The sequence below is a fragment of the Streptomyces rimosus subsp. rimosus genome, from assembly GCF_000720725.1.
Classification (GTDB): Bacteria; Actinomycetota; Actinomycetes; order Streptomycetales; family Streptomycetaceae; genus Streptomyces; species Streptomyces rimosus_A.
On the sequence record NZ_JOCQ01000015.1, the window covers coordinates 1 to 57,290 of the forward strand.

General features: G+C 73.4%; 48 protein-coding genes and 2 pseudogenes (1 of these 50 running past the window's edge). 21 read left to right on the top strand and 29 right to left on the bottom strand.

All coding sequences use genetic code 11. The features are described 5' to 3' along the window. Both IH45_RS0110505 and IH45_RS0110510 read right to left on the bottom strand, forming a co-directional pair. Positions 1-282: thiolase family protein (locus tag IH45_RS0110505; RefSeq protein ID WP_463607447.1), on the bottom strand; the 282-nt coding region annotated here is incomplete at its 3' end. Between the two features lie 70 nt (positions 283-352). After that, positions 353-1,372, bottom strand: a complete 1,020-nt coding sequence (locus IH45_RS0110510; protein ID WP_030664991.1) for a DUF4349 domain-containing protein — start codon at positions 1,370-1,372, stop codon at positions 353-355. A gap of 146 nt (positions 1,373-1,518) precedes the next feature. On the opposite strand from IH45_RS0110510, the gene hemG reads away from it, so the two are divergent. Next, positions 1,519-2,988, top strand: coding sequence for a protoporphyrinogen oxidase (hemG, locus tag IH45_RS0110515; protein ID WP_030664993.1), 1,470 nt, complete (start codon positions 1,519-1,521; stop codon positions 2,986-2,988). A gap of 10 nt (positions 2,989-2,998) precedes the next feature. Then, a complete protein-coding gene (hemQ, locus tag IH45_RS0110520) occupies positions 2,999-3,727 on the top strand; it encodes a hydrogen peroxide-dependent heme synthase (RefSeq protein ID WP_030664995.1) in 729 nt (242 codons plus the stop codon). Between the two features lie 123 nt (positions 3,728-3,850). Here hemQ and IH45_RS0110525 read toward each other — a convergent pair whose 3' ends face one another. The 6 genes and pseudogenes from IH45_RS0110525 to IH45_RS0110550 all read right to left on the bottom strand — a co-directional run bounded on the left by IH45_RS0110525 (position 3,851) and on the right by IH45_RS0110550 (position 11,371). Continuing rightward, positions 3,851-5,503 carry an alpha/beta hydrolase gene (locus IH45_RS0110525; RefSeq protein WP_030665005.1) on the bottom strand — a complete coding sequence of 551 codons (1,653 nt, stop codon included), beginning with the start codon at positions 5,501-5,503 and terminating at the stop codon, positions 3,851-3,853. A gap of 192 nt (positions 5,504-5,695) precedes the next feature. Beyond that, positions 5,696-6,727 carry a DUF1996 domain-containing protein gene (locus IH45_RS0110530; protein WP_324607931.1) on the bottom strand — a complete coding sequence of 344 codons (1,032 nt, stop codon included), beginning with the start codon at positions 6,725-6,727 and terminating at the stop codon, positions 5,696-5,698. A gap of 359 nt (positions 6,728-7,086) precedes the next feature. Next, positions 7,087-7,812: pseudogene (locus IH45_RS0110535) on the bottom strand (DUF4142 domain-containing protein); the annotation flags it as partial. 153 nt (positions 7,813-7,965) lie between these two features. Further along, the gene (locus IH45_RS0110540; protein WP_234440493.1) at positions 7,966-9,015 is read right to left on the bottom strand and encodes a TIGR04222 domain-containing membrane protein; all 1,050 of its coding nucleotides are present in this window, start codon (positions 9,013-9,015) and stop codon (positions 7,966-7,968) included. A 2-nt stretch (positions 9,016-9,017) separates the two neighbouring features. Beyond that, positions 9,018-10,340, bottom strand: coding sequence for an MbnB/TglH/ChrH family RiPP precursor modification enzyme (locus IH45_RS0110545; protein ID WP_030665018.1), 1,323 nt, complete (start codon positions 10,338-10,340; stop codon positions 9,018-9,020). 374 nt (positions 10,341-10,714) lie between these two features. Then, positions 10,715-11,371, bottom strand: coding sequence for a LysE family translocator (locus IH45_RS0110550; protein ID WP_234440494.1), 657 nt, complete (start codon positions 11,369-11,371; stop codon positions 10,715-10,717). Positions 11,372-11,483: 112 nt separating this feature from the next. On the opposite strand from IH45_RS0110550, the gene IH45_RS0110555 reads away from it, so the two are divergent. After that, positions 11,484-12,395, top strand: coding sequence for a nuclease-related domain-containing protein (locus IH45_RS0110555; protein WP_050514712.1), 912 nt, complete (start codon positions 11,484-11,486; stop codon positions 12,393-12,395). A gap of 41 nt (positions 12,396-12,436) precedes the next feature. On the opposite strand, the gene IH45_RS0110560 is transcribed toward IH45_RS0110555, so the two are convergent. After that, on the bottom strand, positions 12,437-13,399 hold the full coding sequence (locus IH45_RS0110560) for a LysR family transcriptional regulator (RefSeq protein ID WP_030665026.1): 963 nt from the start codon (positions 13,397-13,399) through the stop codon (positions 12,437-12,439). A 184-nt stretch (positions 13,400-13,583) separates the two neighbouring features. Here IH45_RS0110560 and IH45_RS0110565 point away from each other — a divergent pair, with 184 nt between their 5' ends. After that, complete coding sequence (locus IH45_RS0110565) at positions 13,584-13,979, top strand: darcynin family protein (protein ID WP_030665027.1); 396 nt, start codon at positions 13,584-13,586, stop codon at positions 13,977-13,979. 94 nt (positions 13,980-14,073) lie between these two features. On the opposite strand, the gene IH45_RS0110570 is transcribed toward IH45_RS0110565, so the two are convergent. Continuing rightward, complete coding sequence (locus IH45_RS0110570; protein ID WP_030665030.1) at positions 14,074-14,841, bottom strand: peptidyl-tRNA hydrolase; 768 nt, start codon at positions 14,839-14,841, stop codon at positions 14,074-14,076. An 86-nt stretch (positions 14,842-14,927) separates the two neighbouring features. Between IH45_RS0110570 and IH45_RS0110575 the strand changes: the two genes are divergently transcribed. The 3 genes from IH45_RS0110575 to IH45_RS0110585 are packed head-to-tail and all read left to right on the top strand — an operon-like array spanning position 14,928 to position 17,216. Beyond that, entirely contained in the window at positions 14,928-15,605 is a 678-nt protein-coding gene (locus tag IH45_RS0110575; RefSeq protein WP_003984733.1) for an AIM24 family protein, read from the top strand. Positions 15,606-15,651: 46 nt separating this feature from the next. Beyond that, the gene (locus IH45_RS0110580) at positions 15,652-16,545 is read left to right on the top strand and encodes an ATP-binding cassette domain-containing protein (protein WP_030665033.1); all 894 of its coding nucleotides are present in this window, start codon (positions 15,652-15,654) and stop codon (positions 16,543-16,545) included. A 2-nt stretch (positions 16,546-16,547) separates the two neighbouring features. Next, entirely contained in the window at positions 16,548-17,216 is a 669-nt protein-coding gene (locus IH45_RS0110585) for a hypothetical protein (protein WP_030665036.1), read from the top strand. 31 nt (positions 17,217-17,247) lie between these two features. Here the strand turns inward: IH45_RS0110585 and IH45_RS0110590 are convergent, their stop codons facing one another. Together IH45_RS0110590 and zapE are read right to left on the bottom strand one after the other, a co-directional pair. Further along, entirely contained in the window at positions 17,248-18,615 is a 1,368-nt protein-coding gene (locus IH45_RS0110590) for an alkaline phosphatase PhoX (protein WP_030665039.1), read from the bottom strand. A 154-nt stretch (positions 18,616-18,769) separates the two neighbouring features. Then, a complete protein-coding gene (gene zapE / locus IH45_RS0110595) occupies positions 18,770-19,855 on the bottom strand; it encodes a cell division protein ZapE (protein WP_030665041.1) in 1,086 nt (361 codons plus the stop codon). 107 nt (positions 19,856-19,962) lie between these two features. Here zapE and IH45_RS1000000147800 point away from each other — a divergent pair, with 107 nt between their 5' ends. Next, complete coding sequence (locus IH45_RS1000000147800; protein ID WP_107058610.1) at positions 19,963-20,952, top strand: pyrimidine reductase family protein; 990 nt, start codon at positions 19,963-19,965, stop codon at positions 20,950-20,952. A 159-nt stretch (positions 20,953-21,111) separates the two neighbouring features. Continuing rightward, the gene (locus IH45_RS0110605; protein WP_032917153.1) at positions 21,112-21,639 is read left to right on the top strand and encodes a hypothetical protein; all 528 of its coding nucleotides are present in this window, start codon (positions 21,112-21,114) and stop codon (positions 21,637-21,639) included. On the opposite strand, the gene IH45_RS0110610 is transcribed toward IH45_RS0110605, so the two are convergent. Both IH45_RS0110610 and IH45_RS0110615 read right to left on the bottom strand, forming a co-directional pair. Continuing rightward, complete coding sequence (locus IH45_RS0110610; protein ID WP_050514713.1) at positions 21,605-22,336, bottom strand: ABC transporter ATP-binding protein; 732 nt, start codon at positions 22,334-22,336, stop codon at positions 21,605-21,607. The two genes, IH45_RS0110605 and IH45_RS0110610, sit on opposite strands and share 35 nt — an antisense overlap. A 322-nt stretch (positions 22,337-22,658) precedes the next feature. Next, on the bottom strand, positions 22,659-23,780 hold the full coding sequence (locus IH45_RS0110615; RefSeq protein ID WP_030665049.1) for an ABC transporter permease: 1,122 nt from the start codon (positions 23,778-23,780) through the stop codon (positions 22,659-22,661). A gap of 240 nt (positions 23,781-24,020) precedes the next feature. Here IH45_RS0110615 and IH45_RS0110620 point away from each other — a divergent pair, with 240 nt between their 5' ends. The 6 genes from IH45_RS0110620 to IH45_RS0110645 all read left to right on the top strand — a co-directional run bounded on the left by IH45_RS0110620 (position 24,021) and on the right by IH45_RS0110645 (position 29,883). Next, a complete protein-coding gene (locus IH45_RS0110620) occupies positions 24,021-25,262 on the top strand; it encodes a sensor histidine kinase (protein ID WP_078897444.1) in 1,242 nt (413 codons plus the stop codon). Continuing rightward, positions 25,259-25,921: a response regulator transcription factor gene (locus tag IH45_RS0110625; RefSeq protein WP_324607932.1), complete on the top strand. Its 663-nt coding sequence runs from the start codon at positions 25,259-25,261 to the stop codon at positions 25,919-25,921. The genes IH45_RS0110620 and IH45_RS0110625 overlap by 4 nt, the downstream gene beginning before the upstream one ends. Before the next feature lie 120 nt (positions 25,922-26,041). Beyond that, positions 26,042-27,445 carry a UDP-N-acetylmuramate--L-alanine ligase gene (gene murC, locus IH45_RS0110630; protein ID WP_030665055.1) on the top strand — a complete coding sequence of 468 codons (1,404 nt, stop codon included), beginning with the start codon at positions 26,042-26,044 and terminating at the stop codon, positions 27,443-27,445. Positions 27,446-27,464: 19 nt separating this feature from the next. Further along, a complete protein-coding gene (gene msrB, locus IH45_RS0110635) occupies positions 27,465-27,872 on the top strand; it encodes a peptide-methionine (R)-S-oxide reductase MsrB (RefSeq protein WP_030665057.1) in 408 nt (135 codons plus the stop codon). Between the two features lie 155 nt (positions 27,873-28,027). Next, positions 28,028-29,524 carry a hypothetical protein gene (locus tag IH45_RS0110640; protein ID WP_030665059.1) on the top strand — a complete coding sequence of 499 codons (1,497 nt, stop codon included), beginning with the start codon at positions 28,028-28,030 and terminating at the stop codon, positions 29,522-29,524. A gap of 29 nt (positions 29,525-29,553) precedes the next feature. Further along, positions 29,554-29,883 carry a hypothetical protein gene (locus tag IH45_RS0110645; RefSeq protein WP_030665060.1) on the top strand — a complete coding sequence of 110 codons (330 nt, stop codon included), beginning with the start codon at positions 29,554-29,556 and terminating at the stop codon, positions 29,881-29,883. 28 nt (positions 29,884-29,911) lie between these two features. Here IH45_RS0110645 and IH45_RS0110650 read toward each other — a convergent pair whose 3' ends face one another. The 9 genes from IH45_RS0110650 to IH45_RS0110695 form a co-directional block, all read right to left on the bottom strand. Continuing rightward, complete coding sequence (locus IH45_RS0110650; protein WP_030665064.1) at positions 29,912-31,243, bottom strand: protein kinase domain-containing protein; 1,332 nt, start codon at positions 31,241-31,243, stop codon at positions 29,912-29,914. A 10-nt stretch (positions 31,244-31,253) separates the two neighbouring features. Next, complete coding sequence (locus IH45_RS0110655; protein WP_030665067.1) at positions 31,254-32,120, bottom strand: protein phosphatase 2C domain-containing protein; 867 nt, start codon at positions 32,118-32,120, stop codon at positions 31,254-31,256. After that, on the bottom strand, positions 32,114-32,773 hold the full coding sequence (locus tag IH45_RS0110660) for a vWA domain-containing protein (protein ID WP_030665071.1): 660 nt from the start codon (positions 32,771-32,773) through the stop codon (positions 32,114-32,116). The genes IH45_RS0110655 and IH45_RS0110660 overlap by 7 nt, the downstream gene beginning before the upstream one ends. 266 nt (positions 32,774-33,039) lie before the next feature. Beyond that, the gene (locus IH45_RS0110670) at positions 33,040-34,665 is read right to left on the bottom strand and encodes a TRAFAC clade GTPase domain-containing protein (protein ID WP_030665074.1); all 1,626 of its coding nucleotides are present in this window, start codon (positions 34,663-34,665) and stop codon (positions 33,040-33,042) included. Continuing rightward, positions 34,662-37,124 carry a GTPase-associated protein 1-related protein gene (locus IH45_RS0110675; RefSeq protein WP_032917154.1) on the bottom strand — a complete coding sequence of 821 codons (2,463 nt, stop codon included), beginning with the start codon at positions 37,122-37,124 and terminating at the stop codon, positions 34,662-34,664. Before IH45_RS0110675 ends, IH45_RS0110670 begins: the two co-directional genes overlap by 4 nt. After that, complete coding sequence (locus IH45_RS0110680; RefSeq protein WP_030665081.1) at positions 37,121-38,362, bottom strand: TRAFAC clade GTPase domain-containing protein; 1,242 nt, start codon at positions 38,360-38,362, stop codon at positions 37,121-37,123. The genes IH45_RS0110675 and IH45_RS0110680 overlap by 4 nt, the downstream gene beginning before the upstream one ends. A gap of 1 nt (position 38,363) precedes the next feature. Continuing rightward, positions 38,364-40,556, bottom strand: a complete 2,193-nt coding sequence (locus IH45_RS0110685; RefSeq protein ID WP_030665084.1) for a fibronectin type III domain-containing protein — start codon at positions 40,554-40,556, stop codon at positions 38,364-38,366. 140 nt (positions 40,557-40,696) lie between these two features. Beyond that, the gene (locus IH45_RS0110690; protein ID WP_030665088.1) at positions 40,697-41,602 is read right to left on the bottom strand and encodes a metallophosphoesterase family protein; all 906 of its coding nucleotides are present in this window, start codon (positions 41,600-41,602) and stop codon (positions 40,697-40,699) included. 82 nt (positions 41,603-41,684) lie between these two features. Beyond that, positions 41,685-43,223, bottom strand: coding sequence for a PucR family transcriptional regulator (locus IH45_RS0110695; RefSeq protein ID WP_030665091.1), 1,539 nt, complete (start codon positions 43,221-43,223; stop codon positions 41,685-41,687). Positions 43,224-43,438: 215 nt separating this feature from the next. On the opposite strand from IH45_RS0110695, the gene IH45_RS0110700 reads away from it, so the two are divergent. Next, on the top strand, positions 43,439-43,972 hold the full coding sequence (locus IH45_RS0110700; RefSeq protein WP_030665094.1) for a type 1 glutamine amidotransferase domain-containing protein: 534 nt from the start codon (positions 43,439-43,441) through the stop codon (positions 43,970-43,972). 18 nt (positions 43,973-43,990) lie between these two features. Here the strand turns inward: IH45_RS0110700 and treZ are convergent, their stop codons facing one another. Both treZ and IH45_RS1000000149815 read right to left on the bottom strand, forming a co-directional pair. Beyond that, a complete protein-coding gene (treZ, locus tag IH45_RS0110705) occupies positions 43,991-45,913 on the bottom strand; it encodes a malto-oligosyltrehalose trehalohydrolase (RefSeq protein ID WP_030665097.1) in 1,923 nt (640 codons plus the stop codon). Positions 45,914-45,962: 49 nt separating this feature from the next. Further along, positions 45,963-46,346, bottom strand: a pseudogene (locus IH45_RS1000000149815) (GNAT family N-acetyltransferase); the annotation flags it as partial. Between the two features lie 171 nt (positions 46,347-46,517). Here IH45_RS1000000149815 and IH45_RS0110715 point away from each other — a divergent pair. From IH45_RS0110715 to IH45_RS1000000149820, 3 genes are all read left to right on the top strand, one after another. Continuing rightward, on the top strand, positions 46,518-47,063 hold the full coding sequence (locus IH45_RS0110715) for a DUF1707 and FHA domain-containing protein (protein WP_030665101.1): 546 nt from the start codon (positions 46,518-46,520) through the stop codon (positions 47,061-47,063). A 139-nt stretch (positions 47,064-47,202) separates the two neighbouring features. Then, a complete protein-coding gene (locus IH45_RS0110720; RefSeq protein WP_030665104.1) occupies positions 47,203-47,691 on the top strand; it encodes an AAA family ATPase in 489 nt (162 codons plus the stop codon). A gap of 286 nt (positions 47,692-47,977) precedes the next feature. Then, positions 47,978-48,163, top strand: a complete 186-nt coding sequence (locus tag IH45_RS1000000149820) for a hypothetical protein (protein WP_234440495.1) — start codon at positions 47,978-47,980, stop codon at positions 48,161-48,163. Positions 48,164-48,263: 100 nt separating this feature from the next. Here the strand turns inward: IH45_RS1000000149820 and lpdA are convergent, their stop codons facing one another. Then, the gene (lpdA, locus tag IH45_RS0110730) at positions 48,264-49,733 is read right to left on the bottom strand and encodes a dihydrolipoyl dehydrogenase (protein WP_078897433.1); all 1,470 of its coding nucleotides are present in this window, start codon (positions 49,731-49,733) and stop codon (positions 48,264-48,266) included. 90 nt (positions 49,734-49,823) lie between these two features. On the opposite strand from lpdA, the gene IH45_RS0110735 reads away from it, so the two are divergent. Beyond that, on the top strand, positions 49,824-50,708 hold the full coding sequence (locus tag IH45_RS0110735; RefSeq protein ID WP_030665113.1) for a LysR family transcriptional regulator: 885 nt from the start codon (positions 49,824-49,826) through the stop codon (positions 50,706-50,708). Between the two features lie 35 nt (positions 50,709-50,743). Here IH45_RS0110735 and IH45_RS0110740 read toward each other — a convergent pair whose 3' ends face one another. The 3 genes from IH45_RS0110740 to glgX all read right to left on the bottom strand — a co-directional run bounded on the left by IH45_RS0110740 (position 50,744) and on the right by glgX (position 56,671). Next, positions 50,744-51,574 (bottom strand): M55 family metallopeptidase, encoded by an 831-nt coding sequence (locus IH45_RS0110740; RefSeq protein WP_030665116.1) that lies wholly within the window; start codon positions 51,572-51,574, stop codon positions 50,744-50,746. 140 nt (positions 51,575-51,714) lie between these two features. Then, entirely contained in the window at positions 51,715-54,159 is a 2,445-nt protein-coding gene (gene treY / locus IH45_RS0110745; RefSeq protein ID WP_030665117.1) for a malto-oligosyltrehalose synthase, read from the bottom strand. 304 nt (positions 54,160-54,463) lie between these two features. After that, positions 54,464-56,671 (bottom strand): glycogen debranching protein GlgX, encoded by a 2,208-nt coding sequence (gene glgX / locus IH45_RS0110750; protein ID WP_030665120.1) that lies wholly within the window; start codon positions 56,669-56,671, stop codon positions 54,464-54,466. A 247-nt stretch (positions 56,672-56,918) separates the two neighbouring features. Here glgX and IH45_RS0110755 point away from each other — a divergent pair, with 247 nt between their 5' ends. Beyond that, on the top strand, positions 56,919-57,290 hold the 5' end (the start) of the coding sequence (locus IH45_RS0110755; RefSeq protein ID WP_394298667.1) for a Tat pathway signal sequence domain protein. Its footprint extends 420 nt past the window's final position; only the first 372 of its 792 coding nucleotides appear in the window; it begins with the start codon at positions 56,919-56,921; its stop codon lies beyond the right edge, outside the window.

Below are 57,290 nucleotides of genomic sequence, written 5' to 3' on the forward strand. Positions count from 1 at the left end.
CCCGGGCACCGTCACCGGCAGCCCGGCCAGCAGCACCGCCATCCGCGCCACATTACGGTTGTCCTCCCCCGCCCCGTTCGCATCCCCGAACACCACATCGTCAATACGGGCCGGGTCGAGGTCGGGGGTGCGCTCCACCAGGGCCCGGACCACATGCGCCGCCAGATCATCGGGACGGGTCCCCGCGAGCGCACCGCCGTACCTGCCGATCGGGGTCCGCACGGCATCCACGACATACACATCACGGGCGCCCCAAGCGCCTCGTGCACCCTGCTCGGTCATCAGCCCGCCCGCCCTGTCCGCTCGAAGATCGGCGCTGTCGCCCCGAGTCTTTGCCCGCCGTGCGTGGCTGTCAACGGTCCTCTCGGGCGTCAGCCTCCCGTGCGACCTCGCCGGGGACATCCCCCGAGGACGTCCTGGCTGCCGCCGCCTTGTTCCGTACGGGCAGCCGGCACCGCAGCGCCCGCCACAGCGCGTACACCAGCGCACCGGCCGCCAGGAACGGCAGTGCCGCGCCGACCGCCACCAGCAGCCACCGCACCCCCGCGGTGAACGCGTCCCAGCCGCCGCTGAGCGCGTCCCCGAAGGTGGTCTCCCCGTCGTCGTCCGCCGCGTCCGGCTCGCGCAGCACCAGCGTGACCGTGGCCATGCCGGTCTGCTCCTTCAGGGACTTCAGGCGCGCCTGAAGGGACTCCAGTTCCGCCTGGCGGCGGCTGAGTTCGGACTCCAGCGTGACGATGTCGCCGATCGACGTGGCCTTGTCCATCAGCGCCCGCACCCGCGCCACGCTGGCCTGCTGCGACTTGATGCGGCTGTCGGTGTCCACCACCTGATCGGTCACGTCCTTCGCCGAGACCTGGCGCTCCTTGAGCGTGCCCAGGCGGGAGAGCCGGTCCAGCAGCCCGTCGTACGCCTCGGGCGGCACCCGCAGGACGACCCGGGAGCGCTCCCGGCCCTCGCTGTCCCGGTCGGTGGACTCGTCCTCGACGTAGCCGCCGGTGCCCTTCGCCGCCGTACGGGCCTTGGCCAGCGCTCCCGGCACGTCCGCGGCCTCGACGGTGACCGACGCCGTCCGGATGATCTGCGCCGTCGAGGCCGGCGCGGGTTTTCCGGTCCCGCCGCCCGCCCCGCTTCCGGCCTTGCCGTCGGCGGATGCCGCGCCCGGTGCCTTGGGCCCGACCATGCCCTGCTCGCCCCGGGCGGAGCCCCTGTCGGAGCCTTTGTCGGCCTGCTTGTCGGCCTGGGGAGCGCTCGCCGACTTCGTGTGGTCCTGCTGTCCGGCCGCTCCGCACCCGGTGACCGCCAGGGACGCCGTGAGCAGCGCTCCCGCCGCCGCCCGCCGCGCCCCGTACGCCCGGCTCGCTGTGCCCATGATCCGTACCCCCCCGAAGTGGTGTGCTGCCGTTGCCACTTCGACGGGGCGGGGGAGCCGGGGGTTGCCGTTTGTGGGTCGCGATGCGGTCACGGTCCGGGCACCGTGCGGACTCCGGGAGAGGCGGACTCTGAGAGAGTGGGGCCATGAGCACAGCGCACACCAGTACGGGCCGCGCGCCCGGAAGCCACGTCGTCGTCATCGGTGGGGGCATCTCGGGGCTCGCGGCGGCCCACCGATTGCTCGGTGGCGGCGCGCGGGTGACCGTACTGGAAGCGTCCGGCCGGCTCGGCGGCAAGCTGCGCGCCGGGGGGATCGCGGGCGTACCGGTCGATCTCGGTGCCGAATCGATGCTGGCCAGGCGGCCGGAGGCGGTGGAGCTCGCGCGCGCCGTGGGCCTCGGGGACCGGCTGCAGCCGCCCACCACCGCGACCGCCGCCCTGTGGACGCGCGGCGCGCTGCGGCCGATGCCCAAGGGCCATGTGATGGGCGTGCCCGGCGATCTGGATCTGCTGGCCGCCTCCGGCGTGGTCTCTCCCGAGGGCATGGCGCGGATCTCGGAGGACGAGACGCTGGAGCGCACGGAGGTCGGCGCGGACGTGGCGGTCGGTGCGTACGTCGCCGCCCGGCTGGGCCGTGAGGTCGTGGACCGGCTGGTCGAACCGCTGCTCGGCGGCGTCTACGCGGGCGACGCGTACCGGATCTCGATGCGCGCCGCCGTACCGCAGCTCTTCGAGGCCGCGCGCGCCGAGCGCTCGCTGATCGAGGGCGTACGGGGCATCCAGGCGAGGACGGCGGCGCGGGCCGCCGCGGAGTCCGGCCAGGCGCCGGCGCCGGTCTTCATGGGCATCGACGGCGGCGTGGGCACCCTGCCGGGCGCCGTCGCCGACGCGGTACGGGCCGCCGGCGGCACCATCCGTACCGGAACCCCCGTACGGGAACTGCGCCGCACCGCCGACGGCTGGCGCGTCGTCCTGGACGGCGGCGACGGCCCGGCGGCGCTGGACGCGGACGCCGTGGTCCTGGCCACGCCGGCGCCCGCGGCCGCCCGGCTGCTGGCCGCCGAAGCGCCGGCCGCCGCCACCGAACTGTCCGCCGTCGAGTACGCCTCGATGGCCCTGGTGACCATGGCCTTCCGCCGCGCGGACGTGGCGGCGGCGCTGTCCGGCAGTGGCTTCCTGGTCCCGCCGGTCGACGGCCGCAAGATCAAGGCGTCCACCTTCGTGAGCAACAAGTGGGGCTGGATCGCCGACGCCGACCCGGACCTGTTCGTGCTGCGTACCTCGGTGGGGCGCTACGGCGACGAGGCCGACCTGGCGCGCGACGACGCCGACCTGGTGGAGCTGTCGCTGCGCGACCTCGGCGAGGCGGTGGGGCTGGCCGCCCGGCCCGTCGCGCAGCAGGTCACCCGCTGGGACGGCGGGCTGCCGCAGTACCCGGTCGGCCACCTCGACCGGGTGGCCCGCATCCGGGCCGAGGCCGGCAAGCTGCCCGGCCTGCGGGTCTGCGGCGCGCTCTACGACGGCGTGGGCATCCCGGCCTGCATCGCGTCGGCGCGTACGGCCGCGGACGACATCTTGGACACCCTGCCGCAAGCCGCCGCACCGGCCGAGTGAGAATGGACCCATGACTGACGCTTCCGCCCCCGCTCCCGAGAAGACCCCGAACGCCGGCAAGAAGGCGAAGGACCTCAACGAGGTCATCCGCTACACGCTCTGGTCGGTGTTCAAGCTGCGCGACGTGCTGCCCGAGGACCGCACCGGCTACGCCGACGAGGTCGAGACGCTGTTCGCGCAGCTCGCCGCCAAGGACGTCGTGGTGCGCGGCACCTACGACGTCTCCGGTCTGCGCGCCGACGCCGACGTGATGATCTGGTGGCACTCGGAGAGCTCCGACGCGCTCCAGGAGGCGTACAACCTCTTCCGCCGCACCCGGCTCGGCCGCGCGCTGGAGCCGGTGTGGTCGAACATGGCGCTGCACCGCCCGGCCGAGTTCAACAAGTCGCACATCCCGGCCTTCCTGGCCGACGAGGTCGCCCGCGACTACGTGAGCGTCTACCCCTTCGTGCGCTCCTACGACTGGTACCTGCTGCCCGACGAGGACCGCCGCCGGATGCTCGCCGACCACGGCAAGATGGCCCGCGGCTTCCCGGACGTGCGCGCCAACACGGTGCCGTCCTTCTCGCTGGGCGACTACGAGTGGATCCTCGCCTTCGAGGCCGACGAGCTGTACCGCATCGTGGACCTCATGCGCCACCTGCGCGGCTCCGAGGCGCGGATGCACGTCCGCGAGGAGGTGCCGTTCTACACCGGCCGCCGCAAGGCGGTCGCCGAGCTGGTCGCCGGGCTGGCCTGAGACGGCGGGTCCGGCCCGGGACGGCCGTCCCGGGCCCGGACAGTGTGACAGGCCGGGTGCGCCACCCGGCCTGTCACGGAGCGGTCCGCCGCGCCGTTCGATGACGCGCGGCCCGCTCGCGCGTTACTTGCTTCCGCGCTTCCTGGGGGACGGCATCACCGGCTTGGGCTCCGCCCGCGGCCCGCAGTACGTGTCCCGCGCCGGGGTCCGCCCGGTCAGCAGATACCGCTCCACATACTGGTTGGCGCAGGTGTTCGTGCCGAACGAGACGCCGTGCGTACCCGCGCCGCGCTCGGTCACCAGCGACGAGCCGGGCAGCCGGCGCCGCAGCTCGACCGCGCCGGTGTGCGGCGTCGCGGCGTCCCGCTCGGCCGACAGCAGCAGCACCGGGGGCAGCGCGCCCGGCGCCGTACGGACGTCCACCGGGCGGTGCGGCGCGCCGACCGGCGGCTGGGCCGCTTCGTTCACGTCCGCCGCGTAGCGCATCGGGTCCTGTACGGCCGTGGCGCCCCTGGGCGAGAAGCGGGGCCAGAACGCGCACGGCATGTTCATCCAGGCGTTGTCCCAGGTCTCGAAGGGCGCCACCCGCGCGCTCGCGGTGTTGTCCCGGTCCCAGACCCGCAGGTCACGCGGCCACAGCCCGTCGTTGCACTCCACGGCCGTGTAGACCGCGTTGCTGTTCTCGTCCGCCTTCGCGCCGTCCGACAGCGGGGTGGCCTGCCGGAGCAGCAGTTTGGGGTTGCCCCTGACGTACGTGGCGAGCGCCGCCGCGCGCACCGGCCAGTACGCGTCGTTGTAGCCGGTCTTGAGGAACGCCGCCTGGAGCTGGGCCGACCCGATCTTGCCGCCCAGGGGCTTGCGGTCCAGCCGCGCCCGCACGGTGTCGTACGTACGCAGGACCGCCCGCGGTGTCGTACCCAGGCGGTAGACCTTGTGGTGCTTGGCCACCCAGCGGGCCCAGTCCTGCCAGCGGCGCTCGAAGCCGATGTTCTGCGCGAGGTTGTTGCGGTACCAGACCTGCCGGGGGTCGGGGTCGACGACGCTGTCGAAGACCATCCGGCGGACGTGGCCGGGGAAGAGCGTCGCGTACACGGCCCCGAAGTAGGTGCCGTAGGAGGCGCCCATGAAGGTGAGCTTCTTCTCGCCGAGCCCGGCGCGCAGCATGTCCAGGTCGCGGGCGTTGTTGGCGGACGTGAAGTGGCGCAGCGCCGGGCCCGCGTTGCGCGCGCAGCCCTGCGCGTACGCCTTCGCCTCGGCGAACTTCTTCCGCTTGAACGCCTCCGGGGGAAGTTTCGGGCTCCGGCTCGGGATCTTGGTGAACTCCGCCGGGTCCTGGCAGGACAGCGGCGCCGAGCGCCCGACGCCGCGCGGCGCGTACCCGACGAAGTCGTAGGCCCGCGCCGTCCTGCGCCACCGCTCCAGTTGCTGCCCGTACAGCGGGAAGCTCATGCTGGACGCCCCGGGGCCGCCCGGGTTGAAGACGAGCGCGCCCTGGCGCTCCCCGGCGGAGCCGGTGGCGCGCGCCCGGCTCACGGTGAGGGTGATCTTCTCGCCCTTGGGGTGCGCGTAGTCCAGCGGGACGGCGAGCCGGCCGCACTCCACGCTGGCCGGCAGGTGCTCCTCGGGCGCGCAGCGGCCGAAGGCGATCCGGGGCGGCGCGGGGGCCGGGGCCTCGGTCGGGGCCCCCGCGGGCCGGGCGGTCCCGCCGGCCGGGACGGCGACGAGGGCGGTCAGGACCAGCGACCCGAGGGTGCCGTACAGCGCTACTGCTTTCACAAGCCGTCCCTTCGTATGGAGGCGCCAGCAAGACGCCCGGTGCGCATACAAAAGGGATAGTTGAGGCGAGGGTTGGGCTTGTAAAGCACCGCGCTCCGGTGTCGGGAGCTATGCCCCCAACGAGTGGAGCGCGGTGCGGGGGTCACGGCCGTTCGGCTCGTACAGCCTTGCGTGCGTACGGTCCCGTGTTCCTCACCGGCAGCGGCGGCCGGAGTTGATGCACGCCACCGCGCGCGCCATCAGGCCGTCCGGCATGAAGTTGGCGAAGTCGGCGTGGTCGGTCACCGGCTTGCGCAGCTGCTCGGGGAAGCTGTCGAGCGCGAAGGCGCGCGGCCGGGGCGTGACGGAGTAGGTCAGCCGCATCCGGAGCTGGGGCACGGCCTTCGTGCCGGCGGGGCAGCGGCCGGAGGCCCGGTCGGGGAAGACGAGGTGGGTGCGGTGGTTGGCGCTGTCCTTGTTCGTCCCGTCCCAGCAGCTGGGGAAGTCCAGGACGCGTACGGCTTGGCTGCCGCCGGGGCACAGCGGGTACTTGTCCGCGAGCCGCCGGTCCTCGAAGCCGGTGCAGGTCCACTGCGCCCGCGCGTTGGCGGTGCCGTTGGTGAACGCCTTGGCGTCGCCGGTGATGGCGCGCAGGCCCTCGGGCATCGCGGTGACCTTGCCCGTCGGGCTGCCCCGGAAGGTCAGCGAGACCGAGGACGGCGTCAGTACCTGTCCCGTGTTCCCGTCTGCCGGGTTCTGCCCGTTGCCGCTGCTGGGCCCGTCCCGGCCGCTGAGGCGGCGCAGTACGGGCCAGAAGTACGCCGACTTGTCGCCGCGGGCGCAGGTGGTGCCGGCCGCGCGCAGCGAGTCGTCGGTGGAGAAGGCGTCCGTGGAGCGGTTGCCGACGTAGTCGTGCAGGTGATGGGCGCCGTTGGCGACACCGGGAGTGACGATGAAGTTGTCGGGGTTGTTGTGCCGCTCCTCGTTGCGGCCGCAGTCGCTGGTGAAGGTTCCGGTGGACGCGCCGGGTCCGTTGCGCGGTGGGCGGGGGCCGGGGCGTACGGAGCGGATGTCGGCGAAGTCCCCGGCGGCCGGGGCGCTTTGGCCCGGACCGGCGGAGGTGCTGGGGGTGCCGGAGCCGGCCGGGCCCGCGGGGCCGTCGGGGGCGTCGGCGGGGGTGCGCGAGGGCCCGGTGGAGGTGCTGGTGGAGGGGTCGGCGGGGGTGTTGTCAGTGGGCTGTGTCACGCTGGGTGACGATGGTGAGGCTGACGGATCGACGGGCGGGGACCCGGACGGGGGCGTGGCGTTGTGAGCCGAGGCATTTCCGGTGACGGAGACGAAGGTGCCGGCCGAGCCGAGCACGGCGAGCAGGGCGATCAGCACGAGGTGCCTGGTGCCGAGCCGGCGTCGGTGCCGGGGGAGCTGCGGGGGCTTCTGGGGTGGTGGCGCTGGTCGTGGCGGTGGCGAAGGCCGGGGGCTTTGCGGGGGGTTCGGGCTCGCGGAGTGCCGGGGGTCGGGCATGGGCGATCACTTCTTCCCGTTCTCTCGGGGGTGTTGACGCCGGCCGTCGGGGACCGGGCGGATTGCGGGGCCCCGGTGACGGTGGCGGGTGGCGTCGCGGGCGGAGGCAGCGCATACGTCGCTGACGGGGTGACGGGCGACGGCGTCGCGGGCGACGCGTCGAGGGACGGCGGCGGGGCCGCGGGGCTCGGCGGCGGAGAGGAGGTGGCCGCGTCCTCGGCGATCGCGTCGAAGTCGACGAAACCGGTGCGCTCCAGCATGGAGATGTGGTCCAGGACGGTGCGGTTGGCGTCGTCGGCCAGGCTGCGCACGAGCGCGTTGCGGGTGGTGGCGCGGACCTGCGCGACGACGGTGAAGACCTTGCCGTGCGCGAGCCGCAGGATGTTCGCGAACTTCCGGTCGTACGCGGCCCCGCGCGCGGCGCTCAGCTCGGCCAGCCAGTGCCGCTGCTGGGCGTTGGGCCGGTCGGGCAGCGCGAGACCGAGCTGTGCCGCCACCTCGCGTACGTGCCGGTCGAGCGAGGTGTGCCCCTCGACGAGATGGGTGCCCGCCTCCCGTACGGACGCCACGGTCCCGCGCTCCTGGGCCTGCTGGCCCGCGGGCAGCTCCCACAGGCCCGCCAGGCGTACGCGGTTGACGAAGTCGCGGTCGAGCGCGGACAGCGGGCCGAACGAGGACGCGACGGTCTGGGTGTCGGCGTCCCCGTCCTGGCCCGGCCTGCCGGCGAAGGACCAGATGGGAAAGAGCAGCGCGGCCAGGGTCGCGGCGAGCGCGGTGACGACGAGGCCGGTGCCGGTTACGGATCGCATGGTGCCTCCTGATGCGGCACCGCACGCTAGTGCGCCCTGTGCTGATCCTGTCGCCCGTTCGGGGAAGCCCGGCCAACGGCCGCCGGGCGTTGGTACGTTGACCGGTTGCTCGGGGGCCGCTGATGCCGCGGGGGCTGCGGGTGTGCCAGGGCCTCAGCTGCCCCCGCAGCCGCCACCGCCGCCGCAGGAAGAGGAGGAACTGCTGCCGCAGCTGGATCCGGAGCTGCCGCACGACGACCCGCCACCGCCGCAGCCCGACCCGGAGCCGCCGCCGCAAGACGAACTGCCGCAGCCCGACCCCGATCCGCCGCCGCACGACGACCCGCACCAGGCCGTGTCCGAGCTGTCGTCCGGCACGTTCCAGCCGCAGCTCGCGTTCGACGAACCGGTCGAGGTGGTGGACGAGGACCCGGAGTACGGCGCCGCCGAGGCGCCCGCCATCGAGTGCTGCGCCTCGGCGAGATGGTCGCGCAGCACCTCGTCCACGAGCAGCGCGGTGCTGCCGAGCGCCACGAGCAGCGCGGCGGACTGGGTCGCGTCGCTCACCAGGTCCGCTTTGTGCGCCGTACGGAACGTCCGTACGGCCGAGACACCGGCCCGCGTCACCCGCCGCCCCAGGACCTTCCGGCACATCCCGCCGGCCACGGTGCCGAGAAGAGCCGCGGGCAGGATCCGGACGACGAAGGGGACCGCTCCGTCCGGGCCGGTGATGGCGCCCGTCACGGTGAAGAGGAGGACGAGCGCGAAGCCCGCCACGCAGATCCCGGTCTGCCAGGCGGCGTACAGCCGCCAGGGGCGCCCGGTGCGCGGGTGCCGCATCAGACCGCGCTCCGCCAGCCGGTCGCCGACCGCCTGGACGGCGGGGGCCCGCATGACGTGGCGGCGCAGGGTGTCCAGCGCGCCGTCCGGGGTTCGCGCCAGCGAGTCCAGTACGGCCGTCTCGACCGGGTCGTACGCCACGGCCTGCCGCACGGACACCACCCCGGGCCCGCCCACGGCGAGCCGGCCGTCCTGGTGCATACCGGCTATCGCGGCGTCCGCGACCCGGGCCGGGCCGCCGGCGAGGAAGGCGATCTCCCAGAGTTCGTACTCGGCCGTCCTGCGGCGCTTGGGCCGGGGCGTCGCACGGACGACGCGGACGGTTCGGACGACGAGCAGCAGCGAGGAGGCGGCGATCACCGCGGTCACGAGGAGCGCGAGCACGTTCACCACCCCCGGCCCAGGGCGAGGCGAGCGGCGCGGACGAGTCGGTTCGCGGGCCTGGCCGGTGGTTTCGGCCCGGAACGGTCCCGCCACCACTGCGTCAGCCGGCGGCGCGCGTCCGGATCGGCGGGCCGGTTCATGGCCAGCAGGTGGACGGCGAAGTCCATGGCGTCCTGGCGGTAGCCGCCCTTCATGGGCCGGTGCCGCGCGTAACCGAGGAAGCCGGGCCGGTAGTCGGCGCCGAGGATGGCCGGCAGTTCGGGCGCGACCCTGGCGACCACGGAGGCCCGCTTGTCGGCCAGCGCCCGGCTCTGCACCAGCAGCCGCCGCCGGTCGAAGCCCTCCGGCGCCGGAGTCCCGGCCACCAGCGCGGAGAGCAGCGCGGCCTGCGCGACGGCCAGGCGCTGACGGGCGGGGGCGGTGGAGGCGGCGATGGCCGGGCCGGTGTCGGCGCCGGTGTCGGGCGTGGCCGCCCGGGGCCCCCGGCGTACCGGCACCGCCGGAGCCTCCTTCGCCACTGTGCGGATCATGTCCAGTTCCGCGGCGAGTTCGCCGGTCGCGGGGAAGTTCTCGTCGCGTTCCAGGAGGACGCCGGGAGGGGTGGTGCGGGCGCAGAGTTCGGCCAGTACGTCCAGGACGGGGCGGGTCACCGGATGGGCGTGGGTGTCGTGCCAGACGCCGTCCCGTTCGATCCCGCCCGCCACATGCACATATGCGATGGCCTCGACCGGCAGCTCGTCCAGTGCCGTGGCCGGGTCCTCGTTCCGGTTCACATGATTGGTGTGGAGGTTGGCGACATCGATGAGCAGCCGTACGCCGGTGCGCTCGACCAGTTCGGCAAGGAACTGTCCCTCGGTCAGCTCCTCGCCGGGCCAGGCGACCAGCGCCGCGATGTTCTCCACGGCGAGCGGCACGGGCAGCGCGTCCTGCGCGATGCGGACGTTCTCGCAGAGCACGTCCAGCGCGTCCCGGGTGCGGGGCACGGGCAGCAGGTGCCCCGCCTCCATCGCGGGGGAGGCGGTCAGCGGGCCCCCGGCCCGTACGAACGCGATGTGCTCGGTGACCAGCGGCGCGCCCAGCGCCTCGGCGCGTTCCGCGAGGGCGGCCAGCCGGACCGGGTCCGGGCGTTCGGCGCCGCCGAGCCCGAGCGAGACGCCGTGCGGCACCACCGTCGTGCCCCGCTCGCGCAGCGCCTGCAAGGCGGGCGGGAGATGGCCGGGGCAGATGTTCTCGGCGACGACCTCCACCCAGTCCACACCGGGCAGCTCCGCCACCGCGTCGGCGATCTCGGGCCGCCAGCCGATGCCCGTACCGAGATGTTCCATGGGTCCCCCTCCCACTCGCGCACCCCCGTGGTGCTGGGTAGTCATCGCCCCGCCGGCCGGGCACCAATCCCGGAGGGGGCGGGTTCAGAGGATGATTTGAGCTTGCGACGGCGCGTGACACCGGGTCGTCGGCCCGACGGCGATGGACACGCCGGGCGGGTGCGCGTCCTCCGCCCGGCCCGGTCGGCAGATGTGGGGACCGGCCGCGCCGATCGCCTTCCCCGCCGTGTCACCGAACTGGACGCGACCACGAACCGTCCTCTGACGCCGCGTGAGTGACAACGACACAGGGACGAAGTGCTGTCCTTCGGTCCGGGACGGAGCGAATCGGCCCGGGACGGAACGAGGACGCTCGGCCCCGTCTTCCGTATCGCTCAGCGGGCCGTCTCGACCCCGACCGCGGCCCCCAGCGCGAGCAGGACCCCGCCGGTGGCCTGGTCCAGGCGGCGGCGGACGCGGGGGCGCTGGAAGAGGGCGCGCGCCCGGTGCACCGCCAGGGCGATGCCGCCGAGCCAGAGAAAGCCCAGCGTGACGTGGACGGCGACCAGCAGCAGCGTCGTGGCCACGACCGGCGCGCCGTGCGGGATGAACTGCGGCAGCAGCGACATGTACACGACCCCGACCTTCGGGTTCAGGACATTCGTCAGCAGGCCGGTACGGAACGCCCGCAGCGGCGACTGCTGGTCGGCGTCGGCGAGGCCGGACTCCGGGGCGGCACCTTCCTGCCGGGCGGCTTCCGGCGAGCGGCGGCGCGCGCTGCGCAGCGCCTGGAAGCCCAGCCACATCAGGTACAGCGCCCCGGCGATGCGCAGCGCGTCGTACGCCGTCCGTGACGCGGACAGCATGGCGGTCAGCCCGACCGCGCCGGCCAGCCCCCAGACGACACAGCCGGCGGCGATGCCCAGCGCGGAACACAGCGCCGCCCGCCGCCCCGAGCCGAGGGAGGTCCGCAGCACCACGGCGAAATCCGGGCCCGGCGAGATGGTCAGCAGGACGGCCACCGCGGTGAAGCCTATGAGAGAGGAGAGCACGGGACGCAACCGTACGTTGTCCGCTGACCTCGGCTTTCCCGGGGCCCGTCGGTCCTACCCCTTGCCCGGGAGCCGGGCGCCTGCTCCCATGGCCATCGGGGGGTGAGGGGACATGAGCGACATCCGTCATCAGCCCGGCGCGGAGGATGGATCCGGAGACCAGGACCGCCCGCCCGCCGACGCCTTCCCGGGGCCGGGCAGTGACCCGGTGCTCGGCAGTGACCCGGGCCTCGGCATCGAGCCGTGGCCGACCGCCGCAGAGGGCGCGTACAAGGCCGAGAGCGCGTACGAAGCCGAGCGCGCGTACGAGGCCGAGGGCGCGTACGAGGGAGCGGTCGGCGGGGACGGGGAGGGGAAGCGGGAGGCGCGGTACGCGAGCGACCCGGACCGGCTGTTCCTGCCGCCGGACGACGACCTCGCCCCGAACCGCCCGGGAGAGGCCCTGCGGGTCCGCCTCGCCGAGGAGCCGCGCGCGAGGGCCGCGCTGTGGTGGGCCCGCCTGCTCGGCCGGCGCCCGCCCCAGGACGACTGGCACCGGCAGCTGCTGGGCGAGCAGGCCGTCGGCACGGCCCTCGACGGGCTGACGGCGGGCGGCTGGTACGTGATCCACTCCGTGCCGATGCCGCCCGCCGCGGTCATCGGCCATCTGCTCATCGGCCCTGGCGGCGTGCTGTGCGTCGGCACCCGCTACGTACGCGGGGCCCGGGCGCGGGTCACCGAGGACGCCGTACGCGTCAGCCGCGGCCACCAGACGCTCCCGTACGTCCGTGAGGTCCGGCAGGAGGCCCGGCGCGCGTCCTACGTGCTGACCCGGAGCTGCCGCTTCCGCGTCGAGGCCCGGCCGGTGCTGGCGTTCGTCGGCGCGGCGGACGTGACCCTGGACCCGGCCCTGCGGGACGTACGGGTCCTGCGGGACGAACGCGAGGTGCTTTCGCTCGGGCAGCTCGGCGGAGTCCTGGCCCCCGGCCGCGTGGAGCGCATCTACACGGTCGCCAGAAACCGCCGTACATGGCTGGCGGCCTGAGCGGGTCCCGGCTGCCGACCGCAGCCGGCCCCGTCACGCCCTCAAGCCTCCGCATTCCCCAGCGTCCGGCGCACCGCGCCGCGCAGCCAGTGATGCGCCCCGTCGGCCGCGTGGCGGGGGTGCCAGGCCATGCCGATCGTCACGGGCGGCAGCGGCAGAGGGACGTCGAGGAGACGAAGGCCTAGGGCGGTGGCGGCGTCGGTGAACGGTGAGGGCGCGGCGTCCGGGAGGGCGACGGGGATCAGGCAGACGACATCGCTGCGGGCGGCGAGGGCTGTCGCGGCCAGGTGACTGGGGAGTACGGCGGTGACCCGCCGCCGGAGGCCGTGCTCGGCCAGGGCGGTGTCCAGCGGGCCGGTGAACCGGCCGCGGCGGCTGACCGCGACGTGTTCGGCTGCGGCGAGCCGTTCCGGGGTCAGGGGTTCTCCGGTGAGGGGGTGGCCGGGCCGGACGGCCGCCACCATGCGCAGGGTGACCAGTTCCTCGACCCGGGTCTCGGGGTCGACGTGGTCGATGGCGCCGATCTCCAGGTCGATCCGGCCGTCGCGCAGGGCGGGCTGGGCCTCCAGTTCCTCGGCCCGGAACCGCAGCGACACCCCTGGCGCCTCCTGCCGGGCCAGTTCCAGCAGCCCGGGGACCAGCGCCGCCCCGACGATGTCGGCGGCCTGGATCGTGAAGGTGCTGCGCAGCGCGGCCGGGTCGACGCCGGTGCCGGGGGAGAGCAGTTCTCCCAGGCGGCGCACCACTGTGGCGGCTTCGTCGCGCAGGGCCTGGGCGCGCGGCGTGGGGACCATGGTCTGTCCGGCCCGGACCAGGAGGGGGTCCTGGAGGATCCGCCGCAGCCGGGCGAGCGTGCGGCTCATGGCCGCGGGGGAGGTGTGCAGGCGCGCGGCGGCGCGGGTGACGCTCTGCTCGGCCAGCAGCGCGTCCAGCGCCACGGCGAGGCCGGCATCGACGACCGGCTCGGGCCGGTCCGGATCGTTCCCATGGCCGGGACTGCTCACACCGTTCGGACTGCTCACGCGGTTCGCCCTGTTCACCAGCGTCATTCCATTTCAGGCAATGATCCCTTGCTTAAGTTCCCATTGTGGCAACACCTGGCCGTCCGCAGGATGAAGACGTACCGCTCCGGTACGTCCCACGCGGTCTTCGGGACCGCTCCCACCTGCCCTTTCGGAGGCATCCACCATGGCATCCGCTACGTCGTCCACCCCGTCCGCACCCGCAGCCGAAGCCGCCCCGCCGGTCACCGCCTTCATGCTCATCAAGACCATGCCCGAGTGGCTCGCCATGACCCCCGAGGAGCGCGTGCACGCCCTCGACACCGAGGTCATGTCCGTGGTCAAGGCCAAGACGACCGGCGTACGGTCCCGCTTCTACGACACGGAGTTCTACTCCACCCGCGTCACCGACGTCTGGGTGTGGGAGGCCGAGGACCACGAGGCCTACCAGCTCCTCATCGACGCGCTGCGCGAGACCCCCTTCTGGGACCGCTACTTCGAGATCGTCGATCTCCTCGTCGGCACCGAGAACGGCTACGCCCGCACCTACAACGTCGCCCCCGTAGCCACCATCAGCACCTGACGCACCACCCGGACCGGGTGAACCGAGCGAACCACCCGAACCGTTCGACGGCCGATGCCCTCCCGCCCCACACGGCCGGAGGGCATCGGCCGTGTCAGCAACCGCCGGCGGCCGGTGCGAGCCGCGCCCGCAGGGCCGGATGGTCGGCGACGACCGTGCACGAACCGGGAGCAATCTCAGTGAACCCGGCATCCCGGACCACCGGCAGATCGCTGCGGGTCAGCCCCTCCCACCGGTGCGGTGCGGCGGACCGTACGGACAACGGGAAACCGGCCTCCCGCCAGGCCGCCCGTTCCGCCGGTGTCAGCTCCCACCACGCGAGCTGCGCGCCGTGGCCCGCCTGGGCCATCGCCTTGCCCGCCGACATGTCCAGCTCGGGGTTGAGCCACAGCACCACGCCGTCCGGATCGGGCGCTTCGGGCGCCCGCGGGTCGTCCAGGTGCGTTCCGGAGACCTGGAGCCGGGCCAGGTCCTTGGGCCAGCCGTCCAGCGGGACCGGCGGGAAGACCCGTACCTCCGCGTGCGCGCCGTGCACCGTGATCCCCGGGAGCGCCTCGGCGCGGCGCCACTCCGCCCCGCGCGCCCGGCGTACGACCTTGCGGATGCGGGCGTCCTGCCAGTCGCGTACGGCTGCCGCCCACTCGCCGTCGCCGGTCGCGCGCTCGTCCGCGAGCAGCACCAGGACGGCCCGCGCCGCGGTCTCCAGGGCGTCCGTGAGGGCGGGGGGCCCGTCACGCTCGATCCGTACGACGAGGGGGAGGACGTACTGCGGGGCGGCGTCCCGGTCGGTTTCCGCGGGGCGGGGCCTATCGGCCGGGGAGCCGGTCGGATCGCCGGTGCCGTCGAGGTCGGTGCTGGTCACACGGGCCAGTGTGCCAGCAGCCCGGACGGGCACACGGCGGGCCGTCGCCTTGGCGGATCGGATCGTTCCGGGTGATTATCCTCCCTATGCACAGCGACCTCTTCGCCTCCGAAAATGTGGTCACGCAGGCCTCCGCGCCCGGCATGACCCTGCAGAACGCCAAGTCGATCAAGTACGCCGTGGACGGTGAGTGCTTCGCCCGCCAGGGCTCGATGGTCGCCTACCGCGGTGACCTGCAGTTCGAGAAGAAGGGGCAGGGCGTCGGCAAGTTCATCAAGCGCGCCGTGACCGGCGAGGGCCTGGCCCTGATGGCGGTGCGCGGCCGGGGCGAGGTCTGGTTCGCCCACGAGGCCGCCAACTGCTTCATCGTCGAACTCGCCCCCGGCGACGGCATCACGATCAACGGCCGCAACGTGCTGTGCTTCGACCCGTCCCTGTCGTACGAGATCTCCACGGTCAAGGGCGCGGGGATGACCGGCGGCGGCCTGTTCAACTCCGTCTTCACCGGCCAGGGCAAACTCGGCGTGGTGTGCGAGGGCAACCCCATCGTCATCCCCGTCTCGCCGCAGGCGCCGGTGTTCGTCGACACGGACGCGGTGGTCGGGTGGAGCGCGTCGCTGAAGACCTCGCTGCACCGCTCGCAGAGCCTCGGCTCGATGCTGCGCGGCGGCTCCGGCGAGGCCGTCCAACTGCGGCTGGACGGCGAGGGCTTCGTGATCGTACGGCCCAGCGAGCTGCGTCCCGAGCGGGCGAGCGGGAACTGACGGTGACGGCCGGGGGCGGGGAGGACCAGGGGGCGGTGGGGTGCCGATGAGGCTGGACGGGGTCGGGCGGCGCTACGGAGTGCGCGGCCCGTGGGTGCTGCGGGACATCGATCTCGACCTGCCGCGGCGATCCCTGGTGCGCGTGGAGGGGCACAACGGCAGCGGCAAGTCGACGCTGCTGCGGGTGCTGGCCGGTATCGACGCGCCCAGTACGGGCCGGATCACCGGCCGCCCGCGTACCGCGTACGTACCCGAACGCTTCCCGGCCGCCCTGCCGTTCACCGCCGTCGGCTACCTCACCCACCTCGGCCGGGTGCACGGCCTGCGCGGCCGTACGGCGGCCCGCCGTGCCACGGACTGGCTCGACCGCTTCGGCGCCGGCGGCCACGCCCGTACGCCGCTCGCCGAGCTGTCCAAGGGCACCAGCCAGAAGGTCGCGGTGACGCAGGCCCTGCTCGCCGAGCCGGAGCTGCTCGTCCTGGACGAGGCGTGGACAGGCCTGGACCCGGCGGCGCGCGAGACCCTCGACCGCGCCGTGGCGGAGCGCGTCGCGGCGGGCGGCACGGTCGTCTTCGTCGACCACGACCCGCGCCGCCTGGAGGGCGCGGCCGACGCGCGGTACCGCGTCACGGGCAACCGGCTGGCACGGCTGCCGGACGGGGCGGAACCGGACTCGGCGGAAAGGGCCGGCCCGCCCGGCCCCCGGGTGACCGTCGAGGCGGCGGCCCCCGCGGGCACCGACGCTCTCGCGGACATCACCGCAGGCCACGGCGCCGCCGGCCTCCCGGGCCGGCCCTCCGTTGCGCCCGGCCCGGACGGTACGACGGTCCGGCTGACCGTCGCCGCCGCCCACTCCGACGCGCTGCTGCGTGCCCTGCTCGCGGCCCGTCCACCCTGGCACATCCGCACCGTCACCCCGGCCCCCGACGAAAACCGGTAACCGTGATCCCGCTCCTGCGCTACCACTCGGTCCTGCTCCTGCGCTCGCACCGCTGGCTGCCGCCGGTCCTGCTGTACGCGGCCTTCCTCGCCGTGGGCGTGCAGAGCGGCGGGCCGGTCCTCGACTCGTACGGCCTCGCCGCGTTCGCGCTGCTGCCCCTCGCCGCGTGGCTGTGCCGGATCTGCGTGACCGGCGAGCCACCGGCCGCCCGCGCCTGCGCCGCGGCGGCCACCGGTCCCGGCCGGACGCACCTCGCCCGGGTCGCGACGGGCGCGCTGTCGGCCGCCGTCCTCGCCCTGGCCGGCTCGGCGTACGTCGCGCTCGTGGCCGACCCGCACGCCTCCGACCACCGCACCGCCGTCCCCGAAGTGCCCGCCTTCTGCGCCGGGCTGCTGGCCGCGCTCGTCTGCGTGCTGCTCGGCACCGCCGTCGGGGCCCTGTGCAACTGGCCGGTGCTGCGCAGCACCGGCTGGTCGGTCCTGTCCGCCCTGATGGCCGCCGTCCTGCTGCTGGTCGGCGGCGCCTCGCCCGCCAACGCCGCCGTCTCCGGCCTGATCACCGGCTCCACCCACGGGACGGTCACCCTGCCCTGGCTGCCGCTGATCTCCACCGCCGTGATCGCCGCCGCGGCCACGGCGGTGGCCTGCCGCCTCAGCTCCCGCCGCGGTTAGGGCGGCCGGGTGCCGGACCGGCACCCGCGTTTCACTCCTCCCACGGCCCGGTCACCGCGAACGTCGTCCCCGGCGTATAGCAGTTGACGTACATCGTCCGCCGGTCCGGGGAGAACGTGACGCCCGCGAACTCCCCCCACTCGGGCTTCTCCGGGGTGCCGATGTTCTGCCGCCCGCGCGCCACCGGATACACCGCGCCGCGCCGGGTGAGGCCGAAGACGTACTGGGCCCCGTCCCCGTCCTCGCACACCATGAGGCCGCCGCCGGGGGCCAGGCAGATGTTGTCGGGGGACTCGCCGGGCAGCTGCACGTCGGTGCCCGGTCCGAAGACGACCACGAGGGTCAGGCGGCGGGCGGCCGGGTCGTACCGCCACACCTGGCCGTAGTGGTCGGCGGCCGAACCGTCGGCGCTCCGCGCGAAGCTGGACACGAAGTAGACCGAGGAGCCGCCCCAGTAGCAGCCCTCCAGCTTCTGCGCGTGCGTGATGCCGCGCGGCCCGAAGTCCTGGAAGCGGACGGGCGTGTGCCGGGCGAGCGGGTCGGGGACGTCCACCCACTCCACGTGATCGAAGCAGGTGCCCGTCTCCTGGACGGTGGACAGGTCCCGGACGTCCGGTACGCGCAGTGCCTGGAGCCGTCCGCCGGCCCGCAGCGAGCCCCGCCCGCCGAGCGGCCGGGCGGGCCGGAAGCGGTAGAAGAGACCGAACGGCTTGTCGAAGGCGTCCTCGGTCTCGTAGACCGTGCCGTTGCGGGGATCGACCGCGACGGCCTCGTGCTGGAAGCGGCCCAGGGCGGTCAGCGGTACGGCACCGGTGCGGCGCGGATCGTACGGATCGACCTCGAAGACGAAGCCGTGGTCCTTGGTGTACCCGTCCTCGCCCGCCCGCAGTTCGGTCTCCTCGCAGGTGAGCCAGGTGTGCCAAGGAGTGGGCCCGCCCGCGCAGTTGGTGGAGGTGCCCGCGATGGCGACGCGTTCGGACAGCACGCGCTGGTGCCGGTCCAGCTCCAGCGCCGTACAGCCGCCTTCCCCCGCCGGGTCGTAGACGAGGCCCTGGACGGCGGGGACGGGGACCCGCGATCTGCGCCGGTTCTCGTGGTTGCGTACGAGGTGGACGCGGCCGTGCCGGCCGGGGAAGGCCGCCATGCCGTCGTGATTGCTCGGTATGCGGCCCTCGCCCGAGGGCAGCGGGTCGCCCTCGCGGGAGAGCACCCGGTACCGGAACCCTTCGGGCAGGTCGAGCAGCCCGGCCGGGTCCGGGACCAGCGGGCCGTAGCCGTGGCGGCCCGCGCCGTGTGCGGCGGCGGTGCCGGCGAAGAGTTCCGGGACGCTGCCGGCGAAGGCGATGGAGACGCCCACCGCACCGGTTCTTGCCAGGATCTGACGACGTGTCGCGGACATGGGCAACTCCCTGCTGGCGGACAGGTGGTGCGGACCCGCATGTGTGTACCACGCACGTCGGCCGCCGGGAACCGGCCGCGCGCCGATCCGGAATCCGCCCCGCCGGGCCGGGAACGGCCGCCGCGCCGCCGCTGTGCCGCTCCCGCGGAGCGCGCTACGCCTCGGTCAGCGGCTTGGCGTCGCGGGCCAGCGCCGTGAGCCGGGAGATGGCGCGGAAGTACTTCTTCCGGTAGCCGCCCTTGAGCATGTCGTCGCCGAACAGCGCGTCGAACGGCTTGCCCGCGGCCACCACCGGCACCTCGCGGTCGTAGAGCCGGTCCGCGAGCACGACCAGCCGCAGCGCGGTGGACTGGTCCGGCACCGCCTGGACATCGGTCAGGCACACGGCCGTGATGTCGTCGCACATCGCCCCGTACCGGCTCGGATGCACCTTGGACAGGTGCTCCAGCAGGGCGGGGAAGTCGTCCAGCGAGGCGCCGGGCGTCCGGTGGGCGACGCGGGTTACGGTCGCGTCGTCGAACGGCGGCGGGGCCTCGGGCAGTCCGCGGTGCCGGTAGTCCTCGCCGTCGATGCGCAGCGTACGGAAGTGGGCGCTCAGGCCCTGGATCTCGCGCAGGAAGTCCGCCGCGGCGAAGCGGCCCTCACCGAGCTTGCCGGGCAGCGTGTTGGAGGTGGCGGCGAGCGCGACGCCCGCCTCGACCAGCTTGCTCAGCAGGCTGGAGACGAGGACGGTGTCACCCGGGTCGTCCAGCTCGAACTCGTCGATGCACAGCAGGCGGTGGCCGCTGAGCGTCTGCACGGTCTGCTGGAAACCGAGGGCGCCGACCAGGTTCGTCAGCTCGACGAAGGTGCCGAACGCCTTGCGCTCGGGGCCAGCCGGGGTGGCGTGCCAGAGGGAGGCCAGCAGGTGCGTCTTGCCGACGCCGTAACCGCCGTCCAGGTAGACGCCGCGCGGACCCGCGGGGGCAGCGGCCTTCTTGGCGCTCCGGCCGAACCAGCGCCGCTTGCCGCCGGACGCGTCCGCACCGCCGCCGATCCCCGCGGCGAAGTCGCTCAGGGTCTGTACGGCCGCGGCCTGGCTGGGCTGGTTCGGGTCCGGGATGTACGTCTCGAAGCGCGCGCTCTGGAACCGCGGCGGCGGCACCATCTCCGCCACCAGGCGGTCGGCCGGGACCTGCGGTGCGCGCTCGGCGAGCGCGACAGGGGCGGTTCCGGCCCCCTCGGCCGGCGGCCCGGCTATGGGGGAGGACTGGGGAGACGAGGGCTGCGAAGACGACACAGCCGTCCAGCCTAGCCGCTGTGCGGGAGGACTCGGCCGGGTGAGCGAGGCATGTCACACTGCCGCCTATGCGACGCCTGTTTCCCATTCCCGCCCCGTACGTACGGTCCGCCGATTTCCCGGACACCGCCGGCACCGGGAATTCCGCCGCGCCGGCACCCGCACCGGGAACGTCACCGGCAGGCAATACCGGAACCGTACCGGGGACCGGGGCGGTTTCCGGTACCGCTGTTTCCGGGGCCGGCGTTTCCGGTACGACGGATTCCGGCGCCGCCGATTCCGGTGGGCCCGGCCGGGCCGTTCCCGGTGCGGACGCCGTCGCCGATTTCACCGACCGCCGGTGGAGCCTGGACGAACTGGCCGACCTCTACGCGTATCCCGGAACCGACGAGGGCGCGGGCTGGCTGCGCGCGAACATGGTCTCCTCGCTGGACGGCGCCGCCCACCACGAAGGCCGCTCGCAGCCGCTCTCCAGCGACGCGGACATGCGGATCTTCGGCGTGCTGCGCGGGCTGGCGGACGCGGTGGTCGTCGGCGCCGAGACGGTGCGCAAGGAGGGGTACCGCCCGGCCCGCGCCCGCGAGGCGTTCGCCGCGCGCCGGGCCGCGGCCGGACAGACCCCCGCCCCCGCCATCGCCGTGGTCACCGCCAGTCTGGACCTGGACTTCTCCCAGCCGCTGTTCACCGAGCCGCTGGTGCCGACGGTGATCGTGACCGGTTCAGGGGCCGACGAGGCCCGCGTACGGGCTGCGCGCGACGCCGGCGCCGAGGTGGTCTTCGCAGGTGAGGGCGCTGCCGTCGATCCGTCGCGGGTGGTCGGGGCGCTCGCCGCGCGGGGGCTGGGCCGGCTGCTGACGGAGGGCGGGCCGCGTCTGTTGGGTCAGTTCGCCGGAAGCGGGGCACTCGACGAGTTGTGCCTCTCGCTGGCACCGCTGGTGGTCGCCGGTGACGCGTCGCGCATCATGAACGCGCCGGTGACCACCGTTCCGGAAACGTTCGTACTCGCGTCCGTACTGGAGGAGGCCGGTTTCCTGTTCACCCGTTACCGTCGGTCCTGAACAAAGGGCGGAATTACTCGTTCCGCTTAGCTTCCGCTGGGCACACTAAAGGCCAAGGCCCCGTGTGGCGACGGGGCAGGATGGTTTCTGTCGGTTCCGCTCCCGGGCGGACCGCGAGAGAAGAGAAGAAGGGCGTCCGCCGTGTTCACGAGTGTATTGATGATCGAGAAGCCCCTGACGCCCGCCGACGTGGAGTTCGTCACCACGCTGCACGGCGACGACCAGGTCTCCTTCGTCGTCCTCATGCAGCCGCGCGGCAAGCAGGACCGCCTGCTCAGGGCCATCGACGATGTGGCGCTGGGCGAATTCGAGGATGCCGTACGGGAAGGCGACGAGCCGGAGGGCCACCAGGCGGAGCCGCCTGCGGAGCGTGCCCTGGCCCACACCCTGGACGCCCTGCGGGCGGCGGGTACCGAGGCCGTCGGGCAGCTCGTCGAGGACCACCCGCTGGACCTGCTGCGGTCGGTCGTCGACGAGACCGGTGCCGACGAGGTGATCGTGCTGACCGCCCCGCACTACGTCGAGGAGTTCTTCCACCGCGACTGGGCCTCGCGCGCCCGCCACAAGGTCGGCGTGCCCGTGCTCAAACTGTTCTCGCACGCGCCCGACGACCCCGCCCAGGACGTGGCGCCGAACCCGTCCCAGGGTCCGGCTACCGGCCGGGGAGGGGACTCCGCCGGGAGCTGAGCCGCCCGTCCCGCACGTCCGCGACCGCGTCCACCGCCTCCAGGTGGGCGCGGTCGTGCGTGACCAGCACCGTCGCGGTGCCGCGGTCGTGCGTGAGCGTGCTGATCAGGTCCAGGACCGCGGCACCGCGCTCGTGGTCCAGGGCGCTGGTCGGCTCGTCCACCAGGAGGACGGCCGGTTCGTTCAGCAGCGCACGGGCGATGTTGACCCGCTGCCGCTGGCCGCCGGAGAGCTGGTGCGGGCGGCGCGCCGCCTGGTCGGCCAGCCCCACCGCGTCGAGCAGCTCCAGCGCCCGCCGCCGGGCCGCCCGCACGGGCCTGCCGTCCAGGTGCGCCATGACCTGCACCTGTTCCACGGCCGTGAGGGACGGCAGCAGATTGGGCTGCTGGAAGACCATGCCGACCCGGGTACGGCGCAGCGCGGTCAGCTCGGCCCGGCTCATCCCCGCGGTGTCCGTACCGTCGATCACGACCCGGCCGCGGTCCGGGGCGATCAGGGTCGCGGCCACCGCGAGGAGGCTGGACTTGCCGGACCCCGAGGGGCCGACCACGGCGGTCACGCTCCCGGCGGGCACGGCCAGGCTCACGTCGTCGAGGGCGGTGAGGCGGGCGGCGCCGTCCGGGTAGGTGAGGGTGACGCCGGTCAGGGCGAGGCCGGCGGGCGGCCGGATTCCGGTCCGGGAGACAGGTGCGTTCATGGTGTCCGTCGCTGGGGTGTCGGGGGCGGGCAGGGGATCGTCCGGTCATTCGGTGCGGGGGTTTCCGGGCCGCCGGGCGGAACGGAACGGGAGTTTCCGGGACCGGATTCCGGAATACGGAGCGGTGTCCCGCCCGCCGGGGAATTGCCGCCGGAACAGACCGCCGGAGCGTGTCGGCAGGCGACGAGTTCCGTACGGAAAGCGATCCCGCCGAAAGCGGTCCCACGGATATCGGCGGGGCCGGAAATCGCCGGGCCCCGGGGAATGCCCGGGAGCGCCGGCCGGGAATGCGCCGGGCGCGCCGGCCGATGAAGCACCGGGCTCACCGCGCGCTGCCCAGTGCGGTCAGCGGGTCGACGGCGGTGATGCGGCGGATCGACAGTGCGGCGCCGGCGGCCCCCAGCGCGATCATGACCAGGGCCGGGACCAGCACGGTGGCCGGATCCAGGACGAACGGCACGGCGCCGCCGACCGCCGCGCCGGCCGCCGCCGCGACCGCGGTGCCCACGCCCGTACCGGCGACCAGCAGCACCACGGCCTGCCCGAGCGCGTCGCGCAGCAGGTACCGGGTGGAGGCGCCGAGCGCCTTGAGCACGGCCACGTCGCCGCTGCGCTGGATCGTCCAGACCGTGAAGAACGCGCCGATCACCAGCGCCGAGATGGCGAAGAGGAACCCGCGCATCAACTGGAGCGAGCCGTTCTCGGCGGTGTACGAGCCGATGGCGCGCAGCGCTTCGCCGGTGGTGACGGTACGGGTGCCAAGCTGCCGGTCGGCGGCGCCCAGACCGGCGTCCGAGGAGGTGGTGAGGGCGACCACGGTGGCCGAGGCGGCCTTGTCGCCGGAGGCCCGGGACGCACCGCCGTGTCCGGAACCCCCGGATACCCCCGCCCAGTCGTCCAGCGACGTCCAGACCACCGGCGTGTGGCTGAACATCGCCTCGCCCGCCACCGCCGCGACCGTCAGCGCGCGCCCGTTCAGCGTGAGCCGGTCCCCGGCCCGTACGCCCAGCTCGTCCGCGGCCTTCGCGGACAGTACGGCCGCACCGTCCGCGACCCGTCCGGCGCCGGGCGCCAGGTGCGAGCCGGTCCGTACCCCGAAGGCGGACAGGGCCGCGGTCCGCTGCCCGGCAGCGTCGCCCGCCGCGGCCTTGACCGTGCCGATCCCCAGCGGCTCCGCCGATGTGACGCCCGGCACCCGCGCCCACGCCTCCCAGGCCCGCCGCTCGACACGGGAGTCCGCGAACGACACGTCGCGGCCGTCCGCCGGGGCGGCGAAGGCGAGGCGGTCGGCGGGCAGCGCGGTGACCGCCGAGGTGTTCTCCCGGCCCAGGCCCGCCGTCAGGCCGGACAGCAGCCCCACCAGCACCGTGATCAGCACGATGACGGTGCCCATCAGGGCGAACCGGCCCTTGGCGAATCTCAGGTCTCTCCAGGCGACGAACACGGGGCCCGGCCATCCTTCCGTCCGCGCCGGACCCGGTGCCCGGCGGCTCGTACCCACCGTCTCCGCTGCCGGGGGTGCCGGGCATCGCGCCGCGGAGTGGTTCCCCGTCATCGAAAGGCGAGGTCCGGCATCCACCTTTTGATTGATGCCGGTACCGGATCCGGCGCCTAGCCTGGAAGGGCCGTGACTCCGCACTCCCTGACCCCAGCCCTGCGGGTGCTGCGCAGCTGCCTGCACCTGATGGTGGCCGCACTGCTGGCGCTCGCCGCCGTACGGGCCGTGGCCGACCACAGCGCGAACGCCCCGGCCGTCGTCGGCGCGGCCGTCCTGCTCCTCGCCGTGTACGCCGTCGGCCCCACGCTGCCCCCGGTCCGCACCTCCACGGCCGCAGCGGCGCTCTGGCTCGCCGCCGTCATGGCGGTGTGGGCCGTCCTGCTCGTCCTCACACCACTCGGCGTCTGGCTGGCCTTCCCGCTCTTCTTCGTGCAGCTCCACCTGCTCCCGCTGCGCTGGGCGCTCCCGGCGGTGCTGCTCACCACGCTCGTCGCGGTCGCCGGATTCGGCTGGCACACCCACACCCTCACCGTCGGTACGGTCGTCGGCCCCGCGCTGGGCGCGGCGGTCGCCGTCGCCGTCGTCCTCGGCTACCAGGCCCTGTACCGGGAGAGCGAACAGCGCCGCCGCCTCATCGAAGAGCTGACCGCGGCCCGCAGCGACCTGGCGGCCGCCGAGCACGCCGCCGGGGTGCTCGCCGAACGCGAGCGGCTGGCCCGCGAGATCCACGACACCCTCGCGCAGGGCCTGTCCAGCATCCAGCTGCTGCTGCGGGCCGCGGAACGGGCCGTTCCGTCCGGCCCGGACACCGCTGCCGCGCTCGGCCACATCCAGCAGGCCCGGCAGGCCGCCGTCGACAACCTCGCCGAGGCCCGCCGTTTCGTACGGGCCCTGAGCCCGCCCGACCTGGAGGCCGGGTCGCTGCCCGCCGCCCTGGAACGGCTCTGCGCCACCACCGCCCGCTCCTCCGGCCTGGCCGTCCACTGCCAGGTCTCCGGCGCCCCCGTCGAACTGCCCACCCCGCACGAGGTCGCGCTGCTGCGCATCGCGCAGTCCGCGCTGGCCAACACCGTCCAGCACGCGGGCGCCGGCCGCGCCGAGCTGACCCTCTCCTACATGGACACCGAGGTAGCCCTCGACGTGGTGGACGACGGTACGGGCTTCGCACCCGACCGGGTGCCGGGGCCGGGCTCCGGCGCCGCCGCGGGCACCGGCTTCGGGCTCGCCGCGATGCGCGCCCGCGCCCGCGCGCTGCGCGGCACGCTGGCCGTGGAGTCCGCGCCGGGAGAGGGGACGGCGGTCGCCGTGACCCTGCCGTATCCGGAGTCGGCCGTCGCGGAACTCACGGACGGGGCCACGGAACCGGCCGCCGACCACCGCAGCCATCCCGCCGCCCCCGGCACACCTCCCGAACAGGCCACCGCGTGACGCCCCGAGAATCCACGACCGCCCCCGCCCCCGCCGCCATCGGTCTCCTCCTCGCCGACGACCACCCCGTCGTACGGGCCGGACTCCGCGCCGTCCTGGAGACCGAGCCGGATTTCGAGGTCGTCGCCGACGTGCCCACGGCCGAGGAGGCCGTCGAGCGGGCCGCCCGCCCGGACGTCGACGTGGTCCTGATGGACCTCCAGTTCGGCGGCCGGATGCTGGGCTCACAGGCCACCGCGGCCATCACCGCCCGCGCGGGCGCCCCGCACGTCCTGGTCCTGACCACGTTCGACACCGACGCGGACATCCTCGCCGCCATCGAGGCCGGCGCCACCGGCTACCTCCTCAAGGACGCGCCGCCGGAGGAACTGGCCGCCGCCGTCCGCGCCGCCGCGGCCGGCAAGTCCGCCCTCGCCCCGACCATCGCGCTGCGCCTGATGGACCGGATGCGGGCGCCCGCCGCGGCCCTGTCCCGCCGGGAGACCGAGGTGCTCCAGCTCGTCGCCGACGGCCTGTCCAACGCGGCGATCAGCAAGCAGCTCTTCCTCAGCCAGGCCACGGTCAAGTCCCACCTGGTGCACATCTACGCCAAGCTGGGCGTCGACTCCCGTACGGCGGCGGTCGCGGCGGCCACCGCGCGCGGGCTGATCCGCCGCTGACCCGGCGCACCGGCCCGCCCGGCACCGGCTGTCGGTGCCGGGTGCGAGAATCGTGCGCGTACGGACCGTGGAGCTCCGTACGCGTACGGACGAAGTGATCGACGAGCAGGAGACTGACGCATGGCACCGGCCCCGGGCATCCCCGACGCGATGGACCGACCGCACTTCATCGGCATCGGCGGCGCCGGGATGTCCGGCATTGCGAAGATCCTCACCCAGCGCGGCGCCCGGGTCGCGGGCAGCGACGCCAAGGAGTCGGCGACCGCCGGCGCCCTGCGCGGCCTCGGCGCCACGGTCCACATCGGCCACGCCGCCGCCCACCTCGCCGAGGACGCCACCAGCGTCGTCGTCTCCTCCGCCATCCGCGACGACAACCCGGAGCTGGCCGCGGCCCGCGAGCGCGGCATCCCCGTCGTGCACCGCTCCGACGCGCTCGCCTCCCTCATGGACGGCCTGCGCCCGATCGCCGTGGCCGGCACCCACGGCAAGACGACCACCACCTCCATGCTGGCCGTCTCCCTCACCTCGCTGGGCCTGTCCCCGTCGTACGCGATCGGCGGCGACCTGGACGCCCCCGGCTCCAACGCCGAGCACGGCAGCGGCGAGATCTTCGTCGCCGAGGCGGACGAGAGCGACCGCAGCTTCCACAAGTACGCGCCCGAGGTCGCCATCGTCCTCAACGTGGAGCTGGACCACCACGCCAACTACGCCTCGATGGACGAGATCTACGAGTCCTTCGAGACCTTCGCCGCCCGCATCCGCCCCGGCGGCACCCTCGTGATCTCCGCCGACCACCCCGGCGCCCGCGAGCTGACCTCCCGCCTCACCGGCCGCCTGGACATCGACATCGTCACGTACGGCGAGGCCGAGGACGCCGACGTACGGGTCCTCAAGATCAACCAGCGCGGGCTGACCAGCGAGGTCACCGTCGCCCTCGCGAACGGCAAGGTCCTCACCTTCACCGTCTCGGTGCCCGGCCGCCACTACGCCCTGAACGCCGTCGCCGCCCTCGCCGCCGGCACCGCGCTCGGCCTCCCGCCGCACAACCTGGCCTCCGCACTCGGCACGTACACCGGCGTCAAGCGCCGCCTCCAGCTCCAGGGGGAGGCCGCCGGCGTCCAGGTCATCGACTCCTACGCCCACCACCCCACCGAGATGACCGCCGACCTGGAGGCCATCCGCGGCGCCGCGGCCGGCTCCCGCGTCCTGGTCGTCTTCCAGCCGCACCTCTTCTCCCGCACCCAGGAACTGGGCAAGGAGATGGGCGAGGCGCTCGCCCTCGCCGACGCCTCCGTCGTCCTCGACATCTACCCGGCCCGCGAGGACCCGATCCCCGGCATCACCAGTGCCCTGATCATCGACGCGGCCCAGGCCGCGGGCGCCCGGGTGACCGCCGAACCGGACAAGTCCGCCGTCCCTGAGGTCGTGGCAGGAATGGCACGGCCGGGCGACCTTGTTCTCACCATGGGCGCGGGCGACGTGACGGAACTGGGCCCGCAGATCCTCGCGCGCCTGCAGAGCTGACCTGAGGAAGAGGGACCGTATGCCGTACGAGATCGACAAGCCGGACGAGCAGTGGCGCGCCGAGCTGACCCCGCAGGAGTACCAGGTCCTGCGCCAGGGCGGCACGGAGCCCGCGTTCGTCGGTGAGTACACCGACACGAAGACGGCGGGCGTCTACTCCTGCCGCGCCTGCGGCGCCGAACTGTTCCGCTCGGAGACCAAGTTCGAGAGCCACTGCGGCTGGCCGTCCTTCTACGACCCCAAGGACACCGACGCCGTGGAACTCCTCCAGGACCGCTCCCACGGCATGGTCCGCACGGAAGTCCGCTGCGCCCGCTGCGGCTCCCACCTCGGCCACGTCTTCGAGGGCGAGGGTTACCCGACCCCGACCGATCAGCGGTACTGCATCAACTCGATTTCGGTGCGGCTTACGCCGGACGGGGGCTGACGGACCGCGTCCGCCTGGGCGCAGGGGCCGGTACGCATCATTGCCGGCACCTGCGGCCCCGCGTTCACGCCGGTGATCGGCGAACTTCGGGACAGCCGACCGCACGATCCGTAGGGTGATACGGAATTGCCGCGCAAGGAGGGGGCCGGGGGAAGATGGTGCACAGGCAATTGCCTCCGCTGCCCAGGTACCGTAAGGACGCGGTGACCCGGCGCCTCTGCGCCGCTGTCCATCTGGACGAAGACTTCGCCCGGCAGGTGCGCGAGGAATTCGTCGAAGACGGGATGAAGGCTCACGGACTGTCGCTGGGCATCAACCTCGTCGCCGTGGTACGGCACGCCCGGGTGGCGGCCGAGCGCATGGACGTCCGCGACCGCCAGCTGGGCTGGCTCTTCGCGGCGCTGTGTACGGCGGTGTTCCTGTGGTTCTACGGGCTGGTCAGCGGTGGATCCGTTGTGGCCGCATCCGGTTGCTACGCGGTTTTCGCCGTGCTGGGAGCCGCTTGGTGGCTGGTCCACCGGGCGGAGGCGAAGGCCAGGGCCGCCGCCCTCGACGTCTTCGAGTCCGCCGAGGCCCCGGAGAAGCTGGCGCCGCCGGTGGCGTCCGAGGTGGAGACCAGGCTTCAGGAACTGCAGCAGAAGCGGACGAACTTCGTGCCGTACGCGGCCGATGCCGAGCGCACCACGCCCTTCGTGGGCAGCGGCAAGAAGATCAAAGAAGCGGTCTGGCAGCCCATCGACGTCAGCCGCCCGGCTGTTTCCCCCACCGGCGGCAAGCTGACCATCAAGCCCTTCGACGCCGTGGCGCTGCACACCTACGTCGCGAACGAGATGGCCCACATCGCCGGCCTGGAAGGCCTGCGGGCCAAGAACCGGCTCTACGTTCTGGGCACCCACGTCTGGCAGCTGGGACCGGAGGCGCTTCCGGACCCGCTCGGCCGGCCCCGCGCCCAGGTGCCGAAGCAGCTCGTACAGGCCGGTCTCGCCCAGCCCGGAGCCGGTATGCGTACGTACCTGAGCCTGGAACGGGTCGGTGAGGGCGGCCGGGTCGTGGTGTCGATGCATCTGCGGGCCCGGCTGCACCACCCCAGCCTGACCTGGGAGGTCGCGGCGTACGCGATCCCGCCGGTGCACCGGCGTCATGCGCGGGTGGATTACCTGCCGCGCGACGGATTCCAGCAGTGGTGGAGCCTGATGCGGTTCGCGACCGGGCGAACCTGGCCTGCGCTGCGCGGAGCGATCGGCCGCAACCACCGGCGCGGCTCCGCGGCGAACCGCCGCGCCCGGCAGCTGGAGAACATGCGCAAGGAGATCAGCAAGCGCCACGCGGTGTACGACTACGGAGCCGACGGCAGTCTGCGGGACCGCGTGTCCGACTGGGGCGAGATGGGCCACTCGGACCGTACGGACTCCCAGGACTTCCTGCACCGGCTGCAACAGGGCGTGCTGACCGCGACGGAGCGGTTCCTCAAGGACCACAACGTCGACACCAGCTCCTTCGACCAGGCGCAGCAGGTCATCAACATGCAGACCTACAACTTCTCCGGAGACATCACCGGGGCGAGCAACTTCGGCAACAACGGTCAGATCAACATCGGGCAGGGACCGCAGCCCGGCCCGGCCGGCGGCGGGCCCGCCGCCGGCCGGCCCTGACCGTGTCCGGTACGACGACGGGAGCACCCATGAGCACGTTCAACTTCCACGGCCAGGTCTCCGGCCCGAGCAACTTCGGTGATGGCGGGAAGATCGAGATCCACCATCACGGGACGGACCCGGCCGAGGCCCTGCGGCTGGCGGCGGAACTGGTGAACCACCTGCGGACGGAGGGGCAGCCAGCACTCGTCGCACAGGCGGAAGAGGTGCGGGGAGAGCTGGAGCAGGCCCGGCAGGAGCAGCGGCCCGCCGACCGGGGGAGGATCAGGCGGGCCCTGGAGACCATCTCCCTGGGGCTGGCCACCGGCAGCAGCGGGCTGGCGCTCGCCCAGTCGCTGGGGCACGTGGTGGGCCTGTGACCGGAGTGCACGCGCCCGCTGCCGCTGCTCACTTCGCCCGGACGGTGAGCCGCGCCCCCTGGAGATCCAGCTCCAGGCCGGAACGCAGCGGCACGGTCTGACCCGGGGCGATCTGCTGCGTCGTGCCGTCGGACCGGGTCCCGGTCCAAGCGGTCCCCGAACGGTTGGCGAGCCCGAACTTCCCGGGCTTCTGCGGGTGTTCGATCAGTTCCGCCAGTACCGAACCGTCGCTGTAGTCGTGCCGGACAGGCTCAGGCTCCAGATGGTGGGCGTGCACCCGTGCGGTGCGGTGCAGCCGCAGGTGGCGCTCCGCACGCGGCGGGGGAGTCACGACAATCAGCCGGGGCGGCAGCAGCAGGGTGCTGCCGCAGGACCAGCAGGTGCCGGCGGTGGTCTCCTCCGGCTGCGTCATGTTCTGACGTCCGCAGTCCGCACAGTCGACGACCGCGTCGAGTACGGCGCGCAGCGCGTCCCGCCACTGCGACTCGCGGACCCGCGCCGCCGGGTCGCGCAGACCGACTGTGAAGTTGTGCGTGAAAAGGTCCCGCAGGATCTTCGGAGCAACGTCCCAGGTGGCGAGTACGGTGCTCTGCTCCACGGGGTCGGGAGCGTTCGCGTCGTCCTCGGGGTCGAAGACGAACAACGGGTGCTTGCCGTACAGCGCCTTTTCCGCCGGCTCGTCGAGACAGTGGATGAGCAGCTCCCGGCGTCCCTGCAGCGGGTGATGGTTCATCAGGAACATGAACAGCAGCACCGAGAGGGAATACAGGTCGCTCTGCGTACCGGGGCGGGCTCCCGGGTCGCCCCGTACCAGCTCGGGGGCCATGAACGCCATCGTCCCGGAGATGCCGCTGCTGTCCCCCTCCACCACGGCGTTGTCGTTGTCGCACACCAGGACGTCGCCGGTGGCCGGGTCGAAAAGCACGTTGCCCCAGGAGATGTCCCGGTAGGCGATGCCGCGGGAATGCAGCGTCTGATATGCCTCCACGGTGTAGAGACAGGCGGTCAGCAGCGCTCGCGGGGTGGTGCGCAACTTCCGCTGGAACAGTGTCGGCAAGCCCTGGAAACGGTCCGGGCGGAGGTCCATCACATAGCCGAACGCCGTCGGGCTGCCCTCGACGTACGCCGTCGGCCACAGGAAGCGGTCGTCGTCGAAGCCGCGGGACACCAGCTCCTGAACGATGCTCCGCTGCTCCGGTGTCGCGCACGGCGGGTAGTACCACTTCAGCGCCCGGTCACCGCCCGAGGTCCGTACTCGGTAGACCTCGCCCTGGCCACCCGACGCGATCAGCTTGACGACTTCGATCTCTTCTCCGTCGTCGGCGGTCAGGCGCTGACCGTCGTCCAGCATGCCGCTCATGATGTGTCCGTCACTCCTTGATCGCGTGATGGTGCGGGGGCCGGTATCCGGCCGCCATGGTGGTGTCGTCGCCGGAGTGCCGCGCCGCTTGCCGCAGCCATTGCGGGAGGACGGCGCGCACCTCCTTCGCGCCCTCGTCCACGAGCCGCCGGTCCAGGCCGGCCATGAACCGGGGGAACCCCTCGGAGGAGGCGAAGCTCTTGGAGAGCCCGTCGGTCGAGAGCGTGATGAGCCTCGGCATACGGTCCGGACCGACCACCGGGGACCAGTGCACACGCATCAGGCTCCAGGCCCGGTGGCTGCACATCGACTCCGTCTCGTCACCGAGGTCCGTTTCGGCGGGCGCCAGCGGAAAGCCGATGCGGCCGTCCCGCTCGACGACGGCCAGTTCCCCGTCGCCGAGCTGCCAGGCCACGAACAATTGCGGTGTCAGCAGCGCGCCGATGAGCGTGGTCCCGTACAGCAGCAGTTTCTCCGCGTCGGCGGTGTCGGGCGGTGGCGTACCGGCCCCGCTGCGCTTCCGCATCCGGTCCCAGTGCCCGAGCACGTCCTGCTGCCATGCCGCGACGAGCCGGCGCGGCATGTCGTGCTGCGCGTAGTTCATCAGCCGGCTGAGGCCGCCACGCGACTCCTCCCGGACCAGCGACCGGGCGAACCCGGCGAACTCCCGTGCGTGCCCCGCGAAGAGAGCCACCGCGCGTCGTGCCCCGACATCGCTGCGGGCGTGCCGGGCAGCTCCGTGGCCGTCCGCCACCGCCAGGACCAGCGGATCCTCGGTGCTGCCCTGGCCTTCGGCCGTGCCGTAGTCCTGGTTGAGTTTTTTGTTGATTCCCTGGACGCTCTCGCTGAACGTCTCCCAGTGCGGTGTGCTCACCACACGTCGTCATCGTCGTCGAGCACCGGCGGGGCGTAGGGAGGCTGCTTCGTCAGAGCGTCCGAGCTGCCCGCCACCGGCTGCGAGGCGGCTTTGACCGCGGCAGTCGAAGCCCATCGGATGGCGGCGGCAAGCTGCTTGGGGCTGTTGGCGTCCAGCGGCTGCAGCTCCGGATTGCCGAGGAATTCCCGCAGCACACTGCGGTCGGCGTCCTCCCCGATGGCGATGGCCACCCGCACCGCCTTCTTGCCCCAGGCCGTGGCGTCGACGGCTCTCAGCCCGGCCTTCCAGTCGTCGGTCGGCACGCCGTCCGAGACCAGCGCCAGCACCGGCTTGAGCGCGCGTGTCGGCATCGGCGGCGTCTGGAGCTCACGCGAGACGACGTGCAATGCCTCGCCCAGGTTCGTCATGCCGTCCACCTGGACGTCCTGCCAGGTGAAGTCGTCGATCGGGACGGGATCCTTGTGGTGCCACTGCGCGGTGGTCGAGAACGTGAGGGTGCGCAGCAGCAGCTGTGCCGCCGGGTTGTCGTGCGCCACCGACTTCATCTCCGGGATCGCCTCCCGGATCGCGTAGTTGAGCTGGCCGATCTTCTTTCCCTGCATGGAGTAGGAACAATCCAGCAGCCAGATGAAATGGACCGGGCGGTTCGCCATCGGTCCGCCGGGGATGTCACTCACTTTGCTGTCCTCCATCGGTTCGTCTCGGTGGGGCCTCGGGTGTGTCAGAGCGGCCCGATCCCTGTCAGTGCGCACAGGAGCGTCGCACCGAGCGCGAGGGCGGTGAGCACCGCCGCGGTGATGAACAAGCCCAGCAGCAACCGCCGGTGACGTGCGATATGCGGTGTCACAACAGGCACTTCGATCTCGACCTCTTCTCTTCCGTTCCCTGTCCGTGCCGGTGACCTGCCGGCCCGGGAAGTTCAGTGGCCCGCCCGCCCGCGTACGGTCTCCGCGCGGGGTCCGGGCGCTCCGCCGGGAGCCGGATCGCCGGCGAGCGCGCCCACCCGCAGCCCGGAACGGGCCAGCACCCACAGCACCGGTTCGGCCGCCCGTAGCTGCTCGCTGTCGAGGGCCCCGGCGCCGGTCGCGGCGTAGGCGCTCACCGCCCAGTAGCGGACCTCCCGGAAGTCGTGCTCCAACCCGCGTACCAGGGACCCGAGTCCGATCTCCGTCAGCCAGCGGTCGATGCGGGCGCCCGGCACCGGCAGGGCGGAGAGCCGGTCCAGCACGTCCCGCTTGGTGACCACCGCGGCCATCGGGATGCGCCGGCGCCGGCCGGTGAGCGCCGACAGTTCGCCGGTCAGCCGCTGGTAGGTGTCCAGCGGGCTCTGGTCGGCGGGGCGTGCGTCACCGGCCCGCTCCACGTCGTCATCCTGAAGGGCACGTCGTACACCCGGCTCGGCGAGGACATCGGCGACCAGGATCACCCCGTCGGCGTGTTCGAGGTACTGCTGCATACGCACGGTGCCCGCGTCGCGGAGCGACTCGCCCATGGGGTCGTACAGATACAGCAGGCGCCGGCGCCGGCCGCGCCCCACCAGCAGCATGAGGGCTCGCGGCTGGCCGCCCTGGGTCTTCAGTGCCCAGTCTGTCCGCTTCAGCTGCTGGTTCAACGAGACCGCGGCCTGGCGGTCGTCCGCGGAGGCGTATTCCACCGTCAGCGGGCTGCGCCGTGACCACGCCTGAAGCCCGGCGGCCATGGCGGCCAGCAGCATGGTCTTGCCGGCCGAGGTGCTGCCGATCAGCGGCAGATGCACGACACGTGTGGTGCCGACGGCCGCGGGCAGGTGCCGGTCGCAGTGCGGGCAACGGGCGGTGAACCGGTCCCGGCCGGTGATCGAGGTGGTGACCAGCCTCTGCCCGCAGGCGCACACGTGCCACAGCGCTCCGTACCGGCCGGGACGCAGCTCACGGTGGGCGGCGCCGCAGTTCGGGCAGTGATGGACCGCCAGCGGAAACGTCCGGTAACAGCCGGGGTACGGGCACACCATCCGAATGCCGCGGACCGTGCGCCACCCTCGCTCCGCCGCGCGGAGCGCCCCGGCCGCCGTCACCGCCGACAACCACACGGCCCCCAGCATCAGCCCGAAGACGGCCAGCGTGACGGCTGTCAGCAGTGCCGCGAGAAGCGCCCCGGCCACCGCTCCGACCGCCGTGCCCGGAGCGAGGAAGCGTCTGAGCGAGCGGGTGAACCGGGTCTCGCCGGGGAGGCCGTTGGAGACGATCCGCCCCTGGAAGAGCCGTTTCGTGATTCGGTGCAGCCAGTCGGCCTCCAGACGGTGCCGGATGGCCAGCATGCTGTTGTACGCCGCGGACCAGGCGTCGAGCCACATCTGCCGCGACCAGTACGCCCGGTGTGCCGGCTCACCCGGCCCCGGCCGCGGGATCCGGGGGTCGGGAGCCCCGGCCTGCCACGGACCGAGCTTCTTCCCCGCAGCCGTCAGCGACAGGCCCAGGAAGAGCCAGAAGGTGGAGAAGACACACAGGGGCACGGCCACCGGGAGGATGATCCACAGGGCGCAGGCCAGCATGGTGGTGAGGGTCATGACGGGCCGCCGTCCTTCCGTGGCGGCTGTACGTCGTTCCACCGCGGGCCGGGCGGCGCGGAGCGGCGGCCCCGGCCGCCGAGCCGCCGGGCGAACCGGCTCAGTGCCCCGGGCCGGTTCCACTGCCGGAACTCCTCGGCCCAGCGTCCCTGGGCACGTTCCAGTGCCGTTTCCACCGAGGCGACCCCTTCTTGCGGCAGGGCGCGCACGACGGGGCGCAGCACCTCATCGAGCAGGCCGTTACGGGTTGCATCCCACACCGGGTCCGTCCCTGGGTGGGAGGACCAGCAGGTGAAGCAGTCGGCGGCGTACATGGGATCGGTGCGCAGCAAGTCGCGTACCCGGTCGGTGCGTGCCTCCCTGCCGTACGCCGCCAGCAGTTCCTCGTCCCGGCAGGCGGCCAGCGCGGACAGCTCACCGTCCGGCCGCTCCGTGTCCAGCAGCCGGCGCGCCACGGCGTCGAAGGCACGCGTCAGCACAGCGGGCTCCACCGGCTCCGCGACGGCCCGCAGGGATGCCGCCCGGGCAGCCCAGCCCTGGCCTGCGGGCCCATGGGTGAGGTCTCCGGCGAATTCGAGCAACAGAAGGGCTCCTCGGACGCGGGGGTCCAGCTCCTCGGGGAAGCAGCGCAGCAGATCACGGGCGAGGTCGGGGGCATGCGGGTCGTCGGCGGGCGCGTCGAGAGCGGCTTGCACCAGCGTGGGCCAGGTGCCCGCCGCCCGGTGGACGTCCGAGCCCGTTTCGCCGAGCAGCAGCGCGGCCTGTCCGGTGGTCGGTGTGCCGCCGTCCCACACCAGGCGCATGGCGGTGCGCAGCACGAGCGGTTCGGTGAACAGGGGAACCCCGGCGCCGTTGACCAAATGGTGCAATGCCGTGACACGATCCTCGTCGGCTGCTGCTCGGGCCATCAGCGCACACATCCGCAGATGAGGCAGTGACTGGGTGTCCGGGACGACAAGCCCGGCCCGGGCGAGCAGCCGGGCCGCCGCCGGCGGATCACCGGCGGCGAGGTCGTCCAGCTTGCCGAACAACGCGACGCGCAGACCGAAGTGGCCGTCGAGGGCACTGCGGACGGCGGGGGCGTCGGCCTGCGCGGGGTCGGCCAGCAGCGCGGCGGACAGCCGTCGCGCGAGGTCCGGGACGAGATCGGCGCAGTCCACCCCGAGGGGGTCGGCGACTGCCAGGAGCTGGAGCGCGCGTATGGCGTCCGACGCCCCGTTCGCGATGCCGTCGCGCAGGTCGGTGGCGAGTTCGGCGGCCAGGCGCCCGCGGTGTTCGGCGGTGAAGGCCGATGGGGACAGGCGGGGAAGTTCGAGGCTGCTCGTGCGGACGGCCTCGGTCAGCACCAGAGCGGCGAGCGGAGCGGTCGCCGCGGCCGGCGCCCTGCCGTCGAGGACCGTGCAGAACCGGGCGAGTGCCGCGGATTCCTCGGCCGTACGGTCGTCCACGGGCGAACAGAGCGCCGCGATGAGCCGGGGCAGCCGGTCCCCGGCCAGCACACCGTGGTGCTCGCAGGCCCAGCCGATGGCCGCGGTACGGCAGGCCGGCCCGAGGACGACGCCGGCGCAGAGGGCCGCCGCGGCGAGCGGGCCGGCGTCGAAGGGGGCGCCCGGCAGCCCGGCGGCTTCCTTGAACAGGTGCGGAGCCCCGCCCAGCCAGATCTGCGCGGCGGTCTCGGCCCACAGGTCGGACACCGGCTCGGTGGATGACCGGCCCGTGCAGTCGTACAGACGGTAGCGATGGTCGTACCCGTCCATGCCCCGGCTGTCGTCCGGAAGGACACCGATGATCTGCTGACCGGCCAGCTGTGGCCGTCTGGTGTAGGTGGTGAACGTGAGCTGGTGGGCGTCGTTCCGGGGCAGGGCGGTGCTGGCCAGCGCGATCCACCGCGCGACGTCGGCGCTGTCCCGCTCGACGAGGACGATCTGCGGTGCGTCGGCGGACTCGGCCGACCGCCGCAGGTCGGCGAAGAACGCGGCAAGCCATGGTGCGCGGGACCCCGCGAAGGCGACCAGGCCCTCCCGGTCGAAGTGTCCGGACGGGGGGAGCGCCGTCAGCGGGGCCGGCTCCGCGCCCTCCGGCGTCCGGACCGCCCACCGGGCGGACTCCCAGGCGGTGATCGGCAATTGGTCACCGGGAAGCCGGGCACCGACGGGCAGGTGGACCGCGTGGGCATGGAAATTGCCCCACCGGCCGCTGTAGTCGGCGCCCGTGTAGACCGTGCGGCTCAGCAGCCGGCTGCCGTCGGACAGCAGGGTGTGGCTGAACATCCGGGGGAAGCCGTCGAGCTGTTCGTCCGTGGGACGCGGCGGGGCGTCGCGCGGCGGCTCGTACCCGATGAGCGGTTCCGCCTCTCGCAGCAGTGATGTCGGCAGCCCCGGCGTGACGGCGGTGAAGCGGAAGCCGGAGCCGTCCGGGCCGGGCGGGGCCGAGGTGTAGTGCAACTGAGCCAGGCTCATGCCGATGCTCCCTTCGCGCCTGCCTTGCGTACGGGAATCAGCCCGCGCCGGCCGAGGAGCCAGAGCAGCGGGTCCTCGACGCGCAGGGGCTGGGGCCCCGATTTGGGAGCGTCGGCCGGAGCCTGGGCGGGCGGCGGCGCGCCGAGTGCCGAGAGCCCGAAGAACGACAGCTCGGCGAAGTCCCGCTCCAGCTGCCGGCGCATCGCCCCGGAGTCCCAGCCCTCCATCAGCGACCGGATCTCCTCGTGCACGGTCAGCCGGTCACCGTCGTCCAGCACTCCACCGTCGTGTGACGCGTTGTGCAGCAGGGGCGAGTGTGAACCGAGCAGTGGGTGCAGCATGTCCGTCTTGGTCACGGCGACGGCCATCGGGGTGGTGACCCGGCCCCGCTGTCTGCCCCGCCCGTGCGACCGCAACTGGGAGGCGAGGTCGGCCGCGATCTGTTGGGGAGCGGTTTCCACGGCAGGGAGCGGCGGTCCCTCCCCGGCAGGCAGCTGGTCGCGTACGGAACCGAGCTGGAGCGGGTCGACCAGCATGATGATGCCGTCGGCCGCCGAGAGGTAGTGGGTGTAGCGGTCCATCGCCTCGGCGCTCTTCAGGTCTTCTCCGGCGGCGTCGAAGAAGACCAGGGCGGTGTGCCGGCTGCCGTCTCCGAAGGGGCCCCGCCGGGGAAGGCTGAGCCTGTAGAGCAGCGGGTCGTTGAAGCCCATCGCGGCGGGGCGGGTGGCCTCGGGCAGCCGCAGTCTGTCGTAGAGGTCCTCGGCCATCTCGCGGTCGCGTCGCTGAGTGTCGCCCCCCATCGCGGCGAGCGAGGCGTTGTAGGCGCCACCCACTCGGTTGCGCAGTTCGTTGACCAGGACGGAGACGTAGGTGCTCTTGCCGGACGCCTTGGCGCCGACCAGAGCGATGATGCGGCTGTCCTGATCGCAGTAGTCGCTGGGGAAGTCGTTGTGACAGTGACGGCAGACCCGTACCGGCGTGGTGGCTCCGCAGCCCGGGCAGGCGGGGAGCGTTCCGCGGCCGCGCAGGCCGCCGAGCCCGCGCGGTGGCGCGAAGACGGGGCCGCGCATCCGCTTCGCCGGCGGCACGCTCGGTCCCATGAACTCGGCCCAGAGATCGTCACGTGCCGCGTCGCAGGGTTTGCCGCCCCGTATGCCGGTGGCCTTCATCAGGCAGCGGTAGGGCAACTGCGCGGCTTTGGCGCGGTGAAAGCAGTAAGGGCAGATGACGGTCGTCATGTCAGCGGATCACCAAGGTCGCGGGAGAGGGTTCGTCGAGGCGTACGGAGGTGGCGTTGCCGCCGAGCAGGAAGCCGCGTAGGGCGAACGGGGGCCGGTGCTCCCCGGTCGGCAGCTCGCGTTCCACCGCGCCGGCGGTACGCAGTTCCTCGCCGCTCACCTGCAGCACGGTGGCTCCGTCGGCGGGGTGGGCCGGGCGGACCGGATCACGTGCGCCGCCGCGCGCCACCAGGACGAATTCCGGCAGGTCGGCCACACCTTCGCCGTCGGGGCAGGTCAGCGTCACACGGACGGTCGCGGTTCTCCGGCGCAGTGGACGGCGAGGTCGCGGCACGATCCGGTAGGTGATGGCGATGTCGGCACCCAGCACCACCTCGGCACCGGTGGCGATCACCGTCGTACCCGCCGTACGGGCCTCGGCGGTCGCGCTCAGCCGCACGGCCGACGGACCGACGGGGATGCGCAGCCCTTCGCGCAGGAACACGCTGCGGGTGACCGGGTACACGTCATGTTTCCCGTCCTGCTCGCGGAACACCGCCACCCGGCCGGTTCCGGCGGGCCAGTCGAAGGTGACCCGGGCCAGTCCGCCGGTGGTGCGCGTGGCACGGAATCCGGTGACCGGAGGCGGCACCTCGATGCGGATGCTCGGCCCGGCCACGGCGCGGTCGCCGAGCACCGCCACGGCGGTCACCCGGGCGGTGCCGGCCGGGGGCGAGAACACTCCGGGGTGGCCGTCGACGAGGGGCCAGGCCAGCGGTTCGGGCAGCGCACGGGACGAGGGGAGGAATGCCGCGCCCGGCTCCGGGGCGTCACCGGGCCATTCGACCAGACGTATGTCGGCACCTGCGCCACCGGTCCAGGTGAAGCGCACGCCGCCGCCCTTCGCGGCCGCCGCCAGCGACCGTACGGGATCGGGCCAGGGGCGGACGGTGTGCCGGGCCTCGATGCCGGGGGAGCGGACTTCCCGGCCCGCCGCCGTGCGGTAACGGCAGCTGACCCGGGCCCGGTACGTGCCGGGCGGGAGCCCCCGGGCGGTGAAGCCCCCGTCGTGTGTGACGGTCTCGGCGGGCCGGCCGTCCGGCCCGGTCAGCGAGACGCTGACGGCTGCGGCTCCGGGCGGGCGCAACCAGGTCGCGTCAAGGCGGTTCGGTCCCTCGGTGAAGCGCAGGTCCGTCACGTCAGGGGCCGCGAGGAAACGTGCGGACACGATGGGCGGTCCGTCGATGAGCCGCTCGCGCAACGGCAGCACGGCGTAACGGATCTCGCTGCCGAGCGGCGGCTTTCGGTCCTCGAAGCAACTGTCCGCCGTGTCGGCGAGAACGGCCGGTGACTCGTCGGGCGCGGCGAGCCGGATGACCCGCCACATCTGTACGTCCGGGTCGGCGGGCCAGGTCAGGGTCACCGAGTCCGGGCCGAGCCCGGCAGCCGGCGAGTCCGTACCGGCTTGACGGGTGCGGACGAGGCCCCGCAGCGCGTCGGGATCGTCGCAGGCCAGCCGCGCGGCTGACAGGTAGAGCTCACCGGCCGCTTCCGGGTCGCCCTCGTCCTCCAGCCGGGCCGCCGCGGCAAGCTTTTCCTCGGTGTCCCGCAGGGCTGCGACGATCTGCCGCATGCGCCGGCCCAGCCATGGGTCCTGCTCCGCCGCGCGCGGAAGCTCCCGGACGAGCCGGTCGGCAGCATGCAGGCGCCGATGCTCCCACTCGTCCTCCAGAGCCTGCGCCGCGGCCCGCTGCGCAGACGAGAACCGGGGGAGCGCGCGGGCCGCGTGGACCAGTGCCCGGGCTTCGTCAGGCGCAACGCCCAGCGCTACGGCCGTGGCGGCATCTTTGCCCTGAGGGTGGTCCTGCAACAGCTCGGTCAGCTGGTACAGGAGCACCCGCCGCAGTGCTGCGGGGTGGCGGGCGTGCACGTCCTGCAGGGCGCGCAGAAGCCGTGCCGCGTTCGGGCGGAGCACCGAGATTCGCTGGAGCTCCTGGTGGCCGACGCGCTCCCGTGCGCGGTGTCGGCGGGAGACGAACACCCCGTCCAGTATGTGCAGGTGAGCGTCGTCGGACGTGAGCGCTTCGCCGAGGTGTCGCAGGCCGAGGGTGCGTTGGAGGGACAGGAGTTGCCCGTAGTGCGGGATGAGAGGGGACAGGGGCAGGTCGGACACTGCCCCGGACAGGCCGAGGTGGTGCCCGAACTCCAACCCCACCGTGCGCCCCCGCGATCACCACCGAAATCGTGGTACCCATCCCACCAGAAGACTCCGCACCACGGGCAGGTTTTCGGAAGTTCGCTCCCACCCTGGCAACTGCACGCGGCCGCCGTGCTCCCCGGCCCGCCCGCCGCCCCTCAGAACTGCGGCGCCCGCTCCACCGCCGGCAGGATCTGCACCAGCTGCCCCGGGGCCGCCTTGCGGCGGCGCCATTCGCGGGGATAACCGAGCGAGACCTCGACATGCGGAATGCCGTCCACCTCGATGGTGCGCGGGATGTGGAGGTGGCCGTAGACGACGGAGGCGGCGCGGAAGCGGCGGGGCCAGTCGGCGGTGGCCTTGGTGCCGCACCACAGGGCGAACTCCGGGTGCCACAGCGGCTCGGTGGGTTCGCGGACGATGGGCCAGTGGTTGACCAGTACGGTGGGCAGGTCTTCGGGAATTTCGGCGAGCCGGGCCTCGGTGGCCGCCACGCGGGCCCGGCACCACGCCTCCCTGGTCGGGTACGGGTCCGGGTGCAGGAAGAACTCGTCCGTGCAGACCACCCCGGCCTGCTCGGCGACGGCCAGCGCCGCCTCCTTGGTGTAGGTGCCGGGCGGGCGGAAGCTGTAGTCGTACAGCGCGAAGAGCGGGGCGATCACGGCCGGGCCGCCCTCGCCCTCCCACACCGGGTAGGGGTCCTCGGGCGTGAGCACGCCCAACTCCCGGCACAGCGCCACCAGGTGTTCGTAGCGACGGACGCCGCGCAGCTGTACGGGGTCGTTGGACGGCGTCCACAGTTCGTGGTTGCCGGGCACCCAGATCACCTTGGCGAAGCGCCGGCTGAGCACGGTCAGCGCCCAGCGGATGTCCTCGACGTACTCACCGACGTCCCCGGCCACCAGCAGCCAGTCGGCCTCCGAGGCGGGCCGCAGCCGGTCGACGATGGCGCGGTTCTCCTCGTAGCGGATGTGCAGGTCGCTGATGGCCATCAGCCTGCCGGGCGCCGCGCCGTCCCGGTCGGCCTCGGCGGCGCGGTCTCCTTCGGAGCATGGGGTCTGCATCCCCTGACGGTAGGACAGGAGAGGGGGGCGGGGACATGCAGGGGGGTGGGCTGTTGGACACACCGGGGCGCGGCGGAGGCCGTCAGGGCCGTCCGGGGCCGCCGGCCGGGATGTCGCCGCCGCTTCGGATGCGGGTGGCCAGCCACAGGTCGAAGCGGTCGTCGGGGTCGTCGAGGCGACGGCCCGTCAGGTCCATGGCCTTGTCGAGCCGGTTGCGTACGGTGTGCCGGTGCACGCCGAGGCGGCGGCTGGTGGCGTCCCACGCGCCGCCGGTCTCCAGCCAGGCGGCGAGCGTCGTCAGCAACTCCTCGCCGTGGTCGGCGAGATCGAGCGGGCCGAGGACGGCGTCGGCGTAACCGTGCAGGGTACGGCGGTCGCCGAGGTCCAGCAGCAGCCGGCTGGCCGCGCTCTGGCGGGCCTCCTCGGGGACCCCGCTCGCCCGGCTGACGCCCAGCAGCCCGGCCGCCTGCCGCAGGGAGACCCGTACGGTGTCCGGCGGGGCGAGCGGGCCGATGCCCGCGGGGCAGCGCGGCGCGAACCGGCCGAGCACGTCCCGTACGTCCAGCCCCGCGCCCACCACCGCCTCGACGAGCCCGCTCTCCGCGACGCGGACCAGGCCGCCGGGGACGGCCAGGGCCAGGTCGGCGGCGATGTCGTACGGACCGCTGTCCGCCGGGTCCGCGGCCGGGGGCTCGACCACGACGCCGCGGACCCGGTCGTCGTGCAGGCCGGCGGCGGCCAGGATGCCGTGGGCGCGGCCCGCCGGGCCCTCCTCGTCGGACAGCAGCTCCGCGAGCAGTGCCGACCTGCGGCGGCGCTCCGGCTCGTCCATCAGGTGGCGGCGCTCCAGCTCCAGAGAGAGCAGCGAGACCAGGCCGGGCACCACAGCGCGCGCTGCCGCGTCCGGGGAGCCGGTGAGCAGCAGCAGACCGCGCAGCCGCCGGGCGCCGAGCGGCTGCACCTCCAGCTGGCGGCCTCCGGCCGTACTGGACGCGCTGCCGCGCAGGCCGCGGGCGGCGACCCGCTCCACAAGGTCCCGCGCCGCCGGTGGCGGAGCGGACTGCCCGCCGCCCGTGGCGAGCAGCCGGCCCAGCGGGTCGAGCACCGTGGCGCCGACTCCGGTGGCGGCGGTCCACTCCTCCAGCATCGGCTGGAGGCCACTGTCCGTCGCCGCCGCGGTGAGCCGCCGCTGCGTCGCGAACGCGCGCTGCAGTACGGTGCGCTGTTCGTCGGCGCGCGCGTCGAACACCGCCTTGGTGACCGCGATGAACGGCACCTCGTCGGGCACCGTCAGCAGCGGCAGGCCCGCTTCGCGCGCGGCGTCGACCAGCGGCGCGGGGGCCTTCTGGTAGGGGAGCCCACGGCCCAGTCCGAGCGCCAGGCAGGCCGCCCCGCCCTCGGTCACGTCCTGGACGTACGCCCGGCAGGCCGCCGGCTCCATCGGCAGCACCAGGCCGATCGTCATCAGCAGCTCGCCGCCTTGCAGCCACTTGCCGGGATGCAGCAGGTCGGAGACGGTCGCGGCCTCGACCGTACGGTCCAGCTGCCCCGCCGGGACGTCGTAGGTGACCGACAGGTTCAGCTCCGGCCGGGCGAGGAGGTCGGCGATACGCAGAGGCATGGACACAGTGTCTAACAGGCGAGACCACTCTCGACAATCGGGCCAGCGGGGCTGCGCTGCCCCGTTTGCGGGCGACGCAACCCGGTACCCGCTTACCGAGGGTGAATCACCTCCCATTTGGCACGTTTTTGCCCGGTTGTGGCCGGGGATGCGAAAAGAAGACCGCGAAGGGAACACCTCTTCGTCAGCAGGACGAGCGCAAAGGATGAACGGCCATGCAGGTGGCGTTTCTCGTAGCACCCGAAGGCATCGAGCAGGTCGAGCTGACCGAACCGTGGCAGGCGGTGATCGACGCGGGCGGCACGCCGAAGCTGGTCTCCACCGAGTCCGGCCGTGTGCAGGCGTACAACCACCTGGACAAGGCGGACACCTTCCCCGTCGACCAGACCGTGGACCAGGCGCAGGTCGGCGACTTCGACGGGCTGGTGCTGCCCGGCGGCGTGGCCAACCCGGACGCGCTGCGGATGAATGAGAAGGCCGTGGCCTTCGCCCGCGGCTTCTTCGACGCGGGCAAGCCGGTCGCGGCCATCTGCCACGCGCCCTGGACGCTGATCGAGGCGGACGTGGTCCGCGACCGTACGCTGACGTCCTGGCCGAGCCTGCAGACGGACATCCGGAACGCCGGCGGCACCTGGGTGGACGAGCAGGTCAAGGTCTGCACCGGCGGCCCGAACAAGCTGATCACCAGCCGTAAGCCGGACGACCTGAAGGCGTTCTGCGAGACCTTCGTCGCGGAGTTCAAGCGCTGATTCCCCGTCCGGGGCAGGTCACTCCTCCTCCTTCAGCACCGCGGCCGACCCGGGCGGCAGTCTCAGGACGCCGCCCGGACCGGCCGCGACGGCGTCCGGGGTGCCGTTGGTACGCGCGGCACCCGTGATGTACGAGGTGTCCGGCCAGGCCGCCAGCACCCGCGCCCGCCCGCCGGACCCGGGCACCTCGGCCGTGCCCTCCCCGTCCAGACGCACCACCACCCGCACCGCCCCGCGCCGCACGGACAGCCAGCGGGCCTCCTCGTCGTAGGTGACCTCGGTCCGTGTCATGTCCGGGTCGGTCAGCTCCGGGTGTGCGGCGCGCACCGCGAGCAGGGTGCGGTACCAGGCCAGCAGGGCCGCGTGCGGCTCGCGCTCCGGCTCCGACCAGTCCAGGCAGGAACGGTTCCGCGTGGCCGGGTCCTGCGGATCCGGGATCTCCGACTCCCGCCAGCCGTGCGCGGCGAACTCGCGGCGGCGCCCGTCGCGTACCGCCGCGGCCAGTTCCGGGTCCGTGTGGTCGGTGAAGAACTGCCAGGGCGTACGGGCACCCCACTCCTCGCCCATGAACAGCATCGGTGTGAACGGGGCGCACAGCACCAGCGCGGCACCACAGGCGATCAGGCCGGGGGAGAGGCCGGCGGCCAGCCGGTCGCCGAGTGCCCGGTTGCCGATCTGGTCGTGCGTCTGGGCGTAGGCCAGCAGACGGTGGGCGTCGGTGGCGCGCCGGTCCAGCGGGCTGCCGTGCCGCCGGCCGCGGAAGCTGGAGTACGTACCGTCGTGGAAGAAGCCGCCGGTCAGCGTCTTGGCGAGGGCGGCGAGCGGTGCACGCGCGAAGTCGGCGTAGTAGCCCTGGGACTCGCCGGTCAGCGCTGTGTGGAGGCTGTGGTGGAAGTCGTCGTTCCACTGCGCGTGCAGGCCGTGGCCGCCGCTGGAGCGCGGCGCGAGGACGCGCGGATCGTTGAGATCGGACTCGGCGATCAGGAAGAGCGGGCGGCGCAGGTGTGTGGCGAGCGCGTCGACCGCACCGGACAGGTCGGCGAGGAAATGGCGGGCCCGGGTGTCGTGCAGGGCATGTACGGCATCGAGCCGCAGCCCGTCGATCCGGTAGTCCCGCAGCCAGGCGAGCGCGCTCCCGATGAAGTACGCGCGCACCTCGTCCGACCCGGGCGCGTCGAGGTTGACCGCGGCGCCCCACGGAGTGTGGTGGGTCTCCGTGAAATACGGCCCGAAAGCGGGCAGATGATTGCCGGACGGGCCCAGGTGGTTGTGCACGACGTCCAGGACGACGCCCAGACCGTGCCCGTGCGCGGCGTCCACCAGCCGCTTGAGCCCGTCCGGACCGCCGTACGGTTCATGAACGGCCCAGGGCGCGACGCCCTCGTACCCCCAGCCGTGCGTCCCGGGAAACGGGCACACCGGCATCAGCGCCAGATGGGTGATGCCCAGGTCGGCTAGGTGGGGCAGGCGCTCGACGGCCGCGTCGAAGGTGCCGGCGCCGGTGAACGTGCCCACGTGCAGCTCGTACAGCACCGCCCCCGGCAGGGGCCGCCCGCGCCACGCGTGCCGCCAGGCGAACCGGCCGTGCTCGACGACCGCGCTCGGCCCGTCCGGCCCTTCGGGCTGCCGGACCGAGCGCGGGTCGGGCAGCAGCGGGCCGTCGTCGAGGCGGAAGCCGTAGCGGTCACCGTGGCGGGCCGGTACATCGGCCCGCCACCAGCCCGCACGGCCGGGGGCGCGCTCCATGGGGACGTGCTCGGCGGGTACGGACCCGGTGGGGACGTACCCGGTCGCCACGGCGTGCCCGGTGGTCAGGGCACCGTTCGCGACACGGCCGCCCGCCGCACCGTCCTCCACTTCGTCGCCTTCCGCGCGTCCATGGGGCGACACGAAATGCAGCGCGACCCGTTCGGCGTCCGGTGCCCACACCTCGAAGAGCACGGCTGTCCTCCTTCGTCCGGCGCGCGGACGAAGAAAGCCCCGTCCGGCCTCAGATGAAGAATGCACGCTCCCGCGTCATCGGGTAGCCCGCCTTGGCGAAAGCCGCCGCCATCGGGACGTTCGGCTGGTCCGTTTCGCCGACGGTCCTCTCCGCGCCCTCGGCCGCGAGACGGCGGGTGGCGACCTCGCCTCCCCGCCCGGGCGGGGAGGTCCAGGCGACCCGCCACCAGTCGCGGGGCGACGGGCATCAGTGGAAGAAGTCCAGTTCCTCCCGCGCGGCCTGCTCCACGCCGCCCTCGGCGGTTGCCCTGCGGGCCTGGGCGTCCAGCGAGCCGGTCTCGACGCGCCGCAGAATGTCCAGGATCACACCGTCGTCCGGCTCCGGCCGGAACAGCAGTCGGCCCGGCGGACGGGACGGGAGCGTACACAGGGGTACGTCGGCACGGCTCTCGTCTCCTCTCCTTCTCGCGGGCCGGCGGCGATCGCAGCCGGAGGGCGGGCGGGGTACCAGGGGTTTCCGAGGGGGCCGCCACCGGCCGCGGCTGCCCCGCACCACGGCCTTCCAGGCTGGACACCGGCCCGCGGGCGCCGGACAATCACCCGCATGACATCGCTGGAGTTCCCGGCCCGACCGGCGCGCCCGTCGGAAGCCGACCGGGAGCGCGCCTTGGAGCTGCTGCGCGAGGGCGCGGCGCAAGGCAGGCTGTCCCAGGACACCTTCCTGCGGCGGCTGGAACTGGTGCTGAGCGCCCGCCGGCACGCCGAACTCGACGCCGCCACGGCCGATCTCGCCTCCCGCGGTCGGGTCGAGGGCGCCGTGCTGCGCGCGGTGGGCAAGATGTCGGCGTTCAACATCATGGTCCGCCGGGCATGGAGCCGCGAACGCCTGCCGAAGCTCCTCCTCCCCGCCCCGGGCCCGTTCCCCCTCCTCATAGGCCGGGCCCCCGGCTCCGGCCTGCGCCTGAACCACGACACCGTCTCCCGCTCCCACGCCGAACTCCGCAACACCAACGGCACCTGGTTCCTCCGTGACCTCGGCTCCACCAACGGCACCTGCGTCAACGGGCGCCGGGTGGTGGGGGAGGTATCGGTGCAGCAGGGGGACCATGTTGCGTTCGGGAGTGTGGGGTACGTCCTTACGCAGGGGTAGGTACGGAGGGAAGGCGGCGGACGGCCCGGCCTGGGCCGAGGCCGGCCGCCTTCCGGCTCCTTCGGAGGCACAGCCGGATGTGCCCATGGGGCGGGCCGGACCCGGCTGAAGCGGCCTGCCAACCCGAAGGAGACCGTCGTTGAGTGAGCCGTTCACGGGACTTGACCTGGCCGTTCTCGTGGGGTTGCAGGCGTCCGGCAAGTCGGCCTTCTACGGGCAGTGCCTCTCCGGGCGCTACGCGCTCGTCAGCAAGGATCTGTTCCCGCGGGCGGCCCGCAACAAGCAGCAGCGGCAGCTGCGACTGGTGGGAGAGGCGCTCGCCGCCGGTCGGCCGGTGGCGGTCGACAACACCAATCCGTCGCCGGCGGAGTGGCAGCCACTGGTGACGCTGGGGCGGAACCGGGGCGCGAGCGTGACGGCGTACTGGTTCCCGCCGGATGTCGCGGGCTCGCTGCGGCGCAACGCCGTGCGGACGGGCCGCGACCGGGTGCCGGACGTCAGCATCCACGCCACGTTCAAGCGCCTGCGCGAACCTTCGCTCGCGGACGGGTTCACCACCGTGCTGGAGGTGCGGTTCGACGGACGCGGCGGGTTCGAGGTGCGGAGGGTGGCGGGTGGGGCGGAGTGACGGGGGCGGGGACGGCCAGGGGTGTGCGCGGTAAGCCTTCGCGGCACCGGCCCTACTGGTGATCCAGTACGGGTCCGCCCGGCGTCCCCTTGAGGCGGGCCGGGGCCGCGTTTCGTCCGGCCGGACGACGGACCGGCGGGGGACGGGCCGGATGCTGATGACGGCCGCTCACGAGGCGGGGCCATCCACGAGACGGGTGGCTCCCGCATCCGGCGGGCGCTTTGCAGCACGAGGCTGCCCGTCGGCTGCTATCGCGGCCCTCAGCGTCCTCACGCCGGGCGCCGTCGTGCTGCTGCGGGACCACCCGGATACGGTGACCGACGCTGTGTGGGTCCGCACGGTCATCGTCGTGCTGCCCGGGGCGTTTCCGGCGTGGCTGAGGACCGAACAGGGCGTGTGCGGCGTGCTGTTGGTTGGTGTGGTCCTGATCGTCAACGGCGCGCGGGTGCGGTCGGTGTTCGCCGGCCGCTGAGGGGGCGGATGCCCGGAGCCGGGTGGCGCCCGGGGGCTCGTATGTCCGGAGCCGGGCGGCGCCCGGGGGCTCGTACGCCCGTTCCGTGCGCCCCCGCCCCTCAATGCTGATGCAGCCCCCGCCCCGCCAGCGTCAGAAACGTCTCACCGACCGCCTCCGACAACGTCGGATGCGCGTGGATGTGCTGCGCCACGTCGGACGGTTCGGCGTCCCAGGCGACGATCAGCTGGCTCTCGGCGATCATTTCGGAGACGTGCGGGCCGACCAGGTGGACACCGAGTACGGTTCCGGTGGCCTCGCCGCCCGCGCCGTCCGCCGCCGCGACGACCTTCACCACGCCGCCCTGCCCGTGCACCATGCCCTTGGCGACCGCCGTCAGCGGCATCGTGTTGACCCGTATCTCCAGGCCGCGGGCCCGTGCCTCGGCCTCGGTCAGGCCGACCGAGGCGGTCTGCGGCGAGGAGTACGTCACGCGCGGCACGGTCGCGTGGTCCACCGGCCGGGACGGCACGCCGGCCAGCGTCTCGGCGACCAGCAGGCCTTCCGCGAAGGAGGCGTGCGCCAGGCCCGGCGAGGGAGGCGGCAGCAGGTCGCCCACGACGTGGATGCCGGGTACGGCGGTCTCCAGCCGGGACCAGTCGGCGGGCGGCACGAAACCGCGTGCGTCGGTGGCGAGTCCGGCCGCGGCGAGGTCCAGGCCGTCGGTCACCGGGACCCGGCCGACCGCGACGAGCAGCCGCTCGGCCTCGACGGTCTCCTCGCCGCCGCGGGTGCGTACGGTGGCCCGTACACCGGACTCCGTCACCTCGGTCCCGGTCAGCGTCGAGTCCGTACGGACCGTGATGCCGCGCTTCTTCAGGCCGCGCGCCAAGTGGCGGCTCACCTCCTCGTCCTCCAGGGGCAGCAGCCGGCCGACGGCCTCCACGAGGGTCACCCGGGCGCCCATCGACCGGTGGAAGGACGCGTACTCGACGCCGATCGCGCCGCCGCCCAGCACCAGGACCGAGTCCGGCAGACCGGGCGCGAACAGGGCGTCGTCGCTGGTGACGACGGTACGGCCGTCGGGTGCGAGGCCGGGCAGCAGGCGCGGGCGGGAGCCGGTGGCGAGCACGATGCCGCGCCGCGCGGTGAACTCCCCGCCGTCCGGTGCCGCGACGAACACGGAGCGCGGGCCGGTCAGGCGCGCGCTCCCGCGCACCACACGCACCCCGGCACGCTCCAAGTGCCCTTCCACGCCCCGGTGATTACGCGTCACGATGTCGTCCCGGGTGGCGGTCAGCGCGCCCCAGTCGACGCTGTCGAGCGTGGCCTTCACGCCCCAGCGCTCGCGGGCCTCGGCGATGCCGTCCACCAGTTCCGCCGCGTGCAGCATCGCCTTGCTCGGGATGCAGCCGCGGTGCAGACAGGTCCCGCCGACGAGGTCCCGCTCGGCGAGGACCACCCGCAGCCCGAGGGAGGCGGCCCGCAGGGCCGTGCTGTAGCCGCCGGTCCCGCCGCCGATGACGATCACGTCGGTCTCGCCGCCGGGCGCGGCCCCCGTCCCCGTACCACCGCTGTTCATGTCGCTCATGCGGCCAGCCTCCGCCCCCGCCCGCCCATGAGTCCAAGGCAATGTTTCCATGGAGGCGATGAACATCGTTCATGGGAGGGCGGGGGCCGGATGAGTCTGCGGCAGATGGAGTACCTGGTCACCGTGGTCGAGGAGGGCTCCTTCACGCGCGCGGCCGAGCTGCTGCACGTGACGCAGTCGGCGCTCTCCCACCAGATCAAGGCCCTCGAACGGGAAGTCGGCGGGCCGCTGCTGGAGCGGATGCCGCGCGGCGTCGGGCTGACGCCCATGGGGCGCGCCTACTTCCCGCACGCCGAACTCGCCGTACGCAGCGCCGCACAGGCCCGCCGCGCCGCGCTGGCCTCCGGCGCGGCGCGCGGCGGCGAGCTGCACATCGCGACGGTGCACGCGCACGCCATCGGCGTGCTGCCGGAGGTCTGCGTGCGCTGGGGGCGCGAGTACGGCGGTGTGCGCCTGGTCCTGCACGAGTACGCCACCACCGACGAGCTGTACGAGCATATGGAACGCGGCGTGGCCGACGTGGCGGTCGGGCCGCGCCCCAAGGAGTGGCCGGGGCCGGTCACGGTCGTGGGGGAGGAGGAGATGGTGCTGGTCCTGCCGCCCGGCGACCCGCTCACCGGCCGTACCGCCGTACGCATCGAGGAGGTCGCCGACCGCCCGTGGGTGCGCTGCGCGCTGGAACCGGTCGTGGCGGGCCGGCGGTGGCTGGACGTGGAGTGCGAACGGGCTGGCTTCACACCCCGTACGGCGGTCCGCACCCAGCACACCTCGACGGCGGTCCGCATGGCGGCGGCCGGTGTGGGCGTCCTCCTCACCGCCGCCCACGAACTGACCGGTCTGCACTGCACCGCCGTCCCCACCGACCCGCCCTGGCGCCGCGAGATCACCGTCTTCTCCCGCGTACCTCCGACCGGCGCGGCCGAGCACTTCGTGGACCTCCTCAGGGAGGCGCATCCGCCGCCCGGGCGCCGGTGAACGAGGCCGCGGGCGACGACGCGACCGCCAACCGGTCAGCAATACGGCTGCTGACGGGTCAGCGAAGCCGCCACCCGCATCCACACCCCGAAGAGCCGGTACAGATCGGCAAGCGCCCCGCGCGCCCGTACGGTCCGGCCGTCCACCGAGGTCACCCCGGGTATCCCCAGCAGTGTCACGGCCACCGATGCGGACTGCCAGCGGACGGTCAGGACGCACGGGGCCGGCGGTGGCTCGGGCGCCCGCGGCGGCGTGGAGAGCGCGGCGGCGACCGTCTCTTCGATGGCCCGGCGGGCCTCCGAATCCGGGAGCAGCGCGGCGGCGAAACGGTCGTGCGCCTGCTTCACGGCGGCGGTGGCGATCGAGTCGTCCCACTCCTTCGCCTCCGTACAGGCGCCGTCGTCACCGGTGAGGGCCACCACGGGCACGCCGAGGGCCGCCGCGGTGGCCTGCGCCAGGCCGATCTCGCCCACGGGGCGGCCGTCCAGCCAGATGTCCTCGATCTCATGGCCCATGAAGCTGTGGCTGAGCACACCGAGCGTGCCCGCCCGCGCGTGGTAGCCGACGCAGACCACGGCGTCGTGCTCCGGTGTGAGCCCTTCGAGCATGCCCATCTGCTTGGGCTTGCCGCGGATGAGCCGCGCCGCCGGATGCAGGGCCTCGGGCAGCAGGTTGCGCATGGGCCCGTGCGCGTCGTTGACGACGATGTCCGTCGCACCGGCGGCGACCGCACCCCGGACGGCGGCGTTCACGTCCTCCGCCATCATCAGCCGTCCGCGTTCGTAATCCCGCCCGCCCGGCTGGACGTCGTCGGCGTCGACGAGCCCCGTGACGCCTTCCATGTCCGCGCTGATGTAGATACGCACTCTACGTACTCCTCGGAGTCGACCACTGGGCAGACGACTGCCGTTGCTCCTCCGGTTCCGCATTGGGCAGACGACTTCCGTTCCCCCTCCGGTTTCGCACCGGGCAGTCGTCGCGCGGTCGGGTCCGTACGCCTCGGGCGTCAGCCCTCTCCCACCAGCAGCGCCACCGGATACCGTGCCAGCAGCTCACGCAGGCAGACCACCGGTCCCGGCACCTCCCGGCCGGTGAGCAGGTCGTGCCACGGGCCCGGGCCCGGAAGGGTCAGTTCCGTGTCGCGCCAGCCGCCGTCCTCGGCCAGCCGGAGGGAGAGGCGGGTGGCCACCGTCACGGCCCGTCCGGCGCGGACGAAGGCCAGGCAGTGGCCGGCCGCCGAGCCGTCGGCGTGCAGGGGGGTGTACGTGCCGTGGACACCGAACCAGTCGGGACGGTCGCGGCGGAGACGCAGCGCCCTGGCCGTCAGCAGCAGCTTCTCCGCGGAGAGGTCCTGCGGGTCGGCCCCGTCGTCCAGTTCGGTGAGCAGATCGGCGCGCAGCCGGGGCGGGCGGCGGTTGTCGGGGTCGACCAGGGCGGTGAACTCGGTCTCGGTGCCCTGGTAGAGGTCCGGCACGCCGGGCATCGTCAGGTGGAGCAGCGCCGCGCTCAGCACGTTGGCGCGGATGTACGGCGCGAGGTCGGCGGCCAGCTCGGTGAGCAAGGATGCCGCGGGACCGCACGGCCCCGCGCGCAGGAACTCGCCGACCGCCTCCTCGTACCCGGCGTCCTGTTCCGTCCAGGACGTCTGCAGCCCGGCCTCGCGCACGGCCTTGAGCACCGACGGGATCAGCCGTTCGGCGGACGGCTTGCCCAGGCCGAAGGCGGTCTGCCAGGCCGTCCACGCCAGGTGCTGGTCCGGCGGCTGCGGGCCCTCGCCCGGGCCGGCGGACGCCCGGCGCAGCAGGTCCCGCCACCGCTCCGGGCACTCGGTCAGCACGGCGATCCGCGCCCGTGCGTCGGCGCTGCGCTTGGTGTCGTGCGTCGAGAGCACCGTCGAGGTCAGCGGCCAGTCCCGCTGGATACGGGCGCAGTACGCGTGGAAGGTGTCCACGCCCACCGTGGGCGCCCCCGGGTCGGCGCCGACCTCGCAGGCCGACAGCAGCGGCACGTAGCGGTAGAAGGCGGTGTCCTCCACGGACTTGGCGCGCAGCGCGGAGGAGGTCTGGGCGAAGCGGGCGCGGAAGTCCTCGCAGTCCGGGCCGTCCCCGAGCAGGCCGAGCGCCAGATCGCGCACCAGGTCCACGGCCAGCGCCTCCTGCGGCGAGCGGAAGACCGTACGCGCCCGGGCGGCGGCCTCGGCCAGCATCGCCGCGTCCTGCTCGGCGCGCCGCGGGTCCCGGGCCCCGGCGTGGTCGGTGGCGTACGGGCGGTAGACGGGCAGCCGGACCAGCAGCTCGCGGATGGCGGTGCGCAGGGCCCAGGGCGCGTGGTCGCCCTGGCGGGACGCCTGGTCGCTGACCCGTCCGGCGGTCCGCACCAGCCGTTCGACCTCCGCGGCGAGGTCGTGGGTGACCACCTCGTAGGCGGCGCGGCGTACCGTTTCCTCCCAGTCGCCGCCCGCGTCCGCCAGCGGGGCCACGAAGTCCCGGTAGACGGTGAACAGGCGGCCGGAGCCGAGCGGGCAGACGAACAGGCCGTCGAGGTGCCGCAGCGCGTCGTAGCCGGTGGTGCCCGCGCACGACCAGCCGTGCGGCAGGCGCTCCCGGCCGGTCAGGATCTTCTCGACCACCGTCCAGCGCCCGCCGGTGGCGGCGTGCAGCCGGGCGAGGTAGTCGCCGGGGGCGGCCAGGCCGTCCGGGTGGTCGATGCGCAGCCCGTCGACGACGCCCTCGCGCAGCAGCCGCAGGATCGTGGCATGGGTCGCCCCGAAGACCGCCTCGTCCTCGACCCGTACGCCGATCAGCTCCGAAATGGTGAAGAAGCGCCGGTAATTGATCTCGCTGCGGGCCAGCCGCCACCAGGACAGGCGGTACCACTGCGCGTCCAGGAGGCGGGGCAGCGGCAGCCGCTCGGTGCCGGGGCGGATGGGGAAGGCGTGGTCGTGATAGCGCAGTACGTCGCCGTCGACCCGGATGTTCCCCAGCTCGTCGCCCAGGCGCCCGCCCAGCACCGGCAGCAGCACCCGCCCGCCGTGCCCGCCGTCCCAGTCGATGTCGAACCAGCGGGCGTACGGGGACGCGGGGCCGTCCCGCAGCACCGCCCAGAGCGCGGCGTTCAGCGACTCCGGCGCGGGTACGGCCATGTGGTTGGGCACGGTGTCCACCACCAGTCGCAGTCCATGCGCCGCGGCCGTCGCGGCCAGCGCGCGCAGCCCCTCCTCGCCGCCCAGCTCGGCCCGGACCCGCGCGTGGTCCACCACGTCGTAGCCGTGTGTGGAACCGGGCACCGCCTCCAGCACAGGAGAGAGGTGGAGGTGGGAGACGCCCAGCGCTGCAAGGTACGGCACGGCCTTCTCGGCCGCGGCGAAGGGCAGGTCCGGCTGGAGCTGGAGCCGGTACGTGGCGGTGGGAGGCGCAGTGGCGGTGGGTGGCGCACTGGATTCGGCCGTCATGGGAACACCCGTACCCGCCGGACGGCTTGTTGTTTCATCCGGCCCGGGCCGCCCGGGCACCGGAGCGCTGCGTACGCACGGCCCGTACGGCCCGGGTGTATGCGCCGGACAGCACCGGGCGGCGACCTCCGCCGGTTTCCCTGACCGCAGGCCCCCGCCCGTCGGCCCTGGGCACGGCCCGGACCGGGCACCCCGGCTACGCCGAACGGCCCCCGGCCGGGGCCGTACGAAAGCACCGGGAACCACCGCAATGGCGGAGTCGGCCGTACGGCCCGTGGCGTATCCCGACCGGTGCCCCTCCCGCCTAGGCGGGCCGTTGCAGCACCAGCATGCTGCGGCCCGGCAGCGGGAGGCGGTCGCCGGCCTGGGCCTTGACACCGCCGCCGTCGGCGACCGCCTCCGGGTGGGCGGTGTCCACCACCGCCTGCCACTGGCGACCGTGGTCGACCGGCACCGTGAACTCCCGCTCGTCCTCGTGCGCGTTGAACATCAGCAGGAAGGAGTCGTCGGTGATGCGCTCGCCGCGCGGGCCCGGCTCGGTGATCGCGCTGCCGTTCAGGAAGACCGTCAGCGACTTGGCGTGCGCCGCCTGCCAGTCCCGCTGCCGCATCTCCTCGCCCTCCGCGGTGAACCAGGCGATGTCGGACAGCTCGTCGTGGGTGCCCTCCATGGGGCGGCCGTGGAAGAAGCGCCGCCGCCGGAACACCGGGTGGTCGCGCCGCAGCCACACCATCTGCCGGACGAAGGCCAGGAACTCCTGGTCCTCCTCGCGGACGGCCGCGAGCTCCGGATCCTCCTCGGCTTCGTCGCCGGTCTCCTCCGCGGTCTCGGTCCCAGTCCCGGTGCCGTCCCCGTCCGGCCCCGGCCCCGGCCAGCGCACCCACGTCAGCTCGTTGTCCTGGCAGTACGCGTTGTTGTTGCCGCGCTGGGTGCGCCCGAACTCGTCACCGTGGCTGAGCATCGGCACCCCCTGCGACAGCATCAGCGTGGCGATGAAGTTGCGCATCTGGCGGGCCCGCAGCTCCTGTACGGCGGGGTCGTCCGTCGGCCCCTCGGCGCCGCAGTTCCAGGACCGGTTGAAGCTCTCGCCGTCCTTGTTGTCCTCGCCGTTGGCCTCGTTGTGCTTGCCGTCGTAACTGACCAGGTCGCGCAGGGTGAAGCCGTCGTGACAGGTGACGAAGTTGATGGAGGCCAGCGGGCGCCGTCCGTCGCCCTGGTAGAGATCGGAGGAGCCGGTCAGCCGGGAGCCGAACTCGGCCAGGGCGCGTGGCTCGCCGCGCCACAGATCCCGTACGGTGTCGCGGAACTTGCCGTTCCACTCGGTCCACAGCGGCGGGAAGTTGCCCACCTGGTAGCCGCCCTCGCCCACGTCCCACGGCTCGGCGATCAGCTTGACCTGGCTGACCACCGGGTCCTGCTGCACCAGGTCGAAGAACGACGACAGCCGGTCCACCTCGTGGAACTGCCGGGCCAGCGTCGCCGCCAGGTCGAAACGGAACCCGTCCACCCGCATCTCCGTCACCCAGTAGCGCAGCGAGTCCATGATCAGCTGGAGGACGTGCGGGCTGCGCATCAGCAGCGAGTTCCCGGTGCCGGTGGTGTCCATGTAGTAGCGCGGGTCGTCCGCCAGCCGGTAGTACGAGGCGTTGTCCAGGCCGCGGAAGGACAGCGTCGGGCCGAGGTGGTTGCCTTCCGCCGTGTGGTTGTAGACCACGTCGAGGATGACCTCGATGCCGGCCTCGTGCAGCGCCCGTACCGCCGACTTGAACTCCAGCACCTGCTGCCCGCGGTCGCCCCAGGACGCGTAGGCGTTGTGCGGGGCGAAGAAGCCGATGGTGTTGTAGCCCCAGTAGTTCGCCAGCTGCGCGTCGACCAGCCGGTGGTCGTGCACGAACTGGTGGACCGGCATCAGCTCCAGGGCCGTGACGCCCAGCTTGGTCAGGTGCTCGATGACCGCGGGGTGGGCCAGCGCGGCGTAGCTGCCGCGCAGGTCGTCCGGCAGGTCGGGGTGGAGCATGGTCAGGCCCTTGACGTGCGCCTCGTAGAGCACCGTCTCGTGGTAGTCGGTGCGCGGCGGGCGGTCGTCACCCCAGTCGAAGTACGGGTTGATCACGACCGACGTCATGGTGTGCGGCGCCGAGTCCAGGTCGTTGCGGCTGTCCGGCTTGCCGAAGTGGTAGCCGTACACCGCCTCGTCCCAGTCGATGCTGCCGCTGACCGCCTTTGCGTACGGGTCCAGCAGCAGCTTGGCGGAGTTGTGCCGGGCACCGCGTTCCGGTTTGTAGGGGCCGTGCACCCGGAAGCCGTACCGCTGCCCCGGCATGATGCCGGGGAGGTAGGCGTGCCGTACGAACGCGTCGGTCTCCCGCAGTTCGACGGCGGTCTCCGAGCCGTCGTCGTGCAGCAGTGACAGCTCGATGCGTTCCGCCGTCTCGGAGTACACCGCGAAGTTGGTGCCCGCACCGTCGTACGTGGCACCCAGGGGATACATCTGTCCCGGCCAGACCTGCATGCGTCGACTCTTCCACTTCCTCGATGGGCGTCGCGACGCCTGGAGGCATCACGTCGGTTGTGCGTCGCCGTGTTCGATTGCTGCGTACGGTGCTGCGCTCGTCTCCTGTTTCAACCTGCCCCATTCGGCTGGTTTTTCGCGCGATCTGCGCCGAAAGGCGGGCAACCCGCGGCGAAGTCGGATCGTCGTACAGGACGACCGATGTGTGCCGAGCACCATGAGGCAGCAGGGGGGAACAGTGCGCAACATGATGCACCGCCACCTGGGCAAGGTGGTGGCGGGCGCGGCCGTGGCGCTGGCGGGCACCGCCGCGCTGGCCGCGGTGACCCTGCCCGGGGACGCGGGGGCGGCCGGCGGGGGGAGCCGGGCGGCCGCGGCGGCGGACCCCGGGGCGCAAACGGGCCAGGTGCGGCCGGGGGCCGTGGAGCGCGCCCCCGCGGAAGGGCGCGAAGGAGTCGGCCGGGACCCGCTCACGGACGACGAGATCGCGCGGGCGCAGGCCCTGGCGGCGCCCGGTGCGTTCCGCGGCGCGACCGAGGACGTCCGGGGCAGACCCGGGCCGGAGCGGCTGACCACCGATCTGGCCGAGCTGGGTCCGGAGGAGTCCGGCCGCGCCGAC

Bases quoted from the DNA above. Each gene is read 5' to 3' on its own strand.
- IH45_RS0110700 (WP_030665094.1), top strand. From the start codon at position 43,439: ATGCAGGTGGCGTTTCTCGTAGCACCCGAAGGCATCGAGCAGGTCGAG.
- IH45_RS0110565 (WP_030665027.1), top strand. From the start codon at position 13,584: ATGGCATCCGCTACGTCGTCCACCCCGTCCGCACCCGCAGCCGAAGCC.
- msrB (WP_030665057.1), top strand. From the start codon at position 27,465: ATGCCGTACGAGATCGACAAGCCGGACGAGCAGTGGCGCGCCGAGCTG.
- IH45_RS0110695 (WP_030665091.1), bottom strand. From the start codon at position 43,223: ATGCCTCTGCGTATCGCCGACCTCCTCGCCCGGCCGGAGCTGAACCTG.
- hemG (WP_030664993.1), top strand. From the start codon at position 1,519: ATGAGCACAGCGCACACCAGTACGGGCCGCGCGCCCGGAAGCCACGTC.
- hemQ (WP_030664995.1), top strand. From the start codon at position 2,999: ATGACTGACGCTTCCGCCCCCGCTCCCGAGAAGACCCCGAACGCCGGC.
- IH45_RS0110715 (WP_030665101.1), top strand. From the start codon at position 46,518: ATGACATCGCTGGAGTTCCCGGCCCGACCGGCGCGCCCGTCGGAAGCC.
- IH45_RS0110690 (WP_030665088.1), bottom strand. From the start codon at position 41,602: ATGCAGACCCCATGCTCCGAAGGAGACCGCGCCGCCGAGGCCGACCGG.
- treY (WP_030665117.1), bottom strand. From the start codon at position 54,159: ATGACGGCCGAATCCAGTGCGCCACCCACCGCCACTGCGCCTCCCACC.
- IH45_RS0110670 (WP_030665074.1), bottom strand. From the start codon at position 34,665: ATGACCCTCACCACCATGCTGGCCTGCGCCCTGTGGATCATCCTCCCG.
- IH45_RS0110545 (WP_030665018.1), bottom strand. From the start codon at position 10,340: ATGGAACATCTCGGTACGGGCATCGGCTGGCGGCCCGAGATCGCCGAC.
- IH45_RS1000000147800 (WP_107058610.1), top strand. From the start codon at position 19,963: ATGCGACGCCTGTTTCCCATTCCCGCCCCGTACGTACGGTCCGCCGAT.
- IH45_RS0110735 (WP_030665113.1), top strand. From the start codon at position 49,824: ATGAGTCTGCGGCAGATGGAGTACCTGGTCACCGTGGTCGAGGAGGGC.
- IH45_RS0110610 (WP_050514713.1), bottom strand. From the start codon at position 22,336: ATGAACGCACCTGTCTCCCGGACCGGAATCCGGCCGCCCGCCGGCCTC.
- IH45_RS0110675 (WP_032917154.1), bottom strand. From the start codon at position 37,124: ATGAGCCTGGCTCAGTTGCACTACACCTCGGCCCCGCCCGGCCCGGAC.
- IH45_RS0110645 (WP_030665060.1), top strand. From the start codon at position 29,554: ATGAGCACGTTCAACTTCCACGGCCAGGTCTCCGGCCCGAGCAACTTC.
- murC (WP_030665055.1), top strand. From the start codon at position 26,042: ATGGCACCGGCCCCGGGCATCCCCGACGCGATGGACCGACCGCACTTC.
- IH45_RS0110555 (WP_050514712.1), top strand. From the start codon at position 11,484: ATGAGCGACATCCGTCATCAGCCCGGCGCGGAGGATGGATCCGGAGAC.
- IH45_RS0110580 (WP_030665033.1), top strand. From the start codon at position 15,652: ATGAGGCTGGACGGGGTCGGGCGGCGCTACGGAGTGCGCGGCCCGTGG.
- IH45_RS0110640 (WP_030665059.1), top strand. From the start codon at position 28,028: ATGGTGCACAGGCAATTGCCTCCGCTGCCCAGGTACCGTAAGGACGCG.
- IH45_RS0110575 (WP_003984733.1), top strand. From the start codon at position 14,928: ATGCACAGCGACCTCTTCGCCTCCGAAAATGTGGTCACGCAGGCCTCC.
- IH45_RS0110660 (WP_030665071.1), bottom strand. From the start codon at position 32,773: ATGGCGAACCGCCCGGTCCATTTCATCTGGCTGCTGGATTGTTCCTAC.
- IH45_RS0110650 (WP_030665064.1), bottom strand. From the start codon at position 31,243: ATGAGCGGCATGCTGGACGACGGTCAGCGCCTGACCGCCGACGACGGA.
- IH45_RS0110590 (WP_030665039.1), bottom strand. From the start codon at position 18,615: ATGTCCGCGACACGTCGTCAGATCCTGGCAAGAACCGGTGCGGTGGGC.
- IH45_RS0110510 (WP_030664991.1), bottom strand. From the start codon at position 1,372: ATGGGCACAGCGAGCCGGGCGTACGGGGCGCGGCGGGCGGCGGCGGGA.
- IH45_RS0110680 (WP_030665081.1), bottom strand. From the start codon at position 38,362: ATGACGACCGTCATCTGCCCTTACTGCTTTCACCGCGCCAAAGCCGCG.
- lpdA (WP_078897433.1), bottom strand. From the start codon at position 49,733: ATGAGCGACATGAACAGCGGTGGTACGGGGACGGGGGCCGCGCCCGGC.
- IH45_RS0110605 (WP_032917153.1), top strand. From the start codon at position 21,112: ATGATCGAGAAGCCCCTGACGCCCGCCGACGTGGAGTTCGTCACCACG.
- glgX (WP_030665120.1), bottom strand. From the start codon at position 56,671: ATGCAGGTCTGGCCGGGACAGATGTATCCCCTGGGTGCCACGTACGAC.
- IH45_RS0110620 (WP_078897444.1), top strand. From the start codon at position 24,021: ATGGTGGCCGCACTGCTGGCGCTCGCCGCCGTACGGGCCGTGGCCGAC.